The sequence below is a fragment of the Gammaproteobacteria bacterium genome, from assembly GCA_029884425.1.
Taxonomy (GTDB): Bacteria; Pseudomonadota; Gammaproteobacteria; order S012-40; family S012-40; genus JAOUHV01.
Map to the genome: position 1 here is coordinate 1 of JAOUHV010000009.1, position 57671 is coordinate 57671.

Annotated in this window: 48 protein-coding genes and 1 tRNA gene (1 of these 49 running past the window's edge); 28 read left to right on the forward strand and 21 right to left on the reverse strand. The window is 53.9% G+C overall.

Annotation, left to right across the window (positions count from 1 at the left end):
- Window positions 1–122: 122 nt before the first annotated feature.
- Window positions 123–260: a hypothetical protein gene (locus OEW58_03990; protein ID MDH5300502.1), complete on the reverse strand. Its 138-nt coding sequence runs from the start codon at window positions 258–260 to the stop codon at window positions 123–125.
- A 21-nt stretch (window positions 261–281) separates the two neighbouring features.
- Here OEW58_03990 and OEW58_03995 point away from each other — a divergent pair, with 21 nt between their 5' ends.
- From OEW58_03995 to OEW58_04010, 4 genes are read left to right on the forward strand one after another with little or no spacing between them, the layout of a single operon-like run.
- A complete protein-coding gene (locus tag OEW58_03995) occupies window positions 282–929 on the forward strand; it encodes a restriction endonuclease subunit S (protein MDH5300503.1) in 648 nt (215 codons plus the stop codon).
- A complete protein-coding gene (locus OEW58_04000; GenBank protein ID MDH5300504.1) occupies window positions 926–1888 on the forward strand; it encodes an FRG domain-containing protein in 963 nt (320 codons plus the stop codon). The genes OEW58_03995 and OEW58_04000 overlap by 4 nt, the downstream gene beginning before the upstream one ends.
- A 9-nt stretch (window positions 1889–1897) precedes the next feature.
- Window positions 1898–2818 (forward strand): DUF5655 domain-containing protein, encoded by a 921-nt coding sequence (locus OEW58_04005; protein ID MDH5300505.1) that lies wholly within the window; start codon window positions 1898–1900, stop codon window positions 2816–2818.
- A gap of 11 nt (window positions 2819–2829) precedes the next feature.
- Window positions 2830–5937 (forward strand): DEAD/DEAH box helicase family protein, encoded by a 3108-nt coding sequence (locus tag OEW58_04010; protein MDH5300506.1) that lies wholly within the window; start codon window positions 2830–2832, stop codon window positions 5935–5937.
- 13 nt (window positions 5938–5950) lie between these two features.
- On the opposite strand, the gene OEW58_04015 is transcribed toward OEW58_04010, so the two are convergent.
- Window positions 5951–6027: transfer RNA gene (locus tag OEW58_04015), tRNA-Arg, on the reverse strand.
- A gap of 272 nt (window positions 6028–6299) precedes the next feature.
- On the opposite strand from OEW58_04015, the gene ampE reads away from it, so the two are divergent.
- Together ampE and OEW58_04025 are read left to right on the forward strand one after the other, a co-directional pair.
- Entirely contained in the window at window positions 6300–7187 is an 888-nt protein-coding gene (ampE, locus tag OEW58_04020; protein MDH5300507.1) for a regulatory signaling modulator protein AmpE, read from the forward strand.
- 97 nt (window positions 7188–7284) lie between these two features.
- Entirely contained in the window at window positions 7285–8598 is a 1314-nt protein-coding gene (locus tag OEW58_04025; protein ID MDH5300508.1) for a hypothetical protein, read from the forward strand.
- Here the strand turns inward: OEW58_04025 and OEW58_04030 are convergent.
- Window positions 8595–9470: a cation diffusion facilitator family transporter gene (locus OEW58_04030; GenBank protein ID MDH5300509.1), complete on the reverse strand. Its 876-nt coding sequence runs from the start codon at window positions 9468–9470 to the stop codon at window positions 8595–8597. The two genes, OEW58_04025 and OEW58_04030, sit on opposite strands and share 4 nt — an antisense overlap.
- A 285-nt stretch (window positions 9471–9755) precedes the next feature.
- On the opposite strand from OEW58_04030, the gene OEW58_04035 reads away from it, so the two are divergent.
- The 3 genes from OEW58_04035 to OEW58_04045 all read left to right on the forward strand — a co-directional run bounded on the left by OEW58_04035 (window position 9756) and on the right by OEW58_04045 (window position 13046).
- Window positions 9756–10448, forward strand: a complete 693-nt coding sequence (locus tag OEW58_04035) for an alpha/beta hydrolase (GenBank protein ID MDH5300510.1) — start codon at window positions 9756–9758, stop codon at window positions 10446–10448.
- Window positions 10448–10789, forward strand: coding sequence for a Rieske (2Fe-2S) protein (locus OEW58_04040; protein ID MDH5300511.1), 342 nt, complete (start codon window positions 10448–10450; stop codon window positions 10787–10789). Before OEW58_04035 ends, OEW58_04040 begins: the two co-directional genes overlap by 1 nt.
- Window positions 10790–10916: 127 nt before the next feature.
- The gene (locus OEW58_04045) at window positions 10917–13046 is read left to right on the forward strand and encodes a PAS domain S-box protein (protein MDH5300512.1); all 2130 of its coding nucleotides are present in this window, start codon (window positions 10917–10919) and stop codon (window positions 13044–13046) included.
- Here OEW58_04045 and OEW58_04050 read toward each other — a convergent pair.
- The 5 genes from OEW58_04050 to OEW58_04070 all read right to left on the reverse strand — a co-directional run bounded on the left by OEW58_04050 (window position 13036) and on the right by OEW58_04070 (window position 19418).
- Entirely contained in the window at window positions 13036–13860 is an 825-nt protein-coding gene (locus tag OEW58_04050; GenBank protein MDH5300513.1) for a methyltransferase domain-containing protein, read from the reverse strand. The genes OEW58_04045 and OEW58_04050 overlap by 11 nt on opposite strands.
- Before the next feature lie 8 nt (window positions 13861–13868).
- Window positions 13869–14273 (reverse strand): hypothetical protein, encoded by a 405-nt coding sequence (locus OEW58_04055; protein ID MDH5300514.1) that lies wholly within the window; start codon window positions 14271–14273, stop codon window positions 13869–13871.
- Window positions 14274–14393: 120 nt separating this feature from the next.
- Complete coding sequence (locus OEW58_04060; protein ID MDH5300515.1) at window positions 14394–18233, reverse strand: DUF3683 domain-containing protein; 3840 nt, start codon at window positions 18231–18233, stop codon at window positions 14394–14396.
- A 65-nt stretch (window positions 18234–18298) separates the two neighbouring features.
- Complete coding sequence (locus OEW58_04065; GenBank protein MDH5300516.1) at window positions 18299–19039, reverse strand: metallophosphoesterase; 741 nt, start codon at window positions 19037–19039, stop codon at window positions 18299–18301.
- A 4-nt stretch (window positions 19040–19043) separates the two neighbouring features.
- Window positions 19044–19418 (reverse strand): VTT domain-containing protein, encoded by a 375-nt coding sequence (locus OEW58_04070; GenBank protein MDH5300517.1) that lies wholly within the window; start codon window positions 19416–19418, stop codon window positions 19044–19046.
- Window positions 19419–19669: 251 nt separating this feature from the next.
- Between OEW58_04070 and OEW58_04075 the strand changes: the two genes are divergently transcribed.
- Genes OEW58_04075 through cysQ form a run of 3 tightly spaced genes read left to right on the forward strand, consistent with a single transcriptional unit; the run spans window position 19670 to window position 21472 of the window.
- A complete protein-coding gene (locus tag OEW58_04075) occupies window positions 19670–20095 on the forward strand; it encodes a CopD family protein (GenBank protein MDH5300518.1) in 426 nt (141 codons plus the stop codon).
- Window positions 20096–20111: 16 nt separating this feature from the next.
- Window positions 20112–20663, forward strand: a complete 552-nt coding sequence (nudE, locus tag OEW58_04080; GenBank protein MDH5300519.1) for an ADP compounds hydrolase NudE — start codon at window positions 20112–20114, stop codon at window positions 20661–20663.
- On the forward strand, window positions 20660–21472 hold the full coding sequence (gene cysQ, locus OEW58_04085; GenBank protein ID MDH5300520.1) for a 3'(2'),5'-bisphosphate nucleotidase CysQ: 813 nt from the start codon (window positions 20660–20662) through the stop codon (window positions 21470–21472). The genes nudE and cysQ overlap by 4 nt, the downstream gene beginning before the upstream one ends.
- 3 nt (window positions 21473–21475) lie before the next feature.
- Here the strand turns inward: cysQ and OEW58_04090 are convergent, their stop codons facing one another.
- Window positions 21476–21859, reverse strand: a complete 384-nt coding sequence (locus OEW58_04090; GenBank protein ID MDH5300521.1) for a pentapeptide repeat-containing protein — start codon at window positions 21857–21859, stop codon at window positions 21476–21478.
- A gap of 204 nt (window positions 21860–22063) precedes the next feature.
- Here OEW58_04090 and purD point away from each other — a divergent pair, with 204 nt between their 5' ends.
- The 6 genes from purD (at window position 22064) to OEW58_04120 (ending at window position 28769) form a co-directional block, all read left to right on the forward strand.
- Entirely contained in the window at window positions 22064–23353 is a 1290-nt protein-coding gene (gene purD, locus OEW58_04095) for a phosphoribosylamine--glycine ligase (GenBank protein MDH5300522.1), read from the forward strand.
- Window positions 23354–23440: 87 nt separating this feature from the next.
- Entirely contained in the window at window positions 23441–24529 is a 1089-nt protein-coding gene (locus tag OEW58_04100) for a LuxR C-terminal-related transcriptional regulator (GenBank protein MDH5300523.1), read from the forward strand.
- A gap of 174 nt (window positions 24530–24703) precedes the next feature.
- Complete coding sequence (locus OEW58_04105; protein MDH5300524.1) at window positions 24704–25486, forward strand: PEP-CTERM sorting domain-containing protein; 783 nt, start codon at window positions 24704–24706, stop codon at window positions 25484–25486.
- A gap of 235 nt (window positions 25487–25721) precedes the next feature.
- Window positions 25722–26282 (forward strand): L-threonylcarbamoyladenylate synthase, encoded by a 561-nt coding sequence (locus tag OEW58_04110; GenBank protein ID MDH5300525.1) that lies wholly within the window; start codon window positions 25722–25724, stop codon window positions 26280–26282.
- Window positions 26283–26536: 254 nt separating this feature from the next.
- Window positions 26537–27460, forward strand: coding sequence for an oxygen-dependent coproporphyrinogen oxidase (gene hemF / locus OEW58_04115; protein MDH5300526.1), 924 nt, complete (start codon window positions 26537–26539; stop codon window positions 27458–27460).
- Window positions 27461–27476: 16 nt separating this feature from the next.
- Window positions 27477–28769, forward strand: coding sequence for a multiheme c-type cytochrome (locus OEW58_04120; GenBank protein MDH5300527.1), 1293 nt, complete (start codon window positions 27477–27479; stop codon window positions 28767–28769).
- A 57-nt stretch (window positions 28770–28826) separates the two neighbouring features.
- On the opposite strand, the gene OEW58_04125 is transcribed toward OEW58_04120, so the two are convergent.
- Window positions 28827–29852, reverse strand: coding sequence for a hypothetical protein (locus tag OEW58_04125; protein ID MDH5300528.1), 1026 nt, complete (start codon window positions 29850–29852; stop codon window positions 28827–28829).
- A gap of 322 nt (window positions 29853–30174) precedes the next feature.
- On the opposite strand from OEW58_04125, the gene OEW58_04130 reads away from it, so the two are divergent.
- Window positions 30175–31170 carry a CysB family HTH-type transcriptional regulator gene (locus tag OEW58_04130; protein MDH5300529.1) on the forward strand — a complete coding sequence of 332 codons (996 nt, stop codon included), beginning with the start codon at window positions 30175–30177 and terminating at the stop codon, window positions 31168–31170.
- On the opposite strand, the gene OEW58_04135 is transcribed toward OEW58_04130, so the two are convergent.
- Window positions 31164–32081 (reverse strand): lysophospholipid acyltransferase family protein, encoded by a 918-nt coding sequence (locus OEW58_04135; GenBank protein MDH5300530.1) that lies wholly within the window; start codon window positions 32079–32081, stop codon window positions 31164–31166. The two genes, OEW58_04130 and OEW58_04135, sit on opposite strands and share 7 nt — an antisense overlap.
- Window positions 32082–32171: 90 nt before the next feature.
- Between OEW58_04135 and OEW58_04140 the strand changes: the two genes are divergently transcribed.
- The 3 genes from OEW58_04140 (at window position 32172) to OEW58_04150 (ending at window position 37646) form a co-directional block, all read left to right on the forward strand.
- Complete coding sequence (locus OEW58_04140) at window positions 32172–32597, forward strand: rhodanese-like domain-containing protein (GenBank protein MDH5300531.1); 426 nt, start codon at window positions 32172–32174, stop codon at window positions 32595–32597.
- Window positions 32598–32674: 77 nt separating this feature from the next.
- Entirely contained in the window at window positions 32675–36403 is a 3729-nt protein-coding gene (gene metH / locus OEW58_04145) for a methionine synthase (GenBank protein MDH5300532.1), read from the forward strand.
- Between the two features lie 196 nt (window positions 36404–36599).
- The gene (locus tag OEW58_04150; GenBank protein ID MDH5300533.1) at window positions 36600–37646 is read left to right on the forward strand and encodes a sensor domain-containing diguanylate cyclase; all 1047 of its coding nucleotides are present in this window, start codon (window positions 36600–36602) and stop codon (window positions 37644–37646) included.
- 75 nt (window positions 37647–37721) lie between these two features.
- On the opposite strand, the gene OEW58_04155 is transcribed toward OEW58_04150, so the two are convergent.
- The 5 genes from OEW58_04155 to OEW58_04175 all read right to left on the reverse strand — a co-directional run bounded on the left by OEW58_04155 (window position 37722) and on the right by OEW58_04175 (window position 44957).
- Entirely contained in the window at window positions 37722–38264 is a 543-nt protein-coding gene (locus OEW58_04155) for a hypothetical protein (protein MDH5300534.1), read from the reverse strand.
- A 213-nt stretch (window positions 38265–38477) separates the two neighbouring features.
- On the reverse strand, window positions 38478–39401 hold the full coding sequence (gene pbpG / locus OEW58_04160; protein ID MDH5300535.1) for a D-alanyl-D-alanine endopeptidase: 924 nt from the start codon (window positions 39399–39401) through the stop codon (window positions 38478–38480).
- Window positions 39402–39496: 95 nt separating this feature from the next.
- Window positions 39497–40609: a hybrid sensor histidine kinase/response regulator gene (locus OEW58_04165; protein ID MDH5300536.1), complete on the reverse strand. Its 1113-nt coding sequence runs from the start codon at window positions 40607–40609 to the stop codon at window positions 39497–39499.
- On the reverse strand, window positions 40610–44005 hold the full coding sequence (locus OEW58_04170) for a response regulator (protein ID MDH5300537.1): 3396 nt from the start codon (window positions 44003–44005) through the stop codon (window positions 40610–40612).
- A gap of 7 nt (window positions 44006–44012) precedes the next feature.
- Complete coding sequence (locus OEW58_04175; protein MDH5300538.1) at window positions 44013–44957, reverse strand: ABC transporter substrate-binding protein; 945 nt, start codon at window positions 44955–44957, stop codon at window positions 44013–44015.
- 220 nt (window positions 44958–45177) lie between these two features.
- Here OEW58_04175 and OEW58_04180 point away from each other — a divergent pair, with 220 nt between their 5' ends.
- Window positions 45178–45351 (forward strand): hypothetical protein, encoded by a 174-nt coding sequence (locus OEW58_04180; protein MDH5300539.1) that lies wholly within the window; start codon window positions 45178–45180, stop codon window positions 45349–45351.
- A gap of 115 nt (window positions 45352–45466) precedes the next feature.
- Here the strand turns inward: OEW58_04180 and fusA are convergent, their stop codons facing one another.
- The 4 genes from fusA to ylqF form a co-directional block, all read right to left on the reverse strand.
- Window positions 45467–47557, reverse strand: coding sequence for an elongation factor G (fusA, locus tag OEW58_04185; GenBank protein MDH5300540.1), 2091 nt, complete (start codon window positions 47555–47557; stop codon window positions 45467–45469).
- Between the two features lie 343 nt (window positions 47558–47900).
- Window positions 47901–48437 (reverse strand): YaeQ family protein, encoded by a 537-nt coding sequence (locus OEW58_04190; GenBank protein MDH5300541.1) that lies wholly within the window; start codon window positions 48435–48437, stop codon window positions 47901–47903.
- Window positions 48438–48455: 18 nt separating this feature from the next.
- Entirely contained in the window at window positions 48456–48809 is a 354-nt protein-coding gene (locus OEW58_04195; protein MDH5300542.1) for a DUF3301 domain-containing protein, read from the reverse strand.
- An 11-nt stretch (window positions 48810–48820) separates the two neighbouring features.
- Window positions 48821–49732 carry a ribosome biogenesis GTPase YlqF gene (gene ylqF, locus OEW58_04200; GenBank protein ID MDH5300543.1) on the reverse strand — a complete coding sequence of 304 codons (912 nt, stop codon included), beginning with the start codon at window positions 49730–49732 and terminating at the stop codon, window positions 48821–48823.
- A 136-nt stretch (window positions 49733–49868) separates the two neighbouring features.
- Between ylqF and OEW58_04205 the strand changes: the two genes are divergently transcribed.
- Window positions 49869–51746, forward strand: coding sequence for a hypothetical protein (locus OEW58_04205; protein MDH5300544.1), 1878 nt, complete (start codon window positions 49869–49871; stop codon window positions 51744–51746).
- Complete coding sequence (nudF, locus tag OEW58_04210) at window positions 51743–52348, forward strand: ADP-ribose diphosphatase (GenBank protein MDH5300545.1); 606 nt, start codon at window positions 51743–51745, stop codon at window positions 52346–52348. The genes OEW58_04205 and nudF overlap by 4 nt, the downstream gene beginning before the upstream one ends.
- Here nudF and OEW58_04215 read toward each other — a convergent pair.
- Window positions 52345–53448 carry an HPP family protein gene (locus tag OEW58_04215; GenBank protein MDH5300546.1) on the reverse strand — a complete coding sequence of 368 codons (1104 nt, stop codon included), beginning with the start codon at window positions 53446–53448 and terminating at the stop codon, window positions 52345–52347. The two genes, nudF and OEW58_04215, sit on opposite strands and share 4 nt — an antisense overlap.
- 494 nt (window positions 53449–53942) lie before the next feature.
- On the opposite strand from OEW58_04215, the gene OEW58_04220 reads away from it, so the two are divergent.
- The 3 genes in view from OEW58_04220 to OEW58_04230 are tightly spaced (at most 9 nt apart) and all read left to right on the forward strand, a layout consistent with a single transcriptional unit that may run on beyond the window.
- On the forward strand, window positions 53943–56927 hold the full coding sequence (locus OEW58_04220; protein ID MDH5300547.1) for a formate acetyltransferase: 2985 nt from the start codon (window positions 53943–53945) through the stop codon (window positions 56925–56927).
- 9 nt (window positions 56928–56936) lie between these two features.
- Window positions 56937–57584 (forward strand): hypothetical protein, encoded by a 648-nt coding sequence (locus OEW58_04225; protein MDH5300548.1) that lies wholly within the window; start codon window positions 56937–56939, stop codon window positions 57582–57584.
- Window positions 57584–57671, forward strand: the 5' end (the start) of a protein-coding gene (locus OEW58_04230; GenBank protein ID MDH5300549.1) for a radical SAM protein. It continues 803 nt past the right edge of the window; the window shows 88 of its 891 coding nt (coding positions 1–88); the start codon lies at window positions 57584–57586; the stop codon falls past the right edge of the window. The genes OEW58_04225 and OEW58_04230 overlap by 1 nt, the downstream gene beginning before the upstream one ends.

Below are 57671 nucleotides of genomic sequence, written 5' to 3' on the forward strand. Positions count from 1 at the left end.
TGGATATTGGTTGGTACCTGATGGCGCACTATAACCAGCGGCGTCCTCATGCGGCTAATGATGGCCTTTCGCCTGCGGCGAAAGAAGAAAAACTTAAACGACTGTCCGGAATTAGTTGACCACTACACATCGACACGCTGCTGGCGAAAAAGCAGCGCCTGATCGAACTGCTCAAGGAGCAGCGCAGCGCGCTCATCTCCCGCACCGTCACCCGCGGCCTGCCCGCCGACGTCGCCCACGAATTCGGCCTGCCACCCCACACATGCTTCAAAGACTCCGGGGTGGAGTGGTTGGGGGAAGTGCCGGAGGGGTGGGAGGTTAAGAAGGTTCGTCATTTTGCTCGACTTAAAGGCGGTTCTACGCCTTCAACTAATGAAGCTCAATTTTGGGATGATGGGGACATACCTTGGGTTTCACCTAAGGATATGAAAACCGGAAGAATCACTGCGACTCAAGACTGTCTTACCTCCGAAGGACTTGCTCAATGTGCAAGCGGTCTTATCGCTCCTGGCCATGTCATGATTGTTGTTCGTTCAGGAATCCTTCGTCATACATTGCCAGTTGCCATTAACGATGTTCCTGTGGCACTAAATCAGGATATGCGCGTGTTCAAATTAAATAGCTATTTGGAACCCGAATATCTCAGATGGCTCATTGAAGGTAATCAAAAGGTACTGCTCGAACAGTGGTGCAAATCTGGAACTACTGTTGAATCTATCGAGATGGAATATCTTTCAGACAGTTACTTGTCTGTGCCCTCTTTCAAAGAACAAACCGCCATCGCCACCTACCTCGACCGCGAAACCCAAAAGATCGACCGCCTGCTAGCGAAGGTGGAGGCTGCGATCCAGCGCTTGCAGGAGTACCGCACGGCATTGATCACCGCCGCGGTGACGGGCAAGATTGATGTGCGGGGTGTGGCAGCATGAACGAGTTCACCATCAACAGTTTTGAAGATTACCTGCGCATTGTGCGTGATGAGCTAGGCCCGGCCGAGAAGGAGGGCAAGAAGGTACGCCGCTATTTTCGCGGCCAATCCAAACAGGCGCGGGATGGCCACACCCTGAAGCCTTCGGTAGGACGCTACGACAATCTTGCTCAACTGCCACCGGCTGAACGTGACCGTCTGGAGCAGGAGGTGTTGGAGACCTTCAGCAACCACCTGCTGACCTATGTGAACCACCTGCCGCGCAATGAGTGGGAGGCGCTGGCCATCGCCCAGCACCATGGGTTGCCAACCCGCTTTATGGACTGGACCACCAACCCGCTGGTGGCGCTCTACTTTGCTACCCGCGAAACCAAGAAAAACAAGGACGGCAGTCATCACGACAGTGCCGTATACGTGCTGATCAGCGAGCCCACCCGATACAGCGAGTTGGTGCGCGACTATCGGGAGGAGAAAAAGCGCAAGGCTGCACCAAAAAGCCAAGCCACACCTGCTGCAAACAGTAGCCGTGATCAATCAGCAACATTGAGCAGCGCATACGATACGGATGGCTATGATGTGTTCGGGCTGGATGATGACGCCGATGACACCCATTTCAGCGAAGCCGACACGCCAGCCGTGGATGCTACAAATGAGAGTGACAACCATGAGCCGGATATTGAGCTCTCTCCGTTCGGTATCACCAGCAACGTAATTTATGACCCGCCCCATGTCTCCCCGCGCATTCGTGCACAGGATGGCGTACTGCTGGCCTGCCAGCAGCCCATGTCGCCACTGGAGGAGCGGGATGTACTGGAAATAGTGATCAGCCATCAGGCCCATGATGACATCCGCCGTCGCCTGGATCAGTATGGTGTGTTCGACAAGCAACTCTTCCCCGACCTGGACGGCATTGCCAAATGGCTCAAATACCGGGTCTATGAAACCAATGGCATGGCTTAAAGGAATAACATGAGCGACATAAAACTGTTTCGTACCGATGCCAAAGGCGTAGTGGAGCTGCCAAGTCAGTCCATGGCGCTAGAGCGTTCGCTCCAATCGCTGATGGAAAAGAATTTGGAGGCGCTACTTGGGGTGCGCTTTCTCGCCTCGGAGTACTCCACCGGCGCCAAACACAAGGGGCGCATCGATACGCTGGGCATTGATGAAAACGGCTGTCCTGTGATCATCGAATACAAGCGCAACACCAATGAGAATGTGATTAATCAGGGGCTGTTTTATCTCGACTGGCTGATGGATCATCAGGCGGAATTCAAACTGCTGGTATTGGAGCAGTTGGGCAAAGAGGCCGCCGATGAGATTGAGTGGGGCGGGCCACGGCTGTTGTGTATTGCCGGTGATTTTACCCGCTACGATGAGCATGCTGTGTTGCAGATGAATCGCAACATCGAACTGATTCGCTATCGTCACTACCCGGATGGTTTTCTGATTCTGGAGCGGGTGAATTCGGTTACAGTCGAGTCAGTGGCAGCACCTTCCAGCCATAGCCATACTGGTGCCAAATCCAAACAGGTATACACCACCGTTTCCCAATATCTGGAACGCGCGCCTGAGCAGGTGAAATCGCTGTACCAGGATGTCGAGGATCTGCTGTTGTCGTTGGGTGACGATGTGGAAAAAAAGGTACTGAAGTTCTATGTCGCCTACAAACGGATCAAAAACTTTGCCTGCGTGGAGGTGCGTGTGCAGGCAATGTGTGTGGTTGTTTATTTGAAGTGCCCAACTACGCCAGATTACATTATTGATGGCTTTACACGTGACGTAAGCAATATCGGCCATTTTGGTACCGGTGACCTTGAAGTCACACTGCGCAGCAAAGAGGATGTTGAACGGGCTCGCCATCTGTTCGAGCTAAGTTATCAGGCGAGTTAGGGGGGGAAGGAATGTCTCAAACCAACGAAAAAGCATTTGAGGCCTACGTAGAGCAAACCTTACTGACCAAGGGTTGGCAACAGGGCTCAGTCAGTGGCTGGGACAAGGATCGCGCGCTGTTCCCGCAACAGATCCTTGGGTTTATCGAGGCTACGCAGCCCGAGCTGTGGCAAAACATGCTCACCCAGCATGGTGCGCAACTACAGCCGATGTTGATCGAGACACTGGTGAAGGAGCTGCGCATCAAGGGTTCGCTGCATGTGCTGCGCCACGGCTTTAAGTTTTACGGCAAGGGCTTTCGCCTGGCCTATTTCAAACCGGCCCACGGTCTGAATGAGGAGATTCTGACCCAGTACGGGCAGAACCAGCTTACCGTGACGCGGCAGGTGCCTTGCCACCCCGGTGACCACTCAACGGTGGATCTGGTGTTTGCCCTGAATGGCCTGCCGGTAGCCACCTGTGAGCTGAAGAACCCCTGGACCGGCCAGAGCTGGCGCCATGCGGTGCAGCAGTATCAGCAGGATCGCATTCCCGGTGCACCGCTGTTCGAGTTCAAACAGCGGGCGCTGGTGCATTTTGCGGCGGATCCCAACGAAATTCACATGACCACCCGCCTGCAGGGTGGCAAGACCTTCTTTTTGCCCTTTAATCGCGGCAGCCACCCCGGCGAGGTGCAGTGCGGTGCCGGTAACCCGGCCCATCCATCAGGCCACCGCACCGGTTACTTCTGGGAGGAGGTGCTGGAGCGGGAGAGTTTTCTCGACATTCTTGGCCATTTCATCTTCATCCAGCGCAAGGAGGAGAAGGTGGAGGATGGCCCCCAGGGATCAGGGCGCGGCAGCCGTTTGGTGACCAAGGAGGCGATGATCTTTCCCCGCTATCACCAGCTGGATGCCACCCGTAAGCTGATTCGCACCGCCAAGACTGAAGGCACGGGCAATAACTATCTGATTCAACACTCGGCGGGCAGTGGCAAGACCAACTCCATCTCCTGGCTATCACACCGGCTGGCAAGCCTGCACGATGACCGCGATCACAAGATCTTCGATTGCGTGGTGGTGATTACCGACCGGCAGGTGCTGGACCGCCAGCTACAGGATGCCATCTACCAGATCGAGCATGCCCAGGGGGTGGTGAAGGCGATCGATCAGGATGCGAAACAGTTGGCCGAGGCGCTGATCGACGGCACGCGCATTGTGATCACCACTTTGCAGAAGTTTCCCTTTGTGTTGCGCGGCCTGCTGCGCAGCGCCGGGGCGGAGAACCCGGATGAGGCCGATGCCCAGAGCCGCGCCCAGGCCAAGGCGTGGGAGGATGAGATCGGCAAGCGCCGCTATGCGGTGATTGTGGATGAGGCGCATTCGTCGCAAAGCGGCGAGACGGCCCGCGAGCTGAAGGCGATTCTGGGGGCCAATGCGGCACCGGCAGACGAGGAAGAGGACTGGGAGGATGGACTCAACCGGGTGATGGCCTCACGGGGTCGTCAGCCCAACATGAGCTTTTTCGCCTTTACCGCCACGCCCAAGGGCAAGACACTGGAGCTGTTTGGTCGTGTCGGACCAACGGGCAAACCAGAGCCGATCCACCTTTACAGCATGCGCCAGGCGATTGAGGAGCGCTTCATTCTCGATGTGCTGCAAAACTACACCACCTATGACACCTACTTCCGCCTGGTAAAGGCGGCAGAGGATGACCCGGATCTGCCGAAGAAGAAGGCGGCACGGGCGCTGGCCAAGTTTCTGGTGATGCACCCTACCAATATCAGCCAGAAGATCGAGGTGATCGTCGAACACTTTCGCAACAACGTGCGCCAGCATCTGGGCGGGCAAGCCAAGGCGATGGTGGTCACCGGTTCACGCCTGCACGCGGTGAAGTATATGCAGGCGTTTGAGCGTTACATCGCTGAACGGGGTTATACCGATGTTCGGCCGCTGGTGGCCTTTAGTGGCACGGTGAAAGACCCGGAGACCGGAGAGGAGTTTACCGAACCGGGTATGAATACCGATGTGGTGACTGGCAAACCAATCAGTGAGAAACAGTTGCCGGAGCGCTTTGCCTCACCCGATTATCAGGTATTGCTGGTAGCCAATAAGTATCAGACCGGATTCGATCAACCACTGCTGATGTCGATGTATGTGGACAAACGACTGGACGGGGTGCAGGCGGTGCAGACGTTATCGCGCCTCAATCGCATGATTCCCGGCAAGCAGACGCCGTTTGTACTCGATTTCGTCAATGGCGCAGAAGAGATCTATTCGGCCTTCAAGCCCTATTACGATGCCACCAGTTTGCAGGAGAGTTCCGATCCATCACAGCTGGAGCAGTTAAAGCATGAACTGGACAAGGCGCAGGTCTATCACTGGAGCGAGGTGGAAGCCTTCTCACGCTTCTTTTACAAGTTGCCTGCTAACCAGAATCCGGCGGACCATGCGCATATCAATCGCCAGCTACAACCGGCCATTGATCGCTTCAAGGCAATTGAGGATGAGGAGAAGCGCAGTGAGTTCCGCGACAAACTGAGCGGCTATGTGCGGGTTTACTCCTTCCTGAGCCAGATCATTCCCTTTGGTGATGCCGACCTGGAGATGCTGTTCAGCTATGGTCGTTTGCTGCTACCACACCTGCCACTTGATCGCGACACGACAGTGGTAAAACTGAATGAAGAGGTGGATTTGCAATACTACCGTTTGCAGCGCGTATTCTCCGGTGCAATCAACCTCAAGGACGGCGAAGGGGAGTATGGAGTAAAGAGCCCCACTGATGTCGGTACCGGTCGAGCAAAAGATGAGACAGCTCCACTCTCGGAGATCATCAAGGTATTGAACGAACGCTTTGGCACCAACTTCACCGATGAAGATCGTCTGTTCTTCGAGCAGATAAAAGAGAAAGCAGCACACTCACCGCAGGTGGTTCAACTTCGGCAGGCCAACCCGTTCGACAAGTTCCAACTGGGACTGCGCAAGATGCTTGAGGACATCATGATCCAGCGCATGCATGAGAACGACAAGATCGTAACCCGCTACATGGATGACAAGGCATTTGAAGAGGCTGCGTTTGCGGTGCTATCGAAGGTGATTTATGAAGCGATTCCAGGCCAGCAAGGAAGCCAACCCAACTGAAATCGACCAATAATGGCGCGCCCGAGACGATTCGAACGTCCGACCTTTGCCTCCGGAGGGCAACGCTCTATCCAGCTGAGCTACGGGCGCCTGATTTTCCAGAACCGAGGTTCCGACGCTGATATCTCAGCGATTTCTGCCATAAACCTGGCGGTTTACGACCATGAACCGGGCGAAAAAAACAGCGATTGAACACTTCACGGTTAATTCGGCGGAGCATTGTTCCGATAGGATGGCGATGACATCCCCGGAAAGCGGCATAGGATACCCCAAAGGATGGTGGCCCGTCTATCGGACTATCCCTTTGGCATTTGCACCGCTTCGGGGTATGCTCTTACAAACCAATGACCTAGGCAATTTTGATGTCCCTGTTGATCATAATTTTGGGCTTGATCACCGAGCGATTTTTAGGCGAACTGAAACTCTATCGCCGTTTTGACTGGTTTGCGACCGGTACCCAAGTCACGTTAAAAACCTTCAAAAAGTGGCCCGCACTGAACAGCGGCGCTGCGGTGGTGGCGCTGCTGCTGATCATTGCCCTGATTTCTGCGCTGCTATTCCATGCACTATACAAACTGTCGCCGCTACTCTGGTTTGTTGCAGCAGGAATTGCGCTAGTTTATTCGTTGGGCCCTAAAACCTTTTACGATGACGCCAAAACCTTTTCCCGCGCCTTCGAAGCCGGGGACACGCAGGCAGCCTACCACCACGCCCAGGAGCTATTCGACCGCCCGCTGACCGAAGACGAAAGCCGCCACATCATGCGCAGCAGCGTGGAGGCTTTGCTGGTTGCCGCCAACGACCGTTTGTTTGGCACCTTGTTTTGGTTCATTGTCGCCGGCCCGGTCGGCGCATTGATGTACCGCCTGTCCAGCCATCTGGCGCACTGGGCCGAGCACCATCCTCATCGTGAAGAGGATGAGGCTTTTGTCGTAACCGCTGAAAAAGTTCACTTCTTCATGAAGTGGGCCCCTACTCACTTGCTCGCATTAAGCTACGGTCTGGCAGGTAATTTTTCCCACAGCCTGGCGCAGTGCCGCGTGATCAATGCACGCACCTGCTCGCAATGGAAAAATAGTCACGACCAAATCATTATCTGCGCCGGGCTGGGAGCCCTGGGCAAAGATGCAGAAAGCCTGGACGAATACCAGCCAGAAAATATCGGTGCTGCGCTGGCGCTGATCAGACGCTCCGCCGTCCTTTGGTTAATGGCCACGGCACTGCTCACCCTGGCGGGCATCCTCTCCTAGAGTTCGCAATGACTTCACTTTACTGTGCAATGTGATTACCCTATAGGCAGGATTTGCCTATACTTCTCGCACAAAAATTATAATTAACAGGGAATCTATGATTTCGTCATTCCACCTAACGCGCTTGTGTGTCGCCGTCTCGCTGGCATTGGTAATCGCCGGCTGCGCCAGTCCGCGCCTGCAGGATATTCAGCCCACCCAGGAAGATATCAGCCATTATCAGAACATGACCGGCAACGCAGCCATTGCCGAGCTGGAAGAATCGCTCGCCAAACTACGCGTCAGCCAGGATTTGAATTTTTTCGCCCCCAGCCACTTTGAGCTGGTCAGCCGCTCGCTGGATGATGCGCGCAGCAAAGCTGCCGTGAATGCCTCCGATTCGCAAATTGCCCTGAAAGTGGCGACTGCCGAGGCCGTGCTGCGCAATGGTCAGCGCGTTGCCAAACAGGTTAAGGACCTGTTGGAAGAAGAAATTGCGATTAAGCAAAGTCTGGATAATCTCAACACCCGCGACACCTACGCCAGCGAATACTCCAGCCTGGTGGATCGCATGAGCCAAATCATTCGCGACATTGAGAATGGCAAAAAATCTCGCGCCGAAGAACTGCGCCCTCAGTTGCTTCAGGACATGCAGGAACTGGAAGTACGCGCCATTCGTCACGAAGCACTGCACGAGGCGGAAGAAATGCTCATGCGCGTGTCCAACAACGGTGGCGCGGACTTGACCCCCATCACCTATCGCGACGCCATGGCTGTGTTCACTCGCGCCGAGGAATTTATTAACGCCAACGCCCATGATCGCGCCAGCGTCAAAAAAGTGGCCGCCGAAGCATTGTTCGCCGCCAAACGCGCCCTGAGCATTTTGGGCGAAGTGGCCGCGCTAAACCATAAATCTCGGCAGTCGCTGGAACAAATCGTGTTGGATGAAGAGTTCCGTCTGTATCGCATTGCCCGCCGCTTGGGAATAGACGATCCACGCTCCCAACCGCTGGAAGTTCAGTCAGAAATTTTGAGCAAAGCAGTCGCCTCGATTATCGAGGAGCGCAGCAACAATGAGCAAATGGCAGAAATTCTGAGCGATGCCGTGGCCCGCCAGGCAGAAATCAACAACGAACCGGCGCTGCTTGAGGAAATCCGCAACCTGAAACGCGAACGCAGTGAATTGCTGGCCAAGGAATCGCTGTACACCACCAAACTCGCCGAACTGCGTGAGCGACTTGAAACCACTCAGAAACGCGCCATAAACGCCGAGAGCAAACTGGAGACGCTCATCGCCCAGCAAACAACAATCCAACCCGCCTCAACAGCAGTGATCTCGCCCGCAGACGAAACAACGCCATCTCAGGAAAATACGCCTGCAGCAGAAGGCACCGCGACCGAGTTCGGCGCATTTGCCAACTCGGCGCCTTAGACGGGCGAGCTGGCCACACCCGGCTCAATGTGAATCGAGATATCGTGAACCTGGAACCGCTCTTCCAGCAACTGTTCCACCACATCAGAAATTACGTGCGCCTGCTCAGTCGTTAGATCGGGCGCCACTTCGATCACCATGTCCACCGCCCGGTGTGCGCCGATCCAGCGAGAACGCAGCTTGGTCACCTGCCACACGCCCTCCACCTCACTGACGGCACGAATCAGCGGTTCCGGCTCCACCGCAATTTCATCCACCAATACCGGCACTGCCCGCTTGAACAATCCGTAGGCCAACACCAGCACCATCGCCGCCACCAGCAGAGTCACAACTTTATCCACCCAGAGATAGCCCATCGCCGCCATTTGCCAACCGATAATAACGCCCAAGGTGATCAACACATCGCTGAAAGTATGACTGGCGTCCGCCAATAAAATGTCAGAATTCAATCGTTTTGCCCAGCGACGCTCCCACCAGGAAATCGTCACATTGCTCACCAACACCAAGGCCATCAGGCCCATCGCCCAGGGGTTCGTGTCCACCGGTTTGGGTTCCGCGGTAAACGCGTGCACCACCAGCTCAAACGCCAGCACCACCAGAATGGAGCCCAGGACAAACACCGCCAGATTTTCAAACTTCCGGTGCCCATAGGGGTGCTCGCGATCTGCAGGGCGACTGGAAATACCAATCACCACCCAGGCAACGATATTGTTCGCTAGATCGGTCAGAGAATGCAGTGCATCTGCCAGCACCGCCATGGAACCCGTCCATACACCGACCACCACTTTGATCACCAGCACCAGCAAGTTGGCCAAGCCTTCAATGAGGATAATCCTCAGTACTGTGCGATCACGATCCGATCGATTATCCACCCTCCAGACCTCCTAATCGGTCAATAATTAGACTAAACATCAATGCGTTATATTTTTTTGTGGTCTTTAAGGATGCTGTCATATTTGGCAGCGAAAATACGGCCCAAATCTGGCATTAGCTTCAGCTTCGATTCAATAACCAGAGGCAACTGATTACTGATGTACCCACATGCTAGCAATTCCACCATAGGCCAAAATGGCCCTTTGACTCAGTCCTTTCGTTGGATTAGTATGCGCCCGCTTCGCGGACGCTAGGATGTGGACCACAATAGGGGATCTAAGTTTATGGACCTAAACTCTACCGCGCTGGACGATGCCACGCCCAAGGATCAAGCTAGCTACCAGTTTTTCATCAACGGCCCTGTCGGCCGGATTGAGGCTCTTCTCAACCGCGCCACCGAAAGCAGCCGTTTCAATGCCATTGCCGTCATCTGCCACCCACACCCACTGTACGATGGCAGTCTGCACAACAAAGTCACCTATACCCTTGCCCGCACCCTGAACAGCCTGGGCATACCGGCGCTGCGTTTTAATTTTCGTGGTGTTGGTGAAAGCCAGGGCAATTACGCCAATGGCGAGGGCGAACTGCAGGACCTGCTGGCCGTCATCGCCGAGGCCAAGCGGCTTTATCCAGGCCGCGACCTTTGGCTGGCCGGATTTTCTTTCGGTGCCTATATCGCACTGCGAGCCGCACACCAGGCCAAACCTGCGCAACTGATCACCATTGCACCCGCGATCAACTTCTTCGATCCGCACGCGATCCGCACGCCGACCTGCCCTTGGCTGTTAATCCAGGGCAAGGACGACGACATCGTCCCCTGCGAGGAAGTGCTTGATTGGCTGGAAGACCTCCACCCCGCCCCCAGTCTGCGCCTGGTGGAGGGTACCGGACACTTTTTCCATCGGCAACTGGTTACGCTGCGCAACGCCATTGAGCATCATTTCGAACAAAACCAGCTGGATTCTGTCGCTGTCTGATGCCCAAAATCCGGCTATGCGCCCTTTCCGACATTGACGAAAACCAAAGCAAAGGCTTCTCCCCCGAAGGAGAGCCTTTGCAGCAACTGTTCATCGTTCGCCGCGATGGCCAATACTTCGCCTACCTCAACCAATGCCCTCACACCGGTGCCACCCTGAACTGGCAAGATCACCAGTTTCTGGACATCGACAATCAATATATTCAATGCGCTGTCCATGGCGCCCTTTTTCGGGTACACGATGGCTACTGTCTGCGCGGCCCCTGTGCCAACCAGCGACTGTCCTCAGTCAGCATCGAAATCCTGGATAACGACATTTACTGGCTAAAATCCCACACCTAATCTAGTATTTTTGCTGGAATTTTCAGCAAACAATCAAAAATCAGTTAATTTATTTGACGTTTTTCCGCTAAGACTTACTGCCTGCTTCTAGTAATCAGCACAATGACAACGGGAATGTCGAACTCTCATGATGGAGCCAACATCAACAATTCAGCAGCGGCAACTGCAAACCAATCACTACCAGTTGGAACAACTGTTTCGCGCCATTGGCACAACCATGGTCGCCAGCCTGCTTGCCAGTTTGTTTCTGTACGCCAGTATTCACGCGTATTTTGGCAATGCTCATGTCCATCTCTGGATGATAGCACAAGGGATTGTGACCATTATTGCACTGAGCTATCGCTCACTGTTCCGTAACAAAAATCAACAATTCACCGAAAATCAATGGTGCGCTTCGCACATGGCCATTACCGCAACCAGTTCAGTGCTTTGGTGCCTGGCCATCAGTTGGACCTACACGAATGCCGCCGAAGTTCGCGAGCTGATTATCTTCCTCATTGCCGGATTACAAGCTGTCGCCGCCACAACACTCAGCTACAAACCCTGGCCCGTGATCGTTTTCAGCACTCCCATTTCCATTGCTATCATGATTCAGCTATATCTGCATCCAAATAGCATCGATGCCTTAGCTATCGCATATTTTGCCGCGCTGCTGCCCATCACTACCTTCATTGCAATACGTAACTACAACAACAATGTTCTTCTCTACCGCCATTTGCAAAAATCAAAAATCGACAGCGAACTATTATTGCGAAGCAAAGAGCGATTTCGGAATATTATCGATAGTGCCGGTGACATGCTGCTGGTACATGCGCCTGACGGCCGGATCATTGACGCCAATCATCGTGCCGTCAACTTATTGGGCTACCCGTCAAAAACCGAGTTGCTAAAAAAAACCATCACCGATATAGCTGGCGATGCCAGTGACATTTACCACCGTTTGCTGTGGTTGCTCAGCGATAATGAACCAGTCACTTACGAATCACAATATACGTGTCTGGATAATAAAATACTCACCGTCGACGCCTGCGTTACCCACTACGACGATCCTCGCGAAGGCGATGTCGTTTTGGTTTTGGCTCGCGACATTACCGTCAAAAAACAAGAACGCCAGGAGTTAAATGAATCTCGACAAAAACTCGACTTACACATCCAATCAACACCACTTGCCACCATTGAATGGGATAGCGAACAAAAAATTTCCAGTTGGAATCCTGCCGCAGAACACATCTTTGGCTATACCAGCGACGAAGTCGTCGGCACCTGCGGCATCAAGATACTGCTCGATGAAAGTAAAAACACTCCACACCTGTTTAGCGAATTAATCTCTGAAAATAACAAGCAAGTTATTATCTCGCACATCACCAAAGACAAGCGCGTCATCTATTGCGAATGGTTTGTCACTCGACTATCGGACAATCAGGGCAACCCACTGGGCGCATCGGCCTTCGCCATGGACATCACCACACGAATCCAGGCAGAGCAAGCTTTCAAAATGGCTGTACAACGCGAGCAGCAAGCCAACAATGCCAAGTCTGAGTTTTTATCCCGCATGAGTCATGAACTGAGAACGCCACTTAACGCCGTCATTGGCTTATCGCAACTGCTGCAATTTGACGACAACCTGACCAACCAACAGCAAGAATACATTGGCGACATTAGCAATGCAGGACAGCACCTGCTCGGTTTAATCAATGAAGTTTTAGATATTTCGCGCATAGAGCAAAACCGTTTTTTGCTCAACGAACAGCCCGAGAAGCTTCATCAACTAATAAGATCAGCCATCAACTTAACTGAAAATGTTATCAAGAATAAAAAGCTGGAATTAATTTACCAACCACAAGTCGACGACTTTTATTTCCTGGTCGACAAACAGCGCGTCGTACAAGTTTTGGTCAACCTGCTCAGCAACGCTACAAAATTCAATAACGAAGGTGGCAAAATATGGGTTTCCGAACGCCTACTCAACGATGACACCGTAGAAATCAGCGTTCGTGATAACGGCATGGGCATTCCCAACGAGATGCAAAACAAAATATTCCAACCATTCCAGCGCGCGGGGGCTGAATATTCCGGCATCGAAGGCAATGGTCTTGGATTAATGCTGAGCAAACAGCTCATCGAAAAAATGAGTGGTAGAATCGGTTTTGAAAGCACCTTAGGCAAAGGCAGCTGCTTCTGGATAAGACTCCCCACTAAAAGCAGCTCACTTCTAAACAGGCACGCACAATCGTCGCAACAAAAACCTATTTCCTGAACAGCCGGAATCGCACATCTACCGTCAAACTCAGATTCTGCGATTGCAATGCCTGTTGCCGGCGATCTTCAGTAATTTTAAAAAAATGTGGCGTCATTAACAGCAGTGCATAGAGTTGCTCCTGCGACAAACTATCAATCACGTATGTCAGCTGCTGATCATCCACCAAGCAAAATCCCACCTGCGTTGCCGCATCCACCAACTTATCCTGCTTTAACTTCACTTCGGGATAAATGATCTGACGTAACTCCGCCAAATGATTTTCAGCAGGATCAACCATCAGCAAGCATCCATCCTGGCGAAGCAATCGCAAAAACTCCGCATACACCGGAAAACCAAAAAGACACATCACCATATCCATGGATGCCGGCTGCAGCGGCAGTTTTCGATTACTGGCGACCAACCATAACGGTGATCGATTGCGTTGACATGCTTTGATGATGGCATGTTTGGAAATATCATTGCCCACACAGACCAGATCAAAGCCTGTGTGCTTTGCAACAAAATCGAGGTAGTAACCCTCACCACACCCTGCATCCAGCAAGCGCGACCCTGTCGACAAACACGGCACAACCATTTCGGTGATTTTTTGCGCCAGGGGTTGGTAAAAGCCCGCATCTAAAAACGCCCGCCGGGCAGCCACCATTTCCTTACTGTCACCGGGATCCAGGCTGCGTTTTTCCTGAACCGGCAGCAAATGCACATAACCCTGCCGGGCCACATCAAAACTATGTCCCTGCGGACAACACCACTGGTTGTTTTGCAAAACAAGAGGTTGTCCATCCAGCGGACAACAAAGAAGAGAATCCATCATGCAGTCATTTATCGGCAAGCGCGTAGCCAGTTAACAGCCTCGGCACTATCTCTAAAACAGGCAAATTGCAGGTCCAACGGTGAAATGGTACGCCGCAACTCGATGTACTGAGTGGCTCGCTCTTGTTGCATCGTGTCAGCCACCAAAAACGCCGTGGGACGGGAGCTGTCCTGTGCATCAAACACCTTGGCAGCCACTTCCGACAAACGCATCAAATCATGAATAAGTACGCTCATCATCCTTACCTGGCGAAAATCGAGCAGCACACCAAAGCTTGGGTAGATTTTGTGAAGATTAAACGAAAGAATAAAGCTGCACGCCAAATCAAAACTCAGCTCTGCGCCCCAAGTCACCTTGATTATCTGTTCGCTGGCATCAACATCCACTTCACAATCGTTTATGTACAAATCCATGCGCTGAGCGCCTCTTTCTCCCCGAAGGGTATCAGCCTATTCCTCTTAGACAAGCATACCAACAAACGTCGCCCCCCAACGGATCAGGCGGCGCGAAGCATGGCCAAAAATCAATATCTACTACAAAAGCACCTTTTCGATGCCATCTTTTTTCACTTTTGAAACAAATTGCGGCTGCCAATTATCGCCGAGCAGTTTGTTCGCCAGCTCTACAACAATGTAATCGGTTTCCATGCCGGTATCGTTCTGATAGCGCGACAGGCCCTGCACACAAGCCGGACACGAGGTCAGCAGTTTTACATTGCCTTTTTTGGCCTTGCTCTCGCCGGTCAACTGCTCAACCCCTTTGATCAGTTCTTCCTGCTTACGGAACCGAACCTGGGCGGCAATATCCGGACGGGCAGTTGCGAAAGTACCGGCTTCACCGCAGCAGCGGTCATTCAAACTTACCTTGTTGCCCAGCAGGTTCTGCGCCACGGTAATTGAATTATGGGTTTTCATCGGCGTGTGACAGGGCTCGTGATACATGTACTGCACACCGGCAACACCGTCGAGTTTCACACCCTTTTCCATCAAGTATTCGTGAATGTCCAGCAAACGACAGCCAGGGAATATTTTTTCAAATTCGTATTTCAGCAACTGATCCATGCAGGTACCGCAGGAAACAATTACTGTTTTGATGTCCAGATAATTCAGCGTATTGGCGACACGATGGAACAGCACGCGATTTTCCGTACTGATCTGTCGACCTTTGGCATCGTCGCCACCAGAAGATTGCGGATAACCGCAGCACAAATAGCCCGGCGGCAATACCGTCTGCGCACCAACCTCGTACAACATCGCTAGCGTCGCCAAGCCGACCTGACTGAACAGACGCTCCGAACCGCAGCCGGGGAAATAAAACACCGCATCACTGTCATCGGTGACCTTCGCTGGATCGCGCAGAATTGGCACCGTTTTGCTGTCTTCCACTTCCAGCAAACCGCGCATGGTTTGCGACGGAATATTTGCCGGCATCGGTTTTTTGAAGAAGTTGATAACCTGTGCTGGCAATGGCGTCTTGCCAGTGGTGCCTTCCGGACGCTTGTTTTGCTTGAGCATGCCGGTGGTTTTCAACACCGAATGCGCCAGTCGTTGCCCTTTGGCTCCCCACTCAATCATACCTTTGCGCATGATACGAACCGCGGTCGGGTCAGTCACGTTCAGGTAACTCATCGCCAGTGCCGAGCCAAGATTCTTCGACTTCTGACCGCGATTATTCAAAATATTACGCAGCCGTACCGTCACATCACCAAAATCGATATTGACCGGACATGGCGTCACACAGCGATGACACACGGTGCAGTGATCGGCCACATCATTGGCTTCGTCAAAGTGACGCAGGGAAATACCGCGACGCGTTTGTTCTTCGTACAAAAACGCTTCGATGATCAAGCCCGTGGCCAGAATTTTATTGCGTGGCGAATACAACAGATTGGCGCGCGGCACGTGCGTGGTACACACCGGCTTACACTTGCCACAACGCAAACAATGACGAATATCATCATTGAGCGCGCCCAGTTCGCTTTCTTCCAGAATCAGCGCTTCTTGCTGAACTAAGCGCAGCGATGGCGTATAGGCATTGGCCAGATCCGCGCCGCGCATCAACTTGCCTTTGTTGAAATGTCCTTTCGGATCAACCTTGGCTTTGTAACTGGCGAACGCATCCAGACTTTTATCGTCCATGTACTGAATTTTGGTGATCCCAATACCATGCTCGCCGGAAATCACGCCATCAAGCGACGTTGCCAGCGCCATGATTTCATCGACCACATGATCGGCGGTTTGCAGCATTTCGTAATCGTTGGAATGCACCGGAATATTGGTGTGCACATTGCCATCGCCCGCATGCATGTGGGTGGCCACAAACAGGCGACTGGTGCGAATCTGCTGATGAATTTCGTCAAATTTCGCCCGCACCAATTCCTGCTCTCGACCGGCAAAAATTTCCTTGAGCGGCGATTCAATACTGTTGCGATAGGACACGCGCAAATCACGACGCAACAGCAGATCAAGCAGCGTATCACCCTCGCGCATTGCCTGCTGGGTACGCTCTGACAAATGCGGCAAATGATCTCGCGCTGGTGCATCCAGTTTTTCCAAAAACGTCTGCCAGCGATTGCGCACTTCGGTCATGCGCGCTTTGGCGGCGATTTTTTTCTGCTCCAGAATCACATCGCTTTCGGCGCTGGCCAGATATTCCTTGTTCTTGCGCAGCAGCTCCTGCCAATCCTCGTCGATGAAGCCAAACACCGCATCGAGAATTTTAATTTTATTGCGAATAGACTGGACGATATTGATGCGCTCAATACCGCGAGAATATTCTGCCAGTCGCGACAGTGGAATCACCACGTCTTCGTTAATCTTGAACGCATTGGTGTGCGCAGCAATGGCTGCGGTACGACTGCGATCCAGCCAGAAACGACGCCGTGCCTCCGGACTGATGGCGACAAAGCCCTCACCATCGCGGCGCTGAATCATCGCCACCACGTGCGCCACAGCCTCGGCCACATCGGCTTCAACATCGCCGGAGATATCCGCAATCAACACCATCTTGGGCTGTTCGCGACGCGCTGCCTTGGTGGCGTATTTCACTGCCTTGACGTAACGCTCGTCCAAGTGTTCCAGACCGGCCAACACAACCGTGGGATGCTTTTGCAAATAATCGTTAATTTCAACTATCGCCGGTACGGCATTGCCAACGTCGTAGCCAAAAAATTCCATGCAGACGGTTTGGGTAAAATTGGGCATACGGTGCAGCACAAACACACCGGAGGTAATCAAACCGTCACAGCCTTCTTTTTGCACGCCAGGCAAACCACCGAGGAATTTGTCGGTAACATCTTTGCCCAGACCCAGTTTGCGGAATGCCTGACCCGGCATTTGCAGAATTTCCGGTTCGCCTTTACGCGTTTTGCCATCAGCCTGATAGCGGGTAATACGGAACGTCACCTGCGCCTGATCGTGAATCTTGCCCAGGTTGTGATTGATGCGCTCGACCTCCAGCCACTCGGCATCGGGCGTCACCATCCGCCAGGAAACCAGATTGTCCAGCGCCGTACCCCACAGCACGGCTTTTTTGCCGCCGGCATTCATCGCGATGTTGCCGCCAATGGTGGACGCATCCTGCGAAGTAGGATCGACCGCAAACACACAACCCGCCGCTTCGGCGACCTCGGCCACGCGTCGTGTCACTACACCGGCTTCAGCACGCACCGTAGCAACGTCGCGATCCACGCCTTCCAGACGACGCGTCTCGACCTTGCCCAGACCTTCCAGCTTTTCGGTATTAACCACCGCCGATTCGGACACCAGCGGAATCGCACCGCCGGTGTAGCCGGTACCGCCGCCGCGAGGAATCACGGTCAGCCCCAGCGCAATACACTCTTTGACCACCAGCGCCATTTCTTCTTCGCTGTCCGGCGTAATGACCACAAACGGGAATTCCACCCGCCAGTCGGTCGCGTCGGTCACATGAGATACGCGCGCCAAACCACCAAAATCGATATTGTCCTTGCGGGTGATGCGCCCCAGCCGCTTGCTGGCCTCGGCGCGCAGCACCATCTGCCGCGCAAACCAGGCTTCAAATTCAGTCACTGCCAAGCGCGCCGCACCGACCAGTTTGCGCGTCAGTTCATTTTCGTTGGCGCGCAAGTCGATCTGGTCCAGACGATGGTGCAATGCACCGACCAGCGCCTTATTGCGGCTTTCGTTTTCCAGCAGGTCGTCCTGGATGTAAGGATTGCGCGTGATAACCCACATATCCCCCAACACCTCGAACAGCATGCGTGCCGATCGACCGGTGCGACGGGTGCCGCGCAGCTCGTTGAGCACGCGCCACATGTCCTCGCCCAAAAAGCGAATGACGATTTCTCGGTCGGAAAATGAGGTGTAATTGTAGGGAATTTCGCGAATGCGCATGGGCAAAAATCAAACCTTGGCAGCGTAAAAAAAGGATGCCATTGTAGCACGGAAAGCGCGCCGTTTCAGGCTTTTACCGGAATGCTAAACACCTGTTCTGTGTGCAGGTTTATCAGGCTCAGTGAGCCTTCCCAGGAAACGCCGGTATCGATAAAACAAACGTTACCCATCTGACTGATGCCGGGCACAATACTATGGCCGACAAACACGCGATACACCCCGGTCACCACAGCCTGTGGCGAGGTCGGTGCCAGCTCACCGCTTTTCATGCGCTTGTAGCGATCCCGCGACCAAAGCAGCTCGCGCATTTGCTCGGATTTGAGTTTGTCCTGCTCCAGCCCAACCAGCAACTCATCCCAGCTCATTCCCTGCGGCACGTCGGCATGCACCACCCCGATCCGGCCTCGTGGCGTTTCCACCTCAATGGCCAGGGGCAGCGGATCAACCAGCGCCCGCATGCGATCCAGCAGGCGAGAATCCGCGTCCAGCGCCCATTCGCCGCCGACACGCATCCACAGATCAAAACTGCCGTCTACCGAGCGAAATGGCCCGGCGGCACGCATCAACAATTCTTCGTGATTGCCCTTGACCGTGTACAGCCAGGGCTGCTGGAGATACTCAATCGCCTTTTCGCTTTCCGGGCCACGGTCGATCAAATCGCCGACGCAAATCAGCCGATCGACCCGAGAATCGAACCCGGCATGATCCAGCAAGACTTCCAGCAGACTGAAATAACCATGGATATCGCCGACCACATAGTCGCGACCACGTTGATTGAGAGGAAGGCGGAGTACTTTTTTCGACATGAGCTCACATTATAGCAAGAACAAGGGCATAGCGCGCGCCTTTGCCAATCGCGATGAACAGCAAACATGCCCAGACATTGAGCCGCAACCAGCCAGCAACCACGCACAGCGGATCACCGATGATCGGCACCCACGACAGCAGCAGCACCGGACTCCCCCAGCGGCGCACCCGCGTCAGCGCCGTCTGATATGCCGGCCGCTCCAGACGACGCCAGGGAAAACGCCGCGCCAGCCACCAGCCCACCCACCAGGAGGTCCAACCGCCCAAGGTATTAGCCGATGTTGCCACCAGCCACAGTGCCCACGTTGAGTGCAGCTCCTGGTGCTGCAGATAGGCCAACACCAACTCTGAGCCGCCTGGCGCCAGGGTTGAGGACATGAAGGCGCTGAGAAACAATCCCCACAGCCCCCATTCGAGCAAAATCTCGTTCAAATCCACCTCAGCCACCACACACCACCATTGCGCGCCACTTCCCAACAAAAATTCAGGGGGCTTTCTACCACAGGAAAGCCGCCCGCACTATCCCCTGTTGGTGGGTACGCTTCGGCCCCACCCCTCACCTGTGCTATTCTAGACAGCCGTCCCGATCCGGGACCCAACCGCGCCTTTCGCGCCATACGGAGTTTTGCATGATTTGGGTCAAGGCCTTTCACGTCGCGTTCATGGTCACTTGGTTTGCCGGTCTGTTCTATCTGCCGCGCCTGTTTGTCTACCACGCCATGGAAAACACCTCAGAGGATATGCATCAGCGTTATCTGGTGATGGAGCGCAAGCTGTTTGCCATCATGACCATGGGTGCTGTTCTCACCGCCCTACTGGGCACTTGGATGCTCGTCAGTTACGGCGCTGCACTGGCCAGCGGCTCGGGCTGGCTGCACGCCAAATTAACCCTGATATTTCTGCTGATTGGCTACCACGCATACTGCTACAAAATCATGGTTTCGTTCCGTAAAGGAACCAATCGTCGTGGCCATGTGTTTTATCGCTGGTTCAACGAATTTCCGGTGCTACTGCTGTTCGGCATAATCATCCTGGTTGTCGTTCGCCCGTTCTAACCACAGGAAACCGCCTATGGCACGTCTAGCACCCAAAATTTTGCGCGAACAGACGATTGCTCGATCGCGACTTTTTCATATTCAAACGCTGGATCTCCAATTCAGCAATGGCGTGGAAGTCCAGTTTGAACGCCTGTGCAGCAACAGCAAAGGAGCAGTTTTGGTAGTTCCCATGCTAGATGACAACACTGTGCTATTGATCCGCGAATACGCCGCCGGCGTGCAGCGCTATGAGCTGGCCCTGCCCAAGGGCCGACTGGAACAGGGCGAATCCATCCTCGAGGCCGCCAACCGCGAGATCATGGAAGAAGTGGGCTACGGTGCTCGTCAACTCCTGCACATCAAGAGTTTCAGCATCGCCCCCAGCTACCTCAACCACGAAACCCATATCGTGCTGGCCACCGACCTGTTTCCGCAACGCATGGACGGCGACGAGCCAGAAGACATTGATGTCGTGCCGTGGTCGCTGGAGAACCTTCACGAGCTGCTGCAACACCCGGAATGCACCGAAGCGCGCAGCATCGCAGCCCTGTTCATGGCCCGCGACCTGATGAGGCCCCGTCCATGATTCAGCAAACCTTGCTCACTGCCCTGATGCAGATCACCCGACAGGCGGGCGAGGCCATTCTGGAAGTTTATCAAGGTCCGTATGAAATTTCCCACAAGCAAGACACCACCCCGGTCACCGACGCCGATCTAATTGCCCATCAGCTGCTGGTCAGCACCCTGCACGACCTGGCACCACAACTGCCGATTTTGTCGGAAGAATCACCACTGATTCCGCTGTCCACCCGCCGCCAGTGGAAACGCTACTGGCTCATTGACCCACTGGATGGAACTTTGGAATTTATCCGTAAAACCGGCGAATTTTCAGTGAATGTTGCGCTGGTGGAAAAAAACCGCCCGGTCTTTGGCCTGGTTTACGCCCCGGTCAGCGGTACGTTTTACTATGCCCAAAAGGGACTGGGCGCCTACCGGCAGAAACGCGACCAACCGGCGGAACGCATTTATGGCCGCCAGCTACAACCCAAGCAACTGGTCGTTACCACCAGCAGCCGCTCCCGCCGCGATCGTCGCACCCTGGAATTTCTGAGCCGCCTACCCGACTACCAACTGCTAACCATGGGCAGCGCGCTCAAAAGCTGCCTGATTGCCGAAGGCAAGGCTGACATTTACCCCCGCATTGGCCCCACCTCGGAATGGGACACCGCCGCTGCGCAAATCATCGTCGAAGAAGCTGGTGGCCAGCTCACCGACATGAATTTGCAGCCGTTGCGCTACAACACCCGCGAAACGCTGCTCAATCCCGATTTCCTGGCAGTCGCCGATGCCAATTTTGACTGGCGCCAGTTCCTGGCAGAACCGGCCAGCTGCTAACGTCTAGCAGCCGTAGCGCATCCGCGTACCGCGAATCAGCGACATGGTGATTTCATCCGAGCTCAATTCCTTGGGGAAATACGCGCCGGAAATTTTCGCCTCGTGCACGCTACATCCTTCCATGATCGCTTTGGTAAAATCGATTCCGCGCAGATCCGCCAAACGAAAATAGCTGCCGGAAAAATCCAGGCCGGTCGCGATCATACCCTGTAAATCCATACCGCGAAAATCGCAGTTGGTAAGATCACAGGCTTTCCCCATTGACCTCAACTTATTGAAATCCTGAATCTTTCCCTCACGCAGCAACATATACATCGGGTCTTTCTTGATCTGCGGACCGGTGGGGGCCAAACCGGATTTTTTCTCCCCTTCCAACCATTTGCTCATCAGGCTTTCTCCAAAAAGCGAGGACTCACCCTCAACTATCGGCAACAGGCCGCTGTTTTTTCAACCAATCCACCTCGACAAGCGGCATACCCGCTTGATTTTCAGTGAAATTACCGCCCAGTCCAGCCGGGGGACATCCCGGCGGTTTTCCGGTATCATTCGACCCATTCTTTACACCGAACAAGCATAGAGAGCGAAGTTGTCATGAAAATACTGGTCGTTGGCAGCGGTGGTCGCGAACACGCCCTGGCGTGGAAAGCCGCACAATCCCCCGAAGTAAGCAAAGTTTTTGTCGCCCCCGGCAATGCCGGCACTGCCCGCGAACCCAAACTGGAGAACCTCGCCATCGGTGTAACCGACATCGACAAACTGGTCGCCTTCGCCCGTGACAACGCCATCGCCCTGACCATCATCGGTCCTGAGGCACCACTGGTCATCGGCGTAGTCGATGCCTTCCGCGCCGCCGGCCTGCGCTGCTTCGGCCCCACCAAGGGTGCCGCCCAGCTGGAAGGCTCCAAGGCGTTCACCAAAGATTTTCTGGCGCGACACAACATTCCCACCGCCGCCTACCAGAATTTCACCGAAATCGAACCAGCCATCGCCTATGTGCGCAAAATGGGCGCTCCCATTGTCGTCAAGGCTGACGGTCTGGCCGCCGGCAAAGGCGTGATCGTCGCCATGACCCTGGGCGAAGCCGAAGAGGCCATCCGCGACATGCTGTCCGGCAACGCCTTTGGCAACGCCGGCTCACGCGTGGTGATCGAGGAATTCCTCGACGGCGAGGAGGCCAGCTTCATCGTCATGGTCGACGGCAAAAACGTCCTGCCCATGGCCACCAGCCAGGATCACAAACGCGTCGGCGACGGCGACACCGGCCCCAACACCGGCGGCATGGGAGCCTATTCCCCTGCACCCGTGGTCACCGCTGAGGTGCACGACCGCGTCATGCACGAAGTCATCATGCCCACCGTGCGCGGCATGGCCGCCGAAGGCAATCCCTACACCGGTTTTCTCTACGCCGGCCTGATGATAGACGCCAGCGGCGCGCCCAAGGTCATCGAGTACAACTGCCGTTTCGGCGATCCCGAAACCCAGCCGATCATGATGCGCCTGCAATCGGATCTGGTCGCCCTGTGCAACCAGGCACTGGACGGCAAACTGGACAGCGCCACCGCCAACTGGGATTCCCGTGCTGCGCTGGGCGTGGTGCTGGCCGCTGGCGGCTACCCCGGCGACTACGCCAAAGGCGACGTCATCAGCGGCCTGGATGGTGCCGATACCGCCGATGCCAAAATTTTCCACGCCGGCACCACCAGCCAAAACGGCGAAGTGGTCACCGCCGGTGGTCGCGTACTGTGCGCCACCGCACTGGGCAACAGCGTTGGTGAAGCCCAGCGCAAAGCCTACCAGCTGGCCGACAAGATCCGCTGGAAGGGTCTGTTGATGCGCCGCGACATCGGCTATCGCGCCATCGACCGCGAGAAGGGTAAGTAACTCTTCTCCGCTCCCCGGCTAGAAACAGCACATTGAGCAGGGTTAAAATACACCCTGCACTCATATCGCCGCCGGCCAGGGACAACGATGAGCAATGCGCGTTTCATCAAGGATTTTCACCAACTCTGCTGTCTGGGCGTCAACTCACGGGAGCTGATGCCCCATCTCATCCGCGAGGTCGAGAACAATATTCCAACCATTATGGTCAGTTTCCAGTGGACCAATGGCAACGGAAACACCGTCGATTATTACCACACCGGAGCCGACTTTCCGCTCGAACTGCAGCAGCGCTGCCTCGACGTCGTCATCAATGGCACCGAGGCCGAATACGGTCCTACCACCCGCGATTTCCTGAGCGGTACCGAGTCCGTCATCAACTACAGTCAGCGCTATGCCCGGCGCTACCACAACTCCTCTGCCTACGATGAGGTCCACCGCCCAATCGGCATTTACCACTTCACCCGCGCTGCCACCCATGACGGCCAGCGCGCCACGGGACTGTTCCACTTCTGCCGCTCCCGACAAGACCCGGACTTTAGCGAGAATGAGCTATCCCTGATCCAGCAGCTACTCCCGCTGATCAGCCACGCGGTCAGTGCTGACAACAGCCATCCCGGCTATGACCAGCTCACCGATGGCGAGTTTGGCCAGATCGTGGTCACTCCCAGCGCCGGCGTCGAATACTGCGATGCGGAAGGCCAACAGTTTCTCAACCACATGATCAAGGTACCGCTACGCACCGGTCACAACGCAACACCGAAATTTGAGGAAATCGTGGCACAGCTGCTGCGCAAACTGAACCACCCGGAAGAGAAACCTGCCCCGCCTGCCCTGCGCCTGCGCACCCTCTGGGGACACTTCACCCTACGTGCCACTTGGCTGCGCAGCAACCCTGCGCCTGAAAGCAAGCCGATGATCTCCATCCAGGTGCAACATCACCTGCCGCTACCCCTGCGACTCTGGCAGCGACTACAGGAAAGCCCTCTCAGCAGCAAACAGAAAGAAATTGGCCTGTTGCTAACCCAAGGATTGGGACGCGAAGAAATCGCCCGTAGGCTCGGCCAAAGCCCTCACACCATCACCACTCATGTGCGCCAGCTTTATTTGCGGCTTCACGTCAGCAATCGCGAAGAACTACTCAAGCAACTTCTCACTCACTCCACCCACACTTTCTGATCCGCAGCATCCCCCCTGCGGGTGATATTCGCTGCAAATCGCCAGCGGTAAAATTCCCCGCATAGCCGAGGGAATTTTCATTCTCCCGGAACAATGATGTTTTTCAGGAGAACAACCATGCACAAAATCACAACAGTAATCCGCTCACTGGCGCCTGCCCTCCTAGGCAGCGTCATGACACTAACAGCACTGCCTGCCATGGCGACGGCCAGCTACTCAATCTGGGGAGAACTCGATGCCGATGTCACGGCGAGCTCCGACACCGGAGTAGGCACCAGTATCTACAACAGCAACACCACCCTCACCCCTGCAATGGCTGGCAACGGTACTCACACCGAATTCACCAATGGCAGCCAGAGCGCCCACACGGACGGAAGCTTCACCAGCACACTGGCATTGTTTGGCGTGGCCGGCGATGGCTCCGCAAATGGAAATTCCATGGCGTGGTATCAAGGCCACTCCTTCATGGACATCGTTTTTGGAAATTACGGCGAGGACATGGGTGGCGGAACTATCAACATTAACTTCGCCAAGCAGTTTTCGCGCGTCGACGCACTCACCGATCTGACTGGCGAATTGGCTGCTGCCAGATTCACCTTCGAGATAGCGTGGTACGAACTGGGTTCAGAAGCGGTTTCTCTACTCAAAGTCAGCCACGAAGTTACTGCCCAACAAGGTGACAAGCAATCACTGGAGACATACTCCCTGCTGTGGCCCAATACCGACATCAGCTTCCACGCCAACAAGTCAGGAACGCTACTGTTTTACACCACACTGGAAGGCACAGCGGGAGCATCCTATCCGGAAACCGGCGGTGGCCAGGGTGGCGGTGGCGTGATTTGCGGCAATCTGGCCGCCTGCGACGTCAGCAGAGAGGTTCCAGCGCCAACAGCACTGCTCCTGCTCACACTTGGACTGGCTGGCATGGGTCTAGGCCGCAAACATCGCACTGCTTGATTTTCCTGCGGACGCCATTAGCGGCGTCCGCCCCTCCCCCACTCGATCGAATTTGCAATCCGCACAACGATTTTTGCCCTGCCAGCTTCCTTATGGGAGAATGCTCCATCGTTTTGATACAACAATTTCAACAGGAATTAGAAAGTCCCCATGGCAATTCCTCAACCACGAAACCCTCGCCTGAGCTACCGCTCAACAACCGGTTTCAACCCAGCTCGCAAACAGGTCTGACGCGATGTCCCTCGCACCGTTCCAAGCTCGCATCGCCGCTCAGGTACTCCGTGACGGCGGTCTGATCGCCTATCCCACCGAGGCCGTCTTCGGTCTGGGCTGCGATCCGTTTGACGAAGCCGCCGTGCTCAACCTGCTGGAAGTCAAACGGCGCCCACTGGAAAAGGGCCTGATCCTGATCGCCGCCGACTTCAACCAGTTGTCACCCTGGCTGCGCCCGGTCGATGCCCAGGTCATGGCCCGCATCCAGCCCAGCTGGCCCGGCCCCCACACCTGGATTTTGCCGGCCAACGACGATTTGCCCGAGTGGATCACTGGCGCTCACGAAGGCGTGGCGGTGCGTGTCACCGCGCATCCGGTGGCGGCTGAACTCTGCCGCGCATTCGGGGGTCCGATAGTCTCCACCAGTGCCAATCTCAGCGGCCTGACGCCTGCGCGCTGTGCACTGCAAGTGGAAAAACAGCTGGGCGGACTGGTGGATTTGGTCATCCACGGCGAGGTCAACAGAAAAGCCAAACCCAGCCAGATCCGCGACGCGCTGACCGGAAAAATATTAAGGATGTAAAACGTAGGGTGCGCCACGCGCACCAGAGCAACATAAGAAAAATGAACACTAACCTTGGCTGCAACTTTAAACATAGGTAGGAACAATACTCAGAGCAGTGTTTTTACCAAAACTTGTGCTCTGGTGCGCGCAGCGTTTATGCCCTCGGGGTACACCCTACGGATAAAGTTTCTTGTACAGGATCGAAGTCATCGCCAAAGTTGTGTACCCTTTCGCACCACGAATAATAATTACAGAAAAATTTGAGGACTAAAATGAGCCTTCCCGACATCGAACAAGTCAAAAATTATCTGCTCGCCCTGCAGGATGACATCTGCGCCCAACTGGAGGCCGAAGACGGCGGCGGCAAATTTTTCGAAGACAACTGGAGCCGCACTACCGGCCTGGGCGGCGGTGGCCGCACCCGCGTACTGACCGACGGCAAAGTGTTTGAACAAGGTGGTGTGAATTTTTCCCACGTTTCCGGCAGCAACCTGCCCCCCTCAGCCACGGCGCATCGCCCCGAACTGACGGGTCGCAGCTTTCAGGCTATGGGCGTGTCGCTGGTGATTCACCCAAAAAATCCGCGCATTCCCACCTCGCACGCCAACGTGCGTTTTTTCATCGCTGAAAAAGACGGCGAAGATCCCATCTGGTGGTTTGGCGGCGGCTTTGATTTGACGCCCTACTATCCAGTGCGCGAAGACGTGGTTTCCTGGCATCAAACCGCCAAGGCCGCCTGTGATCCGTTTGGTGGCGATGTCTACGACAAGTACAAAAAATGGTGTGACGAGTATTTTTATCTGAAACACCGCGGCGAAACTCGCGGCGTTGGAGGTTTATTTTTCGATGACCTGAACGAGGAAGGCTTTGAGCAAAGTTTTGCCTTCATGCGCAGCGTCGGCGATCACTACATCAAAGCCTATCGTCCGATTGTGAATCGTCGCAAAAACGACGCTTTTGGCGAGCACGAACGTGATTTCCAGTTGTACCGCCGTGGCCGCTATGTGGAATTCAATCTGGTGTATGACCGTGGCACGATTTTCGGCCTGCAAACCGGTGGTCGCACCGAATCCATCCTGATGTCACTGCCACCGCTGGTGAAATGGCGCTACAACTGGAGCCCCACTCCTGGCACCGCCGAAGCCGAACTGTATGACACCTACCTCAAGCCGCAGGACTGGTTAGGCAGAGAATAATCGCGAGGAGCAGCCCATGAAAATCGCTTTCAGGCTCATTACCGGCCTGCTGTTTTTCTGGGCTGCCGCCACTGCCCAGGCACAAACCGCCACCGTCATTTATTCGGGCAATCTTGATGGCGAACTTGAGCCGTGTGGTTGCTCCGAAACCGGCAACTTTGGCGGCATCCTGCGTCGCGTCACCGTCCTCGACGAATTACGCGAAAAAAATTCGCCATTTTTTCTGCTGTCCGCTGGCGGCCTGATAGTCAACGAAGCGCCGCAAGACAAAAATAAAAGCGAATACATTTTCAAAGGCTTTGCCGCACTGAACTATGACGCAATCGGCGTACAGCACAACGACCTGGCATTCGGCGCGCCGTTTATGCAACAAGCCAAATTGCCCTGGACTGTCAGCAACAGCCAAATCAGTGACATCCCTGCATTTCGCGATATTCGCAAAGGCGATACCAGTCTGCGTTTTTTCCAGTGGATGAGTCCAGCCGAGCACAGTACGGTAGACAACACGCCGGTCGATGCCAGCAGCGCGGCAATCAACCGATTGAGCCAACAGCTACAGCAAGCACGCCAGCAACAGCAGCTCACCCTGGTTGCCAGCACACTGACGCTGGACGAGGCGAAAAAAATTCTGCCACTGGCGCTGATTGATCTGTTGATCATCAAGGCCAATTACGAAATCTACGGCGAGCCACAAAAAATCGGCGACACCATCGTGCTGCAACCGGGTTCACGCGGTATGCGCCTGGGTCGACTGGAATTACAAATCAGCAATGGCCGCGTTCTCAGTTTCAAGCATGACGTCATCGCCATGCCCAACACCATCGCCGATGCACCGCGCATGCACGACTGGTATGTCGCCTACAACAATGCCGCTGCCGAATTTTTCAAAGCAAAAATTGCCAAACAGAAAAACCTGAAAGACAGCGACAAACTGTTTGCCGGCGCACAAGCCTGTCAAAGCTGCCACCGCAGCGCATACGAAACCTGGCAAAAATCCAAACATGCCGAGGCGTACTACAAACTGATGGACGTGGAAAAAGGTTACGACCCGGACTGCGTCGGCTGTCATGTACTGGGATTGGATAAACCCGGCGGATTCCTCGACCCCATGCTCACCGAAGACATGATGCACGTGCAGTGTGAAAACTGTCATGGCGCCGCCAAAGCACACGTCAACAGCGGCGGCCAAACCAAAACCAGCAACCACGACTGGAAAGCCAGCGATCGATGCGCCCAATGCCACGTGCAAAAACACAGTCCGCAATTCAAATTTGATCAATACTGGCCACGCATCCAGCACGGGAAATAAAAAAGGCTCATCATTGATGAGCCTAAAATAGCGCGGACTTAAACAGGGGAGGAGGTGTTAATGCCGCGCATCTGTGGACAGTTTCAAACCATCCTTGCTCACCAGCAACACCTGCTGCGGCGAGTGCTGGGCCTGCTCACGCACAACCAGCTCAACACCCATGGCTTTCAAACCAGACACAATTATCGCCGCATCATCGACACTGGCCAAACGCACTGATTGAATAGCATTACCGCTCAGCAAACGCTGCTTTAATTTCAAAAACGCCACCGGCGCTGAATCTGCGGACAAATCCACATCCGCCGAAAAATCTTTCTCCAAAGGCAATGCACTGGCCTCCCGAACCTCATCCACCCAGCGGTCCACCTGCTCACTCAGCGCCAACAACTGCGGTTGAGTTTTTTCGCCCTGCAACTGATGATGCAACTGGGTGAAGACATTGACCAAATCACGGCGATCAGGCAGCGCTCTGGCCAGCGGTAATGCCAAACCGCCCTCGATGACTCGCACACCACCGCGTGACTGGATGGCCGCCTTGGCCACCAGATCCAACACATTTTCATTGCATACCAGCACCTGCGACAACTCACCCGCACTCAGCAAGGTATTGCGAAATTGTTGTTCACTGCGCGCCTCGTCCAGCAGTGCGGCAATCGGATTTTGCTGGGCATCGCGCCCCATGGAATCCAGCATGATCGCGGCGAAATCCTGCTTGCCAGCAAAATCTGCCAACAACTCCGTCAGGTCTGACGGCGACACCTGCAGAAAGTCATCCAGCAGTTCGGTAAAAAATGGTAACTGCTTGCGGCAAACCCAGTCGGTAAATGCCTCATCGCTGGCGGCGTCCGCCTCGAAGGTGTGTTCAATGCGGGCAATGGCGGCACGTGCGCGCACCACCGGAATTTCCGGCCCCAGCAAAGTCAGGCCAGCATTGTTGGCCGCGCATTCGCCACCCAGGCGCAGGCGATAAAACGGTACCAGCTTGCCGTACATCTGTTTCATAAATCCGTGCAGACCTATATCTGCCGCCAGCGGCTGAGAAAAATTATTTAAATAGGCGCTGATTCCAACACTCAATTTCATCGATTCATTCCTCACCGCAAGCTGTGCGGCCAACTTAATTCGTCCGCATTCCGACCCGAACGCGCCTTAAATATTGGTGACCATGGAAAAGGCGGTGGCATCAACCAGGCAAGGCTGGGCGAACCAGCAAATCCATCTTGCCCGGCGGGGGACCATCCGCCCCGCGTGGCTGCCTCCATGATCACCAACATGAGGACGCTTCAACACTCCCCCGCCAGGAGCATCCGGCTTGGAGCTGGGGAGTATTGCAACTTTAGTCGCTTGCGCTTATAAATAGAAATAATGATTATTGATTTACATATCTGTTTTTGGAATAAGGGACATGAAATTAAAACAGCTGCAATACATCAGCACCGTCGCCAAATGTGATTTCAACATCTCTCAGGCCGCCGACAAGCTGCATACCACCCAGCCCGGCGTCAGCACCCAAATCCGGCTGCTGGAGGAGGAGCTGGGCAGCCTGATTTTCGTCCGTCACGGCAAGCGCATCATTGAGCTAACCCCTGCCGGCCACGAGGTGCTGCGCCTGGCCGAGGAAGCCCTGCTGAAAGTCGACGCCATCCGCGAGGTCAGTGAGGATCTGAAACACGAGGATCGCGGCACCCTGACCATCGCCACCACCCATACCCAGGCCCGCTACGCCCTGCCCAGCACCATTGCGGCGTTCGTCAAGGAATTCCCCAAGGTACAGCTGCGCATCCGCCAGAGTAATCCCACCGAGATTGCCAACATGGTGGTCAGGGGCGAAGCCGACATCGGCATTGCCACCGAATCCCTGGGCGAACACGACGAACTGCTGGTACTGCCGGTGTACCGCTGGAACCGCTGCGTCGTCGCCCCGCTAAACCATCCCATCCTGGCGGAGAAAAACCTGACGCTGCAAAAAATCAGCGAATACCCGATTGTCACCTACGACTTCGCCTTCGCTGGCCGAACCGCGATGAACAAGGCATTTTCCATCCGTCGCCTCAAACCCAATGTGGTGCTGTCAGCGGTGGACGGTGACGTCATCAAGCACTACGTGGAATTGGGACTGGGCATAGGCATTCTCGGCAACATGGCCTACGACCCGCGCACCGATACCGGGTTGCGCTCGGTGGACGTCAGCGACTTGTTTGACGACAGTATTTCCAAACTGGGGGTGCGTAAAGGCCGCTATCTGCGCCAGTACGTCTATCGGTTCATGGAGTTGTTCGGCCCGCACCTGGTGCGCCGGGTAATTGAGCCGGCGATCATGGGCGGCAAGCTGGAAGAAAACACCTTTGATCTGGACAAGCTGCCCACGCTGACCAAGCCGAACACACCACTAAGTCAGTAAATGCTCGCCTCGCCTTCCGGCCTGACGCGAAATCGGTGATAAGCCCACTGGTATTGCGTAGGCAGGGCGCGGATGGCCTGCTCCACCTCGCGATTGAGCGCAGCTAACGCCACGTCCTCGTCGGTGCTGTAGATGTCCTCATGCGCCGGACGAATCACCACCCTGTAACCCGTCGCCCCGGGCAAGCGCTCGGCGTAGCAGGTGAACACCGGCGAGCCACTCTTGCCGGCGATCTTCGACAACAAGGTCATGGTATTGGCCGGCACACCAAACAACGGCGCAAGCCGACCATTGCCGGGACCGGGGTCCTGGTCCGGCAACATGCCGATAATGCCACCATCGCGCAGCGCCTTGAGCAAGGCGCGAATCCCCTGCAGGTCGGTGGGCACAATTTTCATTCCGGCGCGCTGCCGCCCGGCCAGCATCATTGGCTCCAGCGCCTTGATTTGCGGCGGACGGTACATGTTGGTCATCGGATAGTGGTGAGCAATGTAGTGCCCCAGCAATTCCCACGATCCCAGATGCGGTGCCAGCACGATCGCGCCTTTACCCTGGGCAATGGCCGCGTCCAGCGTTTCCTTGCCTTCGACTTCACGCACCAGTGGCAGCAATCTCTCCAGCGGCCAGCCCCACATCGGCCCCAGCTCGGACAGCGTCTTGCCCGCTTCGACAAAACTGTCGCGCAGCAGTGTTTGTTGCTGAACTGCGGACAACTCAGGCAGACACAGCCGAACATTGACTTCGGCCAGATGCCGGCCATGGGCAGAAAAACGATACACCAGACGCCCCAGTCCGCTTCCCAGCAGTCGATTGAGCGACAGCGGCAAACGGCACAGCAGCCAAAACAGAATTTTCACCAGCGGCTCACGCAGGGCGTGGCGCAAACGACGCGCAAAAGAAGACTTTTTCATAGGCGCTGCGAGCTTACCACAGTCCCTGTGATTTTGCCGATGCCGGCGTATCGGAGTATCATTCGCCGCAGATTTTCACAACGGTGCATCATGAGCGACAAAGTCATTGAACTGGCCCCAACCGAGGCCTTCAACATCCTGAAAAAAAACCCCAATGCGGTACTGATCGACATCCGCTCCTCGCAGGAGTTTCTGTTCGTCGGCCACCCCAAAGGCGCAGTCAGCGTACCCTGGATAGACGAGCCCGACTGGATTGTTGACCCTCACTTCACCGCCAATGTACGTCGCGTGATGCTGGGCGGCACCAACGACGAAGGCGAAGCCAATCCGCCGATGTGCATCCTGATCTGCCGCAGCGGCCGCCGCTCCCACGAAGCCGGCGAACGCCTGCTCAGCAGCGGCCTGCGCAACATCTACCACATCTCCGGCGGCTTTGAAGGCCCGCTGAACGACGATCACCAGCGTTCACGCATCGCCGGCTGGCGATTTGAGGGCCTACCCTGGGAACAGTGCTAGGCCAGAAACCTGAAGAATCCCGCTAAAGCGTGTTAAAATGCGCGCTTTATCTTGATTATTCCGGGATTTGCAGGTCGATGAGTCAGCTAGAAAAAGCCCTAAAACAACGTATCCTTGTCCTCGACGGTGCCATGGGCACCATGGTGCAGCGCTACAAGCTGACAGAGGCCGATTACCGTGGCAGCCGTTTTGCCGACTGGCCGCAGGATCTGAAGGGCAATAACGACCTGCTGCTGCTGACCAAACCGGAAGTCATCAAGGAAATCCACTGCGACTATCTGGCCGCCGGTGCCGACATCATCGAAACCAACACCTTCGGTGCCAATGCCACCACGCTGCATGCCTATGGTCTGGCATCCTTGAACTACGAACTTAACGTCGCCGGCGCCCGTCTGGCGCGCGAAGCCTGTGACGCCTACACCACCCCGGACAAGCCACGCTTTGTCGCCGGTGTTTTGGGCCCAACGGACAAGACCGCCACCATTTCCCCCGATGTGAATGACCCGGCGGCGCGCAACGTTACGTTTGACCAACTGGTCGCCGACTACAGCGAAGCCACGCGCGGCCTGATGGACGGCGGTGCCGACACCATCCTGATCGAAACCATTTTCGACACGCTGAACGCCAAAGCGGCGATCTTTGCCGTCAAAGCCGTGTTTGCCGAACGCGGCACCAGCCTGCCCATCATGATTTCCGGCACCATTACCGATGCCTCCGGTCGTACCCTGACCGGCCAGGTGACCGAAGCGTTTTACAACTCGCTGGCCCATGCCGAGCCCATTTCCATCGGCCTGAACTGCGCCCTAGGCGCCGAAGAGCTGCGCCAGTACGTAGCAGAAATGTCACGCGTCGCCAATTGCTACGTGTCCGCTCATCCCAATGCCGGTCTGCCCAACCCGCTGGCGCCCAGCGGCTATGACGACACCCCGGAAAACATGGCCGGCCACATCAAGGAATGGGCACAAAGTGGCTTTCTGAACATCATCGGCGGCTGCTGCGGCACCTCGCCCGACTTCATTGCCGCCATTGCCAAAACCGTTGCCGATATCGCGCCGCGCAAAATCCCCCGCAACCCGGTGGAACAGCGCCTGTCCGGTCTGGAGCCGTTCAACATCGGTGAAGACTCCCTGTTTGTGAACGTCGGCGAACGCGCCAACGTCACCGGCTCGGCCGTGTTCAAACGCCTGATTCTGGAAGGCCAGTTCGACAAGGCACTGGACGTCTGTCGCGAACAGGTGGAAAACGGCGCGCAGATCATCGACGTCAACATGGACGAGGCGATGCTGGACGGCAAGGCGGCGATGATTCACTACCTGAACCTGATCGCCTCCGAGCCGGACATCTGCAAAGTGCCAGTGATGATCGACTCCTCCAAGTGGGAAATCATCGAAGCTGGCCTCAAATGCATTCAAGGCAAAGGCATCGTCAACTCGATCTCGCTGAAAGAAGGCAAAGAACAATTCGTGCATCACGCCAAGCTGATTCGCCAATATGGCGCGGCCGCCGTGGTCATGGCCTTCGATGAAAAAGGTCAGGCCGATACCTTTGCGCGCAAAACCGAAATCTGTAAAAACTCCTACGACATTCTGGTCAAGGAAGTAGGCTTCCCGCCGGAAGACATCATCTTCGACCCGAACATTTTTGCCGTGGCCACCGGCATTGAGGAACACAACAACTACGCCGTAGACTTCATCGAAGCCACGCGCTGGATCAAGCAGAACCTGCCCTACGCCAAGGTCAGCGGCGGCGTGTCCAACGTGTCATTCTCGTTCCGTGGCAACAACCCGGTGCGCGAGGCAATTCACTCGGTGTTCCTGTATCACGCCATCAAGGCCGGCATGGACATGGGCATCGTCAATGCCGCGCAATTGGCCGTGTATGACGACCTGCCTGCCGAACTGCGTGAACGCGTCGAAGACGTGGTGCTCAACCGCCGTGTTGATGCCACCGATCGCCTGCTGGAAATCGCCGACCAGTACAAAGGTGACGGCGCCCAGGCGAAAAAAGAAGATCTGGAGTGGCGCAACCTGCCCGTAGGCAAACGCATTGAGCACGCCATGATCAAGGGCATCGACACCTTCGTAGTGGAAGACACCGAAGAAGCGCGCCTATCATTCGAACGCCCCATTCAGGTAATCGAAGGCCCGCTGATGGACGGCATGAACGCCGTGGGCGACCTGTTTGGTGCCGGCAAAATGTTCCTGCCGCAAGTGGTCAAATCCGCGCGCGTCATGAAAAAAGCCGTCGCGCATTTGATCCCATTTATCGAAGCGGAAAAAGCTGAAGGTGCCAGCGAAAACAACGGCAAGATTTTGATGGCCACCGTCAAAGGCGACGTGCACGACATCGGCAAAAACATTGTCGGTGTGGTGCTGCAGTGCAACAACTTCGAAGTGATCGACATCGGCGTCATGGTGCCCACCGCCACCATTCTGGAAGAAGCACAGAAACACAAGGTTGATGTTATCGGCCTGTCCGGCCTGATCACGCCCTCGCTGGAGGAAATGAGCCACATCGCCAAGGAAATGCAGCGCCTGGGCATGACCACGCCGGTGATGATTGGCGGCGCGACCACGTCCAAAGCGCACACCGCGGTGAAAATCGATCCGCACTATGATCACCCCATCGTCTGGGTCAAGGACGCCTCGCGCGCGGTAGGCGTGGCGCAAAGTCTGATTTCACCGGAACTGCGCGACAAGTTTGTCGCCGAGCTCAATGCCGACTACGACGAAGTGCGTGACAACTTCAATAAACGTCAGAAAGCCATCGAATGGCTGACCTTGGAACAGGCACGCACCAACAAAACCGACATCGACTGGGACAACTACCGCGCAACTACGCCAAGTTTCACCGGCACCAAGGTTTTCGACGATTACTCGCTGGCAGAAATCGCCTCCTACATTGACTGGACGCCGTTCTTCCACAGCTGGGAACTGAAAGGCTCCTACCCCAATATTTTTGATGACGCAGAAAAAGGCGACGAGGCGCGCAAGCTGTTCGCCGACGCCAAGGCCATGCTCAAGCAAATCATCAGTGAAAAATGGCTGACCGCCAAGGGCATCGTCGGCCTGTACCCGGCCAACAGCGTGGGCGATGACATTGAAATCTACGCCGACGAATCACGCCGCCAAGTACTGACCACCTTCCATAATCTGCGCCAGCAACAGCAGAAGCCTGAGGGCAAGGCCAACCACTGCCTGAGCGACTACGTTGCGCCCCAAGGTCACAAGGATTATCTGGGCGCCTTCGCTGTCACCACCGGCATTGGCTGCGACGAAAAGGTCGCCGAGTTTGAAGCCAAGCAAGACGTCTACAACGCCATCCTGCTCAAGGCCCTGGCCGATCGTCTGGCCGAAGCCTTTGCCGAATTGATGCACCTGCGCGTGCGTCAGGAATTCTGGGGCTATGAAACCAAAGACTGTTCCGAGCATGGCAACGGCTGCAGCTGCGTGAAGCCTGCGCTGCCCAAGCCGGATGCAGAAACCCTGGATTATCTGATCCACGAAAAATACCAAGGCATCCGCCCGGCCGCCGGCTACCCTGCCTGCCCGGATCACCTGGAAAAAGACCTGATCTGGGATCTGATGCAGGTCGAAGCCAACACCGGCATCTGGCTGACCGAAGCCAAGGCCATGGTGCCCACCGCAGCCGTCAGCGGCCTCTACTACGGTCATCCGCAGGCGCGCTATTTTGCCGTTGGCAAAATCAACCGCGACCAGGTGGCCGACTATGCCCAGCGCATTGGCCGCAGCGTCGAGGAAACCGAGCAGTGGCTGGCGCCCAATCTGGGTTACAACCGCAATTAACAAAAAAAGCCGGATTTTCCGGCTTTTTTTAGCTCCGTCACGGCAATGCCCCCTTAAAAACAGGTTTTTTACTGCGCTTTTTGCTATATAATTCCCCCCCTCGGTCCAGCGGTAATCAGGACCAAGGTACGAGCGACCATGGAGTGGTGGTATCAAGGACGAATCATGGCTGCAAGGAAATAACAGAAGAAAAGCCATGAACTCACAGCAAACACTTGAAGAGCTGCAGACACGGATCGACATTCTGCAGCAAGAAAACCAGACTCTACGTCAGCTACTCAATCAGCAAAACACCTTTGATTCAAGCGTGTTCAGCTGCTACAACCAGCACATCACCCTGCCCTTTGCCATCCGCGCCGCCGGCCTGGGACTGTGGTCCATGGATTTGCAGCGCTGCGCCGTCAACTGGTCTGCCGAGCTATGCGACATCCTCGGACTGGAGCGCAGCGAATTTTTGCTCAGAAACGGCAACAACTTTACCCTTGAGCGATTTCTGGAGTACATCCATCCCGATGACCGCAACCGTGTCAGGAACGAGATCAACGACTGCCTGACCAAGCACACCATGCTTAACAGCATCTTCCGCGTACTGCATTCAGCAGGACACAGCAAGTGGATCCACTGCATCGGTGATTGCGGTTTCGCCAGCGATGGCACACCAGAGCACATGAGCGGCTTTGTTTGGGATATCAGCGACCATAAGTCCAACGAAGAACAACTGCGCACCCTGACCATTACTGACGCCCTGACCGGCTTGTACAACCGCCGCCACCTCACCCAGGTGCTCGAAGAAGAATTGCGCTATTGCGCACGATTCCGCACCGAAGTATGCGCCGTTTGCATTGACATTGATCACTTCAAAAACATCAACGACAACTTCGGCCATGAAATGGGCGACCGTTTCCTTCGCGCCCTGGCCGACCTGATGCGCCACACTTTCCGCAATGTGGATTCGCTGTTCCGCTGGGGCGGCGAAGAGTTTGTCGCCATTTTGCCCAATGCCAACATTCACGATGCCAAGCATGCCGCCGAAAGACTCTGCACGGCCTTTCATGCACTCCAGATTGACGGAGCACGCACTACACTCAGTGCTGGCGTCGCCAGTTCGCGCCAACTCTCGACGCCCCTGGCAAACTACACCGAACTGCTGGAAATCTGTGACGAGGCGTTGTACGCGGCCAAAAATGCCGGCCGCAACCGTGTCGTCGCGGCCGTCCGCCAGACCGAGACCGCACAAATATAGACTTCCGGCCATGTCATGACGGCTCACAATGCTGCGTTTCAGCCGTTTTTCGTCGCTACTGGGCGGCTTGACACTTCAGCCCTGCAAATCCAGCTTCTGACCCAACTGGGCTGGCGTGAGATCATACTGCTTGGCCAGGTTTTGTAATTGCTGACGAATCGCTGCCAGCGACTGCGACAACCCATCCCCCGCCGTCGGACCGGCGGCATTTTGACCAATCAGATCATTTAGGCCGACGTTTTGTCGCAGGTGCTGCAGATTCTTCTTCGCCCGCAACATATAAATCTGCGAGGACAAGTCCAGCATCCCGCCCAGTCCGCCCGACAACGTCGATGACTTGTCGTTGGCCTGATTGAAGTTGAGATACTGCGCCCCATTTCTCAGTTGCTCAGCCCACACCTTCTCGATGCCATCGACATTGACCTGCATCAAGCCCGGCACGGCGTTGCCATCCATCTTTGGCGCAGAGTCCAGGGCTTGACCTGACTGCGGCGCAGTCGATGCCATGCTGGCCAGCAAATCTGCCTGAAATGAGCGCGTATAGGCGCTTGCCTGCTGCTTTTTGCCGTTGTCCGGCAGGGGAAGCTGATCTCCCCAGTGACGAATACCTTGAATCATCAGTCACCTCCGTAACTATCCGATTTCAGGTTTCGTGCCATCCCTATATAGAATTTTTATGCTTGAAATTCAATCAATTAACAGGCGCCCACCCCAGCCATTCCAAGGGCGGCAAACCCCGACCGGCAGAGCATTGCCATTGGCCATGATCTTTCCGCTGACCATAAAACAAAAAAGCCGCCCAAAGGCGGCTTTTTCATACCTGTAATCCAATCAACCGGCACTGGCCAGCGTACCGTGGGCGCGAGCCACACGTTTTTCTGTGGACAGCAACCAATTCTTGATTCGGCTGGCATCGCCAAACTTAGACTGCTTACCCCAGGAATTTAGCAACACCACCGCAACCGGGCGATCGGCAATCATCGCGCTCATCACCAAACAATGGCCGGCGGGAACGATGTAGCCAGTCTTGCTAACTTCCACGTCCCAAGTCTTTTGTCTGACCAGACGATTGGTGTTAATGAATTCGATCTTCCAGTTGGAGCGTAAATCCGTCACGTGGCTCTTGGCTGTCACTGACGCCTCACGAATCAGCGGATAACGCTGCGACGCCTCAACCATTTTCACTAGGTCACGGGCAGTGGAAACGTTGTCATCATCCAGCCCGGTGGCGTCCGCGAAACGGGTATGCATCATCCCCAACTGCTTGGCTTTCTGGTTCATCGCCGCCACAAATCCCTTGATACCACCGGGGTAATTGCGTCCCAGCGCCGCCGCCGCACGATTTTCGCTCGCGACCAGAGAAATCAGCAACATGTCTTCACGTGTCAGGCGAGTTCCGAACGCCAGGCGAGAACGTGAACCACGCAAGGTATCACGATCCGCACGGGTCACAATCAACTCTTCGTCCAACGGCAACCCGGCGTCCAACACGACCATTGCCGTCATCAATTTGGTCAACGAGGCCACAGGACGTTGAGCGTCAGCGTTGCGCTCAAACAGAACTTGGCCGTCTCGTAAATCGTAAATCACCGCAGCAGAGGAGCGCAGGTGTAATTTGCCAGGGTCAAGATGCAAGCGTAGTTCATCTGCAGTAATGTAGCTCTCATCATCCAACGCCAACACTGGCAGCGAAAGGGCGACGAGCACCATCAACAACAGGGAGGACAATTTCTTGGATAGTTTTTTTGTTTGCATAATACGTCTTTGCATCTGTGTTCGTTAAATAAACGCGGCATAAATTCTGTAAAATCAAAATTATAGCCGGACATTCCAATCAATGCAGTTATAAATTAACCCGGGACTGGAAGCATAACCAATAACTCGGTGCCATGCACATCATCCGTCACCATCGAAATGTCCCCGTTTTGTACCAGAGCACTCAATCGCGCCGAATATGTTCCCAGTCCGGTGCCACCTTTTTTCCCTGCCGTAGAGAATTTCTCGAAGAAACACCCCCTCAGCACCTCAGGCACCACCCCCTGATTGTGGATACGAACATGCGCCCTACCCCCAACCAGGTCCAGATCAACCTGCACTCCCCCTCCTTCCGGGGACGCTTCCATCGCGTTCTTCAACAGGTTGGAGAATATGATCTGACACAACATCTCCTCCCCGTATACCTTAAATTCGTCATTTCTTGTAATAACTTTACCCCTGCACAGCAAATTTACTGTCAGCTTCTTTTCCCGCACATAACGCTGCATCTCGCCAAGGACTGAAAACAGCACCCCCACCAGGTTCACCTGCTCAGGATTTAACCGATATTTGCCCATTTCCAGCTTATACATATCCAGTGAGCGGTTAATCATGTTTAACATTCGATAACCTGCGCTGCGTATCTCATTCAGCGCATCTGCCTGGGAATCACTCAGCCCTCCCTCCAGCATCAAAATATCCGGATAGGCCAAAATCACGTTGAGCGGACTTTTCAGGTCATGCCGGGTCATTACCTCGACCTGATCACGCAATGCTGCCGACTCTTTCAGTCGCTGATTATTCCTTTCCAGCTCCCTCTGAACATCATATAACCGCAGATAATTTCGCACTCGGGCCCGAACAATGGCCGACTTGACCGGCTTGACCAAGTAATCGATACCACCCGCCAACAAGCCCGTCTCTTCGTCATTTTCATCCGTCAGCGAGGAAACAAACACCACCGGAATATCCTTGGTTTGTGGGTTGCGCTTAAGTTCGGCGCAAACTTCGTAGCCACTCATTTCCGGCATCACCACATCCAGCAAAATCAAATCCGGCTGCGGCGTTTTAGCAGCAAGACTCAGCGCTTTCTGCCCATCCGTCGCAGCGACAATATTGTATTCGTTGCGCAGCACCGAAATAAGCACCTGTATATTGGTGGGAACGTCATCGACAATAAGAATCGTTTTACGAGCTTGGTCAGTCATCTAAGATTCCAGACTACGTTTCAAATTCAGCAATTGTTTCCGTAAACCTTCACTATCAAATTCCATCTGGCGGACAACACACAAATTATAGGCGGCGAAATATCTGCTGCCCTTTAGCAAATAGCCGACACCATTGAGCTTTTCTTCAACAGCGACGACATCCTTGTCTATTACCCGCTCAATTTCTGCGATCATTTCCCTGACCTTATTCCTATCACCTTCTGCTAACTCAGCAGAATGCTCGGCATCCGACGATCGCTGCAGACTTTTCAACCCCAAGAGCACCCTTTCCAGCTCCAGATCAAATCGCCCGATCACCTCCGGCAACCCTACCTGATCTGAGCCGATTGCTTTTTCCAGCATCGCTGCTGCCACAAACAAACTTGTCATTCCCAAATTACCGGCCACGCCTTTCACGTTATGCACTATACCCTTGGCCTCGCTATATCGCCCACGTTCAATAAGCGAGTTTATTTCACTCATAACATTCACATGATGAGCAAAAAACTGCGCTAACAACCGACGATATAACGCTGCATTGTTTGCCACATTGGCCAAACCAGCAGCGTAATCCATCCCTGGCAACTCAATAATTTCGTCGTCATCGCCGCCATCCGTAACGTTTGGCGCAGCATCATCACCATACGACCGTTCTGGCAACCACGCTTCAAGTACCGCATATAATTCAGCCGCAACAATCGGCTTGGTCACATGTTCGCACATACCCGCAGCCAACGATTTATCTTTATCGCCATCCATCGCATGCGCTGTCATCGCCACAATCGGGATATGGCAATATTCAGACTGATCCAGAATATATCTGGCAGCATCAAGCCCGGAAACCTGGGGCATTTGAATATCCATCAAAATTAAATCTATTTCGTGTTGACGCAGAGATTCATACGCGACCAGTGCAGAATCCGCCAAAAACACATTCGCCCCCTTGGTTCGCAACAACTCTTCTGCTACCTGCAGATTTATCGAATTATCATCAACAACCAATATTCTAGAACCTCGAATATTTGGATAGTCTTTTTCTTCACGCACAGGAAACTTGTAATCTCTTATCGCTTGCCTTTGAATTTTGGCAACTCCAAATAATGCTAAGTTCAAAGATGCATACAGGGAATTAGGGGTATATGGTTTTACCAGCACACCATTGGCTCCGGATACCAAGCATTTGTCGCGCAATCGATCATCGCCATATGGGACAGTCACCAATATCTTTGACTCTGCAGATTTCTCACCAGCTCTGGCGCGTAATTTATTAACAATCGGGATTCCCTGCTTTTCCACGTCAACAACATCAACCAAAATTAAGACATGACTTTCCAAGTCCAAAATATTTAATTCGTTTACATCACTGACTACATCGCAACCAACACCAAGTCGCCGAAGTGCTTTGCGCATAATCTCTGCGGAAGACTGCTGATAGCTAATCAGCAACACCCTCTGTCCAGCCATATGTGCAGTTTTGTCTTCTGACTCATCAGATTGCACGTCGACATCCAGCCTTACTGGAATATCGACTTTAAATATTGAACCTTCTCCCGACTTACTATCCACCGAAATCGTTCCGCCCATCAATTCAACCAGGCTTTTACTAATCGCCAGCCCCAACCCCGTCCCTCCAAACCGACGAGATATTGAACCATCAACCTGAGTAAAACTCTTGAACAATTTCCCAGTTTCCATGTCACTCATACCAATGCCTGTATCACTGACGGAAAACGTCATCCAACACTCCCCATCTGCACATCCATGCTGCGATACAGACAGAATCACCTCTCCTTTCTCGGTAAACTTTATCGCATTATTGATAAGATTAATCAGCACCTGTTTGAGCCGGAGAGAGTCAACATAAATAACCCTTGGAACATCTGGACTAACATCTAAAAGAAACTCGATCTCTTTGCCTTTCAGCTTAAACACCGACAACATAACCAGCTCATCAAAAAACTCGTCGAGACTGCATTGATGCTCATCCAACTCCATTTTGGACGCCTCTATTTTTGAGAAATCCAGCACATCATCTAGAAGTGTCAATAAATTCTTTCCTGAAACCTCAATTTTGTTCAGATAATCCTTGATTCGCGAAGATGCATCCCCCTCTTTGGCTAAATACGCCAGATTAATAACAGCATTTAGCGGCGTTCTTATCTCATGACTTATATTCGCCAAAAACTCCGACTTTGCCTGCGTTGCTTTTTCAGCGACTTCTTTGGCCCTGATCAATTCAATTTCAACCTGTTTGCGCTCGGTGATATCCTTCGACACCCCCATCAGCATACTCATCTGACCATCGTTGGACGCCCCAAACAACGCAACAGTTTCCAAATATCTGATTTCACCGGAGGGTCGAATAATTCGGTGCTCAACACGAAAAGGGGTCTCGTTGAGAATGCTCGATTGCAAGGCATCTGCCAGCAGGTCCGCGTCATTCGGATGTATTCTTTGCATAATTTCTTCAAAAGTCACCGTCCACGACTGCCGCTTTAAACCAAAAATACGGTACATCTCATCAGACCACTGCAACTCATTGGTCACAACATTAAGCAACCAGCTCCCCACATGACCAATTCTCTGCGCTTGCGCCAACTGATACTCACGATTTTTTAATTGCTCTTTTGTATCGCTGACACTATCCAGCATGGAATTTAGCCCGGCGGAAATCGTGGCAAGTTCATCCTGTCCAGCCAGATCAGATCGAGTTCGCTCTTCGCCATTTTCTATACGCCGCAGCGTTCCCAGCAGCGCCTCCACCCTCCTGGTAAAAACATAATGAAAAACAAACATCAACAACACCAATGCCAGCACTGTCCCCATCAAATGTTCCAGCACCTGCTGCAATGCCAGTTTATTTGCTCCCTTAAGCTGCTTGGAAATATCTATTTGATGAATGAGCACACCGCACTGTGCTTTCAGTGCAACATTACTCGCCAGTTCGCCGCTACAGACGCGAACATATCCCACCATGCCATTTTTATTGCCTTGAACGAGCTCTTCAACGACAGCGATTTGTTGACCGCTCAAAATTGACAAAACAACATTTTCATCAAAGCGTTGATCAATGACTCTCCATTGACTCCCAACATACGCCAGCCGGGTTGAGGAAATGATGGCGCCACTTGCATCGGTCAAAATACTGATATCGTGACCTTCTTTCGTTGCCAGCGAAGCGATATACAGTTTTATTGCTCCCAAGTCTCCTGTTCTCAGCAATACTTCGGTTGCTTCCTGTATGGAGCTCAAATTTGATCGCAAATCATTCAGCGCCGCCTGTCTTATTTGGCTTGAGGCACTTTCAACAGCACGTAGATAATTAAATACGCCCGCAATAATTGCCAGCAACAGCATCGTAATGGGAATGAAGTGTTTTATTTTTAACTGATACACTGGAAAATCACTTCACGTAGTCGTTATTCAACAACTGCACAGGATCAAAATTTGTCTTTAACAAATCATGATTACGCATCGTTTTTGCCAAACCACGCAAACTTTCATACAAATGGCTATCATCACCACTCAACAGCGCATTGGTGCGCTTCCTGTCAGGCAAGATCATGCCATCAAAACTGGCCAATACTGCTGCCTCGCCAACATGCATTCGCTCGTTGATAATCCGAGCTGCCCCCACCTTATCGGAGTCAAATGTGGCCAATGATAGGTACCATCCATCAACCAAATCTTTCACCACTTCAGGATGTGTCGCTAAATATTTTTCTGTCACCACCAGCACATCGACAATTTCACCCGGAATATCTGCCGAAGAAAATATTTGCGCCGCACCATTTCTGATCAGTTTGGTCTTTGCTGGCTCGTATGTCACTACAGCATCAATACCGCCATCGGTAAACACTGTCTCGTGCATGGTACTACTCAGCCGCACGCTTCTTATATCCGCCAAACTCAATCCATTTATTTCCAGCGCACGTGCCAGCAGATACTGAGCCAACACCGAGCCCTCGTTCGCCACCCTTTTGCCCTTCAGGTCTTTCACACTACGAATACCTTGGCGCGCGAGGATAACGTCACCGCCTTCCGAAATATTTATCACCAACACGACTTTAATAGGTACGCCAACCTCTTTGATCTTAAGCACCTCATCCATGGTCAGTGTGGCTGCCTGAACAGAGCCATTGATCAAGGCACGCACCGCCCCCGCCGGGACGGGATACTCCACAAAGGTAATTTCTGAATTATTAAAATGGCCATGGCGTTTGCCCAAAAATAGCGGCTCATAGCCAGGCCACAGAGAGGTCCCCACTTTCAGCGTTTCCACCGATTCGCCCTCGCAACCGGTCAGCAGCACTGCGAATACAATCACGAGTTTGTACAGTCGCCCCATGCCCCATCTCCTTGGTTTTTCCGGTCTTCTCTTCTGTCTTCCATCACTGATCAGCTTCCACCGATTTGCTGCATATATGGCTCCAGAATCCCACTCTCTGGCCCAAACAGTTCACAATATCTTAATCTAAGCAAAACACTAGGGTATTTTTTTTCGGCACAATTTTCTGTATAGTAGACGTTTCAGATATTGACCCCATATCCAAAGAGGAAGTACCCAAATGAACGTTGACCAACACTTGAAAGTAGCCCAGTGGCACATCGAGCAGGCTCGCCTGCACGCAACCAAACAACACTCTTGCGGCTGCCCAATTAGCCCAGAGTACCAGCGCATCATCGACGAAGTCGAGAGCGGTAAGATTATGGAAGAGCTGGTTTGCAAAACCGGTAAGTAATCGCCTTCCACTGGCTGAAAAAAACCGCTCCAATGAGCGGTTTTTTTTCGCCTGAGTTTAGGCCAAAAAAAAGCCCGCAACTATGCGGGCTTTTTTCTCAAACGGGAAGCAAACGTTATTTCTTAGCTGCTGCTTCGCGCTCTTTGGTTTCCTTGATAACGGCTTCAGCCACGTTGTTCGGGCATGGAGAATAACGCGCGAACTCCATGGAGAACTGACCACGACCAGAAGTCATGGTACGCAGATCACCGATGTAACCGAACATTTCAGACAGTGGAGCTTCGGCCTTGATACGAACACCCGTAGATGCAGTATCCTGACCCAGGATCATGCCGCGACGGCGGTTCAAGTCACCGATAACGTCACCTACGTGATCGTCTGGGGTAAACACGTCAACCTTCATGATCGGCTCCAGCAACTGCGGGCCGGCCTTAGGCAAAGACTGGCGGTAAGCAGCGCGGGCAGCGATTTCGTAAGCGATCGCAGAAGAGTCAACCGCGTGGTAGCTACCGTCTGTCAGAGCAACCTTAACGTCCAAGCAGGGGAAGCCCGCCAGAACACCTTTGACCATGGACTCTCTGAAGCCCTTTTCAACCGCTGGCCAGAATTCGCGAGGTACGTTACCACCGGTAACCTTGGACGCAAATTCAAAACCGCTGTTTGGCTCACCTGGCTCAATGGTGTAGTCAATTTTCGCAAACTGACCAGAACCACCGGTTTGCTTCTTGTGGGTGTAGCTGTCGTTAATTTTCTTGGTGATGGTTTCGCGGTAGGCAACCTGCGGCTTACCAACCACTACGTCTACACCATGGGTACGACGCAAAATGTCGACCTTGATGTCCAGATGCAATTCGCCCATGCCCTTGATGATGGTTTCGCCTGAATCCTGGTCAGTTTCAACGCGGAAGGAAGGATCTTCCTGAACCATCTTGCCAATGGCGATACCCAGTTTCTCGGCAGCGCCCTTGTCTTTCGGAGCGATGGCGATAGAAATAACTGGCTCTGGGAACACCATCGGTTCCAGAGTCGCAGGTTTCTTTGGATCCGCCAGTGTGTGACCGGTCTGCACGTTCTTCATACCGATGACTGCAACGATGTCACCCGCCTGGGCGCCATCCAGTTCGATACGGTCGTTGGCCTGCATCTCTACGATACGGCCGATACGCTCGGTCTTGCCTGTAAAGGTATTCAGTACGGTGTCGCCTTTCTTCAGCGTACCGGAGTAAACACGGATAAAGGTCAGGGCGCCGAAACGGTCGTCCATGATCTTGAACGCCAGTGCGCGGAACGGGTAGGAAGTATCAACGATCGCGTGACCACCGGTCTCGTTACCTTCCAAATCAACTTCAGGCTGTGGATCAACTTCTGTCGGGTTAGGCAGGTAATCAACCACGCCATCCAGCACCAGCTGCACGCCTTTGTTCTTGAACGAAGAACCACAGAACGTCGGGAAGAAGTCCAACTTGATTGTACCCTTACGGATGCAACGCTTCAGGTCTTCGACAGAAGGCTCTTTACCTTCCAGGTAGGCTTCCATCAGCTCGTCGTCTTGCTCAACCGCAGTTTCGATCAGCTCGGCGCGGTACTGCTTGGCCTTTTCCAGGTACTCAGCAGGAATCTCTTCAATCTTGTAGGCCATGGGGTCACCGGAGTCATCCCAGATCCATGCTTTCATGGTCAACAGGTCGATAACGCCAGAAAACTGGTCTTCGATACCGATAGGCAGAGTCATTACCACAGGACGTGCGCCCAGGATTTTCTTCACCTGACCAACCACTTTGTAGAAGTCTGCGCCGATACGGTCCAGCTTGTTCACGTAGATGATACGGGCAACGCGTGAATCGTTCGCATAGCGCCAGTTGGTTTCTGACTGAGGCTCTACACCGCCGGAACCACAGAATACACCGATACCACCGTCCAGAACTTTCAGGGAGCGGTAAACTTCGATAGTGAAGTCAACGTGTCCAGGGGTGTCGATGACGTTGAAACGGTGACCGTTCCAGAAACAGGAAACCGCCGCCGACTGAATGGTGATACCACGCTCACGTTCCTGGTCCATGAAGTCTGTGGTAGCCGCGCCATCGTGTACTTCACCCAGCTTATGGATTTTACCGGTCAGCTTCAGGATACGCTCGGTGGTCGTGGTTTTACCCGCGTCTACGTGAGCAAAAATACCAATGTTTCTGTATTTGCTTAGATCAGTCATGGTTGCACTCTATTCAAAAGGTGATTAACTAAAAATTCTTGCCACGGACAACACTCACAAGTCGCCAGACATATTCTTAAGAAAAACAATACGTTATATTCAGGCTCAGGGACAAAAGCGACCCATCAGGCTGTCGTTTCGTGCGCTCGGGCAGAGTCAAAGCGCGCTATTTTACCCTGAAATCGTCGTAAAACCAGCAAAATAGCGTCAGAATTTTCCTGACTCCGCTCAACGACTCATTTAGCACGCAGCCTCTCGCCCAAATTTCAGGCTCTGCATTCTAAATCCACATTGGCACACATAGAGTTGTTTCTGCATTTTGAAGCCATGCCCAGCGCCTGAATTATTGCCAGCGCGTCAGCACGACGTTCAGCGTTTGTTGACCATCGCTCACCCAGCACGCATCCTCGTCCAACGTAACCTGCAAGCGCATGCTGCGCTGACACATCTGCGCCAGACCTGCGACGGAGTCATCGTCCAGCGCATACACCATCAGATTTTCCAGGCGCTGCAATTTGTCCTGGCTTTGTTTCCACCATTGTTGCGCTGCAGCAGGTTGATAGGTGTAGACCTTCACCTGCTCGGCCAGATGCGATGCCTTGCGCAGGCGCTTTTCATCGACTTGCCCCAGATCAATCCACAGCTCGACATCGCCATGCAGATTTTTTTGCCACACGTCGGGTTCATCATCGCTGGAGATACCGCGACCAAACTGCAGGGTTTCGCTGGCATTGAGCGCAAACGCCAGTAACCGCACCATCATCCGCGCATCATTTTCGGAGGGATGGCAAGCAATGGTCAGTGCATGGGTTTGGTAGTAGTGACGCAGCAGATCACTGACCGTCAGTTCGGCTTTGAAAATGGTGGATTTGAGAGCCATGAATTCCTCGAATTGGCGCTAATGCAATGATGGGGGCAGGTCGTCGTCAACACTGACCAGTGGCTGCGGCAAATCCATGACCAGATAATCGCGGCGATTGCCAATCATCGCCACCACGCCTTCACGACGCTCATCGCCGGTGCAACTGAATTCAAAACCAAAATAGCGCACCAACACCCAACCACGACGGGCGGAACGTTTGATTTTCATGCTTTTCAACGCCACCGACTGATCCAGCAATTGCACACCTTCGCGATTGCAGGCCGTCAGTGCAATACGCTGGGCATGTTCACGGGCCTGGGTGGTTTTCCACCAGAATACACCCGCCAGAAATAGCAGCAGCACAATCACGATATCCAGCAAATCGATCATGACGATATGGCCTATTCCTCGTCGTCTTGCGCAGGTGGTTCTGCCGCTTTGCGCTCAGCCATGACCTGCATGCGTTGCTGTATCGACTGCGGTGACTCCAAGGTTAAATTACCCAGAGCACCGGCACGATAATCGTGCAGCAACACTTCAGCCGCTTTGTTCATGTCCAGTTTGCCTCCCGCACGCACACCGCCGCGCTTGCGCGCAATGATTTCCAGCAGGTCGATATTGTCCTTGGGTGGTTCGGTCAGTTTGTAGCGTGCGCAAATCTGCGCCGGATAATGCTGCAGCAAATAGGCCGCTGCGTAACTGGCAATATCTTCAAATTCAATGGCGGTATTTTTCACCGCGCCAGTCAGCGCCAGCAAATATCCGCTGTCTTCGTCTTCAATTTTGGGCCAGAGTATCCCCGGCGTATCGCACAGCATGACGCCGTCATCCATGCGAATCATTTGATTGGTTTTGGTAACCGCCGGTTCGTTGCCGGTTTTCGCCAGATTACGTCCGGTCAACGCATTGATGATGGTGGACTTGCCCACATTGGGAATGCCCATGATCATGATACGCACAGGCCGGACTTCGTAATTGCGCTCTGGCAGCATTTTTTTGCATTGAGCCACTGCCTGATTGATCGCAGAACGGGTCGAGCCCTTGTTCTCAGCCACCACGGCAACGGCCTTGACGCGGTCCTGCTGCTCAAAATGACTGATCCACTGTTTGCTCAACTGCGGGTCTGCCAAATCGCTTTTATTTAACACCTTGATGCAAGGCCGCGATTGACGCAAATTGGCCACCAGAGGGTTCTCGCTGCTGTAAGGGATACGGGCATCCAACACCTCAATCACGATGTCGATCTTGCCCATTGCCTCTTTGATACTTTTCCGGGCCTTGTGCATATGCCCGGGGAACCACTGAACCGCCATTTTTATTTACCCGCTTTAAGCTTCGCGCCATTTTAGCAAATTAGCATCAGGCTATCGCCGTCTGCTTTTCGAGACAGTTAAACTGGCCCCGCAGATGGTTTATGATTAGTGACCAATTTTTCACCAGGAACCCGCTATGCGCCCGCTGATCGCTGTGAAACTTAGACCCGCTCTGGTTGGCATCCTGCTCGCCAGCCCGGCCCTAGCTCAGGACCCACAATACAGCATTACCGATCTGGGCCCCATCGGTTATCTGACGGACGAATACAACACCGCCATCAACCAGACACTGCAAGTCAACGACAACGGCCTGGTGGTCGGCTCCACCTGGGCTGCCGACAGCACCCAGCGCGCAGTGGTGTTTGAGGCTGGCAGCAGCCAGTTCAGCCAACTTCCCAGCACCAGCAGTGCCGCAGCCAACGGCGTGAACAATGCCGGCGTTGCCGTAGGCTGGTACAAGGACAGCTCGCAGACTATCGTCGCCTGCCAGTGGAAAAAAATCAGTGGCAGCTGGACTCTGCAACCGCTGCCTCTGCTATCAGGCTATTCCAGCAGCAAAGCCTGGGCGATTAATGACAACGGCGTCATCGTCGGCAGTGTCAACGACGGCAGCAACGATTACGCGGCTTACTGGCCCAATGCCAGTGCCAATCCCATTTTGATCGCCGGTGGCTTTGTTGGTGCCGCCTACGGCATCAACAACCAGGGCAAGATCAGCGGCATCAGCGGAAAGGTTGGCAACTACAGCCAGAGCAACGGCTTTGTCTGGCAACCTGGCAACGGCAGCCCGGCCTTACTGCCTCATCTGGTCAACAGCTTAGGCACCGGCACCACCAACTGGGGTGGCATCGACATTAACGAATCCGGCAATGTGGTGGGCGGCAGCGGCACCTGGTTCGCCTGGAGCAACTGGAGCCAGTCTGTCAGCCAAATCACCCACCCCTACGTGTGGAACAGCGACAGCGGCATTACCGACATCAACCCCGGCAGCCCGCAAACTGCCTGGGCCAACAGCATTAACGACGCTGGTTATGTCGTCGGCGAAATCGTGGCTGCCGCCGCCTGGAACATCAATCAGGTATGGCCAGTACAGCCGCCCTCACCCAATGACGCAGTTCTTGTTCGCGATGCCTTCGTCTACCGCCAGGAACTGGATGCCAACGATGTCGCCGTCTGGCGCGAATACAAACTGTGGAATCAGATTCCATTAGCCGAACAACCGCTTTGGCATTTTTACAAAGCCAGCGACAACAGCAACATCGGTCACATCGTCGGCCTGGCGGGCAAAAAGGACGCCGATGGCAAATACCAGTGGCATGGCTATCTGCTCACCCCGGCGGTGGCCGATTTGGCCCTCACCCAGAGCATTGGTCTGGTCGGCGGCAATGCCAAAGCCACCACCCGTAGCTTGACATTCAGTAATCTGGAAACAGACACCCCGGTGCAAATGAGCCTCACCGTCAACAACCGTGGACCACTGACCGCCCATCAGGTGACGCTCACTGCCAAATTACCCAAAGGCTTGAGCGTTGCAGCGATCAACGGCAACAATTGCAGCACCAGCAGCGATGCCTCGCAAAACACCGTACTGCAATGCGTACTGCCCAGCCTGGCAGTGCATCAATCCGCGCAATTTAGCGCCGAATTCAGTGCCAACGCCGCAGGTGAATATCTGGTCGACACCAGCGTCAGCTCGGACGAACTGGACAGCCTGAACAATGCCGACAACCGTCGCCAACATCTCATTACTGTCACAGCGAAAAGCATCAGCATCGTACCTCAACCGAATCCCTTGCCCGAGCCGCTGCCAGTCAATCCGCCGATAGACAATCCGCCAGCCGCGGACGATCCCACCCCACCGCCGGCTGAAAACAACAGCCCAACGGGTGATGCCAGCACCGACGCACCCGTCCAAAACGACGATGGCGACAACGCCTCGGCCTTGTCGCCCTGGCAACTGCTCATGCTGCTGCCGCTGCTGGGACGCATCCGCCGCCGCTGGCGCTCGGCATGAGCCAGCGCAAAACCGTCGATATTCTGCGTCAGCAGGTCGGCTACGACGGTTTTTTTAAGCTATCGAAGTTCCGCCTGCGCCACTCGCTGTTCAACGGCAGCATGAGCCGCGAAATGAGTCGCGAATTGTTTGAGCGCGGCCATGCCGTGGCCATGCTGCCCTACGACCCACAGCGCGATGAACTGGTACTGCTGGAGCAATTTCGCATTGGCGCACTGCACGACCCCAACGGTCCGTGGTTAACCGAAATCGTCGCTGGCATGATCAAGGATGACGAACGCGCCGAAGACGTTGCCCGCCGCGAAGCCCTGGAAGAAGCCGGCTGCGAGATCAATTCCCTCGTTCACATTCTCAACTATTACGTCAGTCCCGGTGGCACGTCTGAAACCATCGCGCTGTACTGCGGCTTGATCGACAGCAGTTTGGTCAAGGAAGGCATTTACGGACTGGACGAAGAAAACGAAGACATTCGCGTTTTCAAAGTCAGCTACGATCAGGCGATCCACTGGTTGCGCAGTGGCAAAATCAATTCCGCCGCACCCATCATCGCTCTGCAGTGGCTGATGATGAATCGCGAACAACTGCGGCAACAATCAGGCTAGAGACGCTGCAAAATTTGCGCGCGCGAAATCAGGCCCAATAATTTGCTGTGCTCATCAACCACCGCCACATATTCGCCCTCGTATTGGGCAAATTGTGGAATCAGCTCGGACAACAACATGTTCGGCGACACATGCAGCAGTTCAGAGCGCATTAACTGCCCCACCACTTCGTGTTTGTCCGAATCATGGCCCGGTGTACGTTGCAACAGCCGATGCAGTTTTTCCACAAACCGTTCAGGCTGCCCCACCTCCACCGCATGCATCATTTCGCGCAGCGTTAACATACCCATGACGTGATCAAAAGCATCGACCACAGGCAGCTCAACCAATCGATGCTCGCGCATCATGTGCCAGGCTTTATCCAGCTCTGTGCCATATTGCACCGTCAGCACATCAACCTGCATCACATCACTGCAACGCACCGCGCCCAATTGGCGAATGCGTGAATGCATGCGTGCCTGATAATAAATTTTTTGTAAATCGGATTCGGACACATCAACAAAACCATCCATGTCGCGCAGCGCCTCGGTCAAATCCTCGGCGGAAAAATCCTGCGGTTTGCGCTGTTCACTCGCCAGCAACTCCGTGCTTTGTGGATAACGCCGACCTGGCAGCAAATTATTCAGCAGCAACGCCGCCAGCAGAATCAGCAATACGTTCAGCAACACCGGCGTGATTAGAAATTTGTATCCCAACGCGTGAATATGTTCATCACCCACGACAGCCACCAACGCCGCTGCTCCGCCCGGCGGATGCAAACAGCGCAGTTGCTGCATCAGCGCAATCGACACCGCCACCGCCAATGCCGCAGCCAAAGCCCAGTTGCCTATCCACTGGACGCAGGTCACTCCAACCGCTACCGACACCATGTGTCCGGCAAATACTGCCCAAGGATGCGAAAAACGACTGCCAGGCACGGCAAACAACAACACGGCGGATGCCCCCATTGAGGCAATCATCAACGGCACCGCTGCACCGGACAAAAAGTGATGACTAATCCCGGCCACAAACAAGATGCTGAGCAAGGCCGCCACAAACGCAAACAGCCGTTCGCTAGCACTGGTTACATCGGCCTGGGGAATGAATCGCTGGTACCACATGTATAGACCCGTTGGTTTTTTCTGACATTATTCCACAATTAGCGTCCTATCTTTTGATTAACACAGTCGTGATTAGCTAACAGATCAGCCCCAACCAATATCAGCCATTACAAAACAATAAGTTACGACTCTAGCAAGCACTAAAGTCCGAAAAAAAAGCCGCGACACCAGGTCGCGGCCAAGGGACTACGGAGCAAAAATTGCGCGTGAGAATCGGGTACTTTACCAACCACCCAAACTCTTCGCCGTTATCGCCAGCCCCCCCATACCAACTGAAGCCACAATCGTCCTGTTCACAAAAATTTTACCCGCAGCAATCACTCACCACCCAGCCAGAATCATTCGTTCCGTCAGCCTGTCTTTTCTGCCTAAAACCAAGGGAATAGCCTCATAAATTGTCACGTTTCCTTTACTATCCCTATTGGAAAGCCCTCCCTCATCTCTCTATACTGGAGGTGAGCCCTTTTCCACCCAAATCTTTGAGGCATCTACTCATGAGTGAATCCCAGCTTGGCCACGGGGGCATACAGATCGACCTGACGAACCCCGCCAGTAAAACCCACGACTCCCCCAGCCGCGTATTTCCCATCGCCAACGACAATCCAAAGCAGGTCAAAACACTGCGCGATTTGTCACTGACCGACATCAGCATCAATGATTTCCAAACCGTCAAATGGTGGCGCGAGCGGCTTTTTCTCGACGAAGGAACACCGGAAATTTGCGATGAATTGCCGCGCTTGCTCACCGAATTCATGCGCGACCCTGCCAATGATGAACTACCGCCTTACCAAAGACGCGCCGAAGCACTGAACTATATTTTCAGCAAGAAAACACCACTGGTGCGCAAAACAGATTTATTACCCGGTCAAACCACAACCAGTTTTGTTGGCCCAGTAATTTATGCTGACACCATTGGCTATTGCATCTGGCCAGAATTAAATACCGTCACTCATCGTGCGCAAAATCCGTTCAAAATAAAACCTGAAGTTGCAGAACGCTTAAACAAAGAAATTTTTCCCTACTGGTTGCAACGCCTGCCTGTGCAGGAAGTCGCCCGTTATCGCGCCTATGACACCCAACAATATCGCAACGATGGCCGCGACACCGTGGACGGTGGCCATTATCACGGCATTCCATCCATCGACCCGCAATTGAAAAAAGCTGCCGGTGAAACACCGACCTGTCAGGCATTGATGGAACGCGTGTCCTTTTTCCTGTCAGACAAAGCCACCTGCGTTTCGCACACCGTGCCGGATTTTGCGCGCGTGCTCAAATACGGTCTGAATGGTTTAATTCAACAAGCCAATAACGATATCGCCAATTCCGCACTCAGTGATTCGCAACAACAGTTTTTAAAAGGCGTCGTCTGCGTGTTTGAGGGCGCAAAAAACTATGCGCAACATTTGGCGCAAGCTGCCGCCGAGGCAGGCAATACCGAACTGAGCGCTATCTGCCAGCGCGTACCGGCACAACCTGCACGCACGCTGCATGAAGCCATCACCAGCATCTGGATTTGCTATCACCTGTTGCTACAGGAAAATACCAATTTTGGTTTGTCCATTGGTCGTCTTGATCAACTGCTCAATCCGTATTATCTCAGCGATTGGTCACAACTGGGTTCCGGCCAGGAACGCGACGCCTATACCAAGCACGCCGTAGAGTTGATGTGTCATTTCTTCCTTCGTTGTTCCGATCACGTTCCGCTATCCACCGAAGGTTCTGAAACCTTGTTCGCCGGCAGCGGTTCCAATCAGGCGCTGACGGTCGGTGGCACACAGGTGGTCGATGGCAAAGTTGTCGATGCCGTTAACGACATGACCTACATCATTCTCAAAGCCACGGAATTGCTGGGCATTCGCGACCCGAATGTTCATGCCCGTTATCACAAAGATGTGCATCATCGCGACGCCAGTGGCAATCCTCTGCCTGCCGAAGTCCACGATGGTTATCTCAAGCGAATTTGTCAGGTCAATATTCTCACTCGCGCCACACCGGCGCTGCATGGCGATGCCGCCGTGGTTGATGCCATGGCCAGCTATTACGCGGCTCATGATGGCGTGAGCGCCGATGAGGCACTGGCTGACGCCCACGATTACGCCTCCATCGGCTGCATTGAGCAAAATTCAGCAGGTAAACATTACGGCAACACCGGCTCGACCTTGATGGTTTTACCTGCTGTGCTGGAGCTGGCGATGTTTGGCGGCAAACATCGCAGCGACGGCATCGCTGCCAATGATCCGAATTTATTTTACGGCGCGAGCGCCTACACCACACCACCGCTCAGCCGAATGAAAACCATGGAAGAGTTCATCGCTGCTTTTCGTATCCAGCTGGATGAAATGGCCAGACATGCAGTGCAATGCAACAACTATCTGGGGCGCGCCATGGAAGATGTTCGGCCTTCGCCATTTTTGTCTGGCTTGTTTGTTGGACCAAGTAATTTACCTGGCGGACAAGGTGCCAAGTTCCGCGACGTTGCCGCTGGTGGGGCAAAATACAATTCCGCCGGGGTTGCCATTATCGGTCTGGCCGATGTCATCGACTCGTTCTGCATTTTTGATCAATTAGTCTTTGGTAAAAAAATCTCAGTCAGCGAATTGCTGTCCGCAATGAACAGCAACTTTGGTCAGCAAGCGCCCGCCTCAGCAAAAGAAAGCAGCTGGATTCGACGCATTATCCAGCGCATCGTTGCCTGGTTGCGTTTGTCTGACGAACTGCAAACGCTGCCTACGCTCAGCGATGAGCGCATCGCACAAATCAACCAGCTGCTGCGCCGCGCACCCAAATATGGCGCCGGCATTGAACAAACACCGGGCAGTGTTTACGACAATCATCTTGCGGTGAAATACACGCACCTGCTGACCGAAATGATTCATGATACGTTCTACAAATATCGCACCCATCGCGGTGGCCGCTATCTGGTCGGCTATTGGAGCATGACCAACCATGCCGGCTTTGGCATGCTAACCAAAGCCACGCCCAATGGCCGCCGCGGTGGTCAATCGTTTGCCAGCGGCATCACCCCTTGCCCCAACATTGTCAAAGCCAACGGTGATCCGGTAATGATTTTCGATCACATGCTGTCGGTGGCTGAAGTCCGTCCGCAGACGGTGCAAAATGGCTACACCTACAACCTCAGTCTGACCACTCGCGATGCTGAACATTTTGACGCCGACACCGAACTGTTTTCGCGCTACATGAAAGCCTTCATGGATCATGACGGTGTATTGGTGCAGCTGTGCGTATCCTCCATTGAGGATTTGCGCGCAGCCCACAAGGCAGCCAATGACGCCGAAGCCATCGGTGCCACGACTGAAGCCAAACAGGCGCTGACACCGTTCAAGGATTTAATGATTCGCGTTGCAGGATACTCTGCCTATTTCGTCACTCTCAGCCCGCAAATGCGGCAGGAGATTATCGATCGGGCGAACTTCTCACTCGACACAGGCAAAGAAACACACACCGCTTTCAGCGTTTAGGAGAATGATATGCACGCAGGCTTTCCCAATTACAGTCAACATCTTCATTCGGTATTAACGCTAGGGCGAAATCACGAAAAAATCCCGCAGATTGTCGAAAAACTGGGCGGCCCCATTGTCGCCAAGGGAGTCGCGGCACTGGTGGAATTTGGTTTTGTGTTCGTCATGCGCGATGCACTGCTAGATCCGGCGCATCGCAATCGTGCCACGCGTTTTTTTGATGACAATTTCGTCATACGCGACCCTTACGTCAAGGGTGGCCAGCGCTACTACAACGGCAAATTTTTGCTGCGCACGAAAAAGCCCGGCGACAACATGAATGTTCACATTGAGTTTTGCAAAAACCCTGACGCCTTGTTTTGTGATACGCCATTTGGCAAAACCATCAACCCACTGGAAATTGTCACCACCACAACCCTGACAGAAAATCAGGCCCTGGCCATTGAACGCAATCCAGACAAAGTCGATTTGGTCATCGCTTTTAAAGACCTGGCCAGCATCATTAATCTGATTGGCAGGGACGAAGTCGATGTCGTCGGTTTGTTGCTGGAAAATATGGTACAGCTTACCGGCAATGTAGGTCACCTTTTCAAACTTGGCGCAATCGCATGCGAAGTTGAGCGTTTCATTGGCGTCGCCAATCAGCCGACTCACTGATGAGCATGCAAACCCAGGCATGGATTTTCGACATCAAACGCGATTGCAGCGAGGACGGACCTGGCATACGCACCACAGTTTTTTTCA

Coding starts and splice junctions, on each gene's coding strand:
- OEW58_04000 (MDH5300504.1), top strand. CDS start 926: ATGAACGAGTTCACCATCAACAGTTTTGAAGATTACCTGCGCATTGTG.
- OEW58_04005 (MDH5300505.1), top strand. CDS start 1,898: ATGAGCGACATAAAACTGTTTCGTACCGATGCCAAAGGCGTAGTGGAG.
- OEW58_04010 (MDH5300506.1), top strand. CDS start 2,830: ATGTCTCAAACCAACGAAAAAGCATTTGAGGCCTACGTAGAGCAAACC.
- ampE (MDH5300507.1), top strand. CDS start 6,300: ATGTCCCTGTTGATCATAATTTTGGGCTTGATCACCGAGCGATTTTTA.
- OEW58_04025 (MDH5300508.1), top strand. CDS start 7,285: ATGATTTCGTCATTCCACCTAACGCGCTTGTGTGTCGCCGTCTCGCTG.
- OEW58_04035 (MDH5300510.1), top strand. CDS start 9,756: ATGGACCTAAACTCTACCGCGCTGGACGATGCCACGCCCAAGGATCAA.
- OEW58_04040 (MDH5300511.1), top strand. CDS start 10,448: ATGCCCAAAATCCGGCTATGCGCCCTTTCCGACATTGACGAAAACCAA.
- OEW58_04045 (MDH5300512.1), top strand. CDS start 10,917: ATGATGGAGCCAACATCAACAATTCAGCAGCGGCAACTGCAAACCAAT.
- OEW58_04050 (MDH5300513.1), bottom strand. CDS start 13,860: ATGATGGATTCTCTTCTTTGTTGTCCGCTGGATGGACAACCTCTTGTT.
- OEW58_04055 (MDH5300514.1), bottom strand. CDS start 14,273: ATGGATTTGTACATAAACGATTGTGAAGTGGATGTTGATGCCAGCGAA.
- OEW58_04060 (MDH5300515.1), bottom strand. CDS start 18,233: ATGCGCATTCGCGAAATTCCCTACAATTACACCTCATTTTCCGACCGA.
- OEW58_04065 (MDH5300516.1), bottom strand. CDS start 19,039: ATGTCGAAAAAAGTACTCCGCCTTCCTCTCAATCAACGTGGTCGCGAC.
- OEW58_04070 (MDH5300517.1), bottom strand. CDS start 19,418: ATGTCCTCAACCCTGGCGCCAGGCGGCTCAGAGTTGGTGTTGGCCTAT.
- OEW58_04075 (MDH5300518.1), top strand. CDS start 19,670: ATGATTTGGGTCAAGGCCTTTCACGTCGCGTTCATGGTCACTTGGTTT.
- nudE (MDH5300519.1), top strand. CDS start 20,112: ATGGCACGTCTAGCACCCAAAATTTTGCGCGAACAGACGATTGCTCGA.
- cysQ (MDH5300520.1), top strand. CDS start 20,660: ATGATTCAGCAAACCTTGCTCACTGCCCTGATGCAGATCACCCGACAG.
- OEW58_04090 (MDH5300521.1), bottom strand. CDS start 21,859: ATGAGCAAATGGTTGGAAGGGGAGAAAAAATCCGGTTTGGCCCCCACC.
- purD (MDH5300522.1), top strand. CDS start 22,064: ATGAAAATACTGGTCGTTGGCAGCGGTGGTCGCGAACACGCCCTGGCG.
- OEW58_04100 (MDH5300523.1), top strand. CDS start 23,441: ATGAGCAATGCGCGTTTCATCAAGGATTTTCACCAACTCTGCTGTCTG.
- OEW58_04105 (MDH5300524.1), top strand. CDS start 24,704: ATGACACTAACAGCACTGCCTGCCATGGCGACGGCCAGCTACTCAATC.
- OEW58_04110 (MDH5300525.1), top strand. CDS start 25,722: ATGTCCCTCGCACCGTTCCAAGCTCGCATCGCCGCTCAGGTACTCCGT.
- hemF (MDH5300526.1), top strand. CDS start 26,537: ATGAGCCTTCCCGACATCGAACAAGTCAAAAATTATCTGCTCGCCCTG.
- OEW58_04120 (MDH5300527.1), top strand. CDS start 27,477: ATGAAAATCGCTTTCAGGCTCATTACCGGCCTGCTGTTTTTCTGGGCT.
- OEW58_04125 (MDH5300528.1), bottom strand. CDS start 29,852: ATGAAATTGAGTGTTGGAATCAGCGCCTATTTAAATAATTTTTCTCAG.
- OEW58_04130 (MDH5300529.1), top strand. CDS start 30,175: ATGAAATTAAAACAGCTGCAATACATCAGCACCGTCGCCAAATGTGAT.
- OEW58_04135 (MDH5300530.1), bottom strand. CDS start 32,081: ATGAAAAAGTCTTCTTTTGCGCGTCGTTTGCGCCACGCCCTGCGTGAG.
- OEW58_04140 (MDH5300531.1), top strand. CDS start 32,172: ATGAGCGACAAAGTCATTGAACTGGCCCCAACCGAGGCCTTCAACATC.
- metH (MDH5300532.1), top strand. CDS start 32,675: ATGAGTCAGCTAGAAAAAGCCCTAAAACAACGTATCCTTGTCCTCGAC.
- OEW58_04150 (MDH5300533.1), top strand. CDS start 36,600: ATGAACTCACAGCAAACACTTGAAGAGCTGCAGACACGGATCGACATT.
- OEW58_04155 (MDH5300534.1), bottom strand. CDS start 38,264: ATGATTCAAGGTATTCGTCACTGGGGAGATCAGCTTCCCCTGCCGGAC.
- pbpG (MDH5300535.1), bottom strand. CDS start 39,401: ATGCAAACAAAAAAACTATCCAAGAAATTGTCCTCCCTGTTGTTGATG.
- OEW58_04165 (MDH5300536.1), bottom strand. CDS start 40,609: ATGACTGACCAAGCTCGTAAAACGATTCTTATTGTCGATGACGTTCCC.
- OEW58_04175 (MDH5300538.1), bottom strand. CDS start 44,957: ATGGGGCGACTGTACAAACTCGTGATTGTATTCGCAGTGCTGCTGACC.
- OEW58_04180 (MDH5300539.1), top strand. CDS start 45,178: ATGAACGTTGACCAACACTTGAAAGTAGCCCAGTGGCACATCGAGCAG.
- fusA (MDH5300540.1), bottom strand. CDS start 47,557: ATGACTGATCTAAGCAAATACAGAAACATTGGTATTTTTGCTCACGTA.
- OEW58_04190 (MDH5300541.1), bottom strand. CDS start 48,437: ATGGCTCTCAAATCCACCATTTTCAAAGCCGAACTGACGGTCAGTGAT.
- OEW58_04195 (MDH5300542.1), bottom strand. CDS start 48,809: ATGATCGATTTGCTGGATATCGTGATTGTGCTGCTGCTATTTCTGGCG.
- ylqF (MDH5300543.1), bottom strand. CDS start 49,732: ATGGCGGTTCAGTGGTTCCCCGGGCATATGCACAAGGCCCGGAAAAGT.
- OEW58_04205 (MDH5300544.1), top strand. CDS start 49,869: ATGCGCCCGCTGATCGCTGTGAAACTTAGACCCGCTCTGGTTGGCATC.
- nudF (MDH5300545.1), top strand. CDS start 51,743: ATGAGCCAGCGCAAAACCGTCGATATTCTGCGTCAGCAGGTCGGCTAC.
- OEW58_04215 (MDH5300546.1), bottom strand. CDS start 53,448: ATGTGGTACCAGCGATTCATTCCCCAGGCCGATGTAACCAGTGCTAGC.
- OEW58_04220 (MDH5300547.1), top strand. CDS start 53,943: ATGAGTGAATCCCAGCTTGGCCACGGGGGCATACAGATCGACCTGACG.
- OEW58_04225 (MDH5300548.1), top strand. CDS start 56,937: ATGCACGCAGGCTTTCCCAATTACAGTCAACATCTTCATTCGGTATTA.